The organism is Trinickia terrae (genome assembly GCF_005144415.1).
GTDB lineage: Bacteria > Pseudomonadota > Gammaproteobacteria > Burkholderiales > Burkholderiaceae > Trinickia_A > Trinickia_A terrae.
Map to the genome: position 1 here is coordinate 336,583 of NZ_SWJE01000002.1, position 57,671 is coordinate 394,253.

Sequence of the window (57,671 nt, forward strand, 5' to 3'; positions counted from 1 at the left end):
AGCAGATGGAACTCGCAGAACTCGCCGTCGACGTTCGCGATCGTGCCGCGCAGCCGGTTGCTGTCGCCGATGAAGTTCGCGACGAACTCGTTGCAGGGCGACTCGTACAGCCGGTCGACGGTATCGAGCTGCTGCACGATGCCCTTGTCGAACACGGCGACGCGATCGGACATCGTCAGCGCCTCGCCCTGGTCGTGCGTCACGTAGACGAACGTGACGCCGAGCTTCTCGTGCAGCGATTTCAACTCGTACTGCATGTGCTCGCGCAACTGCTTGTCGAGTGCGCCGAGCGGCTCGTCCATCAGCACGAGCTTCGGCTCGAACACGAGCGCGCGCGCCAATGCGATGCGCTGCTGCTGCCCCCCGGACAGTTGCGCGGGGTAGCGCTTCGCGAAACTTTCCATGCGGACCATCTTCAACGCGTGATTCACGCGATGGGCGCGCTCGTCGGCAGGACACTTCCTGACGGTCAGCGGATAGGCGACGTTCTGCTCGACGGTCAGGTGCGGAAACAGCGCATAGTTCTGGAACACCATGCCGATGTTGCGCTTGTGCGGCGGCACGGTATTGAGCAGCGTACCGTCGAGCCAGATCTCGCCGCCGGTCGGGAACTCGAAGCCGGCCAGCATCATGAGGCAAGTCGTCTTGCCGGAGCCCGACGGCCCGAGCAGCGTCAGGAATTCGCCCTGATAGATGTCGAGGTCGAGCTGCTTGACGACGAGCGTCTCGCCGTCATAGGTCTTGCGCACGCCCCGAAAGCTGACAATCACATCTTCCGTCTTCATCGTCCAAGTCTCCTTCCGCATTCCTTTCAGGGTATTCCCTAGCTTTCGACCGGCTCCATCGAAAACGAAGCCAGGCAGCAAACATGGGAGCCACTATAGACGGTCACGGTTCTACAATACGGAACCATTTCAATATTCTGGATAGAACCACTTGGATACGGTGATCTTGTCGGACTGGCTCGCCGCCCAGCTCGACCGGGGCGCAGCCGAGCCCGGCTACCGGCAGCTGCTGCGCCTCATGCAGCAGGCGATCCTGACGGGCCAGCTCGCGCCGGGCACCAAGCTGCCCAGCTCGCGAACGCTCGCGACCGATCTGCGGATCGCGCGCAATACGGTCGTGCACGTGTACGACCAGCTCACGGCCGAAGGCTACGTGCTCTCGTCGACCGGCAGCGGCACCTATGTCGCCGATACGCGGCCGGACACCGCTGCGGTCAACGCGCGCAAGCTCGCGCCCGATCCGGATCTGCCGGCCTCGACAGCCTCACTGGCCGCGCCGGCCCGCTGTGAAAGAGGCGACCTGTCGGCGCGCGGACAGCGCCTGATCCACAAGGCCGGCGTGGCGCCGAAGCAATGGGGCGCCTTCATGCCGGGCGTGCCCGACGTCGCCGAGTTCCCCGCGCGCACCTGGAGCCGCCTGCAGGCCAAGCTCTGGAAAGACGCGAATCCCGACCTGCTGACCTACGCGCCGGGCGGCGGCTACCGGCCGCTGCGGCGCGCGTTGTCAGACTATCTGCGCGTGGCCCGCTCGGTCAAATGCACGCCGGACCAGATCATCATCACGACGGGCATCCATCAATCCATCGATCTCGCCGTGCGCCTCCTGACCGACGTCGGCGACCGCGCGTGGGTCGAGGAACCGTGCTACTGGGGCGCGCGCAGCGTGCTCGAATCGCTGGGCGTGAGGCTCGTGCCGGTGCCGGTCGACGACGAAGGGCTCAACCCGCGCGAGCACGACCTGCAGGACCCGCCGCACCTCGCGCTCGTGACGCCGTCGCACCAGTATCCGCTCGGCATGGTGATGTCGCTCGCGCGCCGCCGCACCCTGCTCGAATACGCCCGCCAGCACAGCGTGTGGATCATCGAGGACGACTACGACAGCGAATTCCGCTATGGCAGCCGCCCGCTCGCGTCGCTTCAAGGCCTCGACGACGCGGGCCAGGTGATCTACGTCGGCAGCCTCGGCAAGATGCTGTTCCCGGGCTTGCGCATCGGCTACATGATCGCGCCCGAGCATCTGGTGGACCGGTTCCGCACCGGCGTCGCCGAGCTGTATCGCGAGGGTCAGCTGATGCATCAGGCGGTGCTGGCGGAATTCATCATGGACGGCCACCTGACCTCGCACGTGCGCCGCATGCGCGCGCTGTACGGCGAGCGCCGCCAGATCCTGATCGATGCGATCACCGCGCACTTCGGCGCCGAGCTGCCGGTGATGGGCGACGAGGCGGGCCTGCACCTCGTGCTCGGCCTGCCCGGGCACGCGAACGACCGCGAGGTGACGGCGGCCGCCTACGACGCGGGCGTAATCGTGCGTCCGCTCACGGCCTACTACCACAGCGAGGCGCACGTGAGGCAAGGCTTGCTGCTCGGCTATGCCTGCGTGCCGAACGAACGGATCGGCAAAGCGTTTTCGGCGCTTGCCCAGGTCATCGAAAAGACGATGGTGGCGTGCCCGTGAATATTGCCCGGCAGGGTGGGTGACGACGATTCGTTTGTATAATTCGGCGTCCGTTTTCAGGCCATTTCAATGCTTAGCTTCGCGCTTGGTTTTCTCGTTTCGCTGCTGATCACGCTCTTGATCGTGCGCTACGCGCATCTGCACGAAAAATTCTCGACCGATACCGATCTTGCCGGCGTCCAGAAATTCCACGCCCGGCCCGTGCCGCGCGTGGGCGGAGTCGGCATCCTGTGCGGGCTCGTCGTGGGCGCGGTGCAACTGCACCCTGCCTATCCCGCGGTCTCGGGCGGCATCCTCGGGCTCATCGCCTGCGGCATTCCGGCGTTCGCGTCGGGCTTGATCGAAGACTTGACCAAGCGCGTATCGCCTCTCGCGCGCCTCGTCTGCACGATGGGCGCCGCCGCCCTCGCCTATTTCGCACTCGATATCGCGGTCACGCGCATCAGCGTGCCGCCGCTCGATTTCCTGCTGTCGTATGCGGTCATCTCGTGCGTCGTGACGGTGCTCGCCGTCGCCGCGCTCGCCAACGCGATCAACATCATCGACGGCTTCAACGGCCTCGCCTCGATGGTCGCGTTCATGATGTTCGCGTCGCTCGCCTACGTGGCGTTCCAGGTGCACGACCCGATCGTGCTGTCCGCGTCGTTCATCATGATGGGCGCCGTGATGGGCTTCTTCATGTGGAACTTCCCGGCCGGCCTGATCTTCCTCGGCGACGGCGGTGCGTACTTCATCGGCTTCATGCTCGCCGAACTGTCGATCCTGCTGGTGATGCGGCATCGCGACGTGTCCGCGTGGTATCCGGTGCTCCTCTTCATGTACCCGATCTTCGAGACCTGCTTCTCGATCTACCGGAAGAAGTTCATTCGCGGGATGTCACCGGGGATTCCGGACGGCGTGCATCTGCACATGCTCGTCTACAAGCGGCTGATGCGCTGGGCGGTGGGCGTGCGCACGGCACGTGAGCTGACGCGGCGCAATTCGCTGACGTCGCCCTATCTGTGGCTGCTGTGCCTGGTCGCGGTGATTCCGGCGACGCTGTTCTGGCGCCACACCGTGCATCTGTTCTGCTTCGTGGTCTTGTTCGCGGTGACCTATGTCTGGCTCTACGTCAGCATCGTGCGGTTCAAGTCGCCAAGGTGGCTCGTGTTTCGCAGGGGGCATCACCGGACATGAAAAAAGGCGCTTCGAGCGCCTTTTTTTACGACCTTCACTCCCATTCTCGAGCCGTATCGTCATGCCGTGCCCGACATGGCGCGGCCAGCCGGCGTCGACACACTTTGCAGCACCGGCGCCGTCGTCGACTGATACTCGGGCACCCAGCGGCGCAGATCGCGGCGCACCTCGTCGTCGGACAGCACGCGATGCTGCATCAGCCACGGCAGCAACTCATCGAGCAGATGGTCGGGCACCTCACGCGCGCGCGCGATGCGCAGCTTCGGATGCGGCGTGCGCGTGGTGGTCTCGTCATCGGCGAGCAGTTCCTCGTAGAGCTTCTCGCCCGGACGCAGCCCCGTGAAGACGATCCGGATCTGCTCCTCGCTATAGCCGTAAAGGCGAATCAGGTCGCGCGCCAGATCGACGATCTTGACCGGCCGCCCCATGTCGAGAATGAAGATCTCGCCGCCCTGCCCCATGCTCGATGCTTGCAGCACCAGCTGCGACGCCTCGGGAATCGTCATGAAGAACCGCGTGATTTCCGGATGAGTGACCGTGACCGGACCGCCCTTGCCGATCTGCTGCTGGAACTTGGGGATCACGCTGCCCGCGCTGCCGAGCACATTGCCGAAGCGCACCGTTTCGAACTGGGTGTGCCCGCTCGTCTGCTGCATCGCCTGGCACGCCATCTCGGCCAGACGCTTGCTCGCGCCCATGACGTTGGTCGGGTTGACGGCCTTGTCGGTGGAAATCAGCACGAAGTGCTTGACGCTGTGCCGGATCGCCGCGCGCGCGACGCGATAGGTGCCGAGCACGTTGTTGCGCACCGCCTGCCAGGCGTTCAACTCCTCCATCAGCGGCACGTGCTTGTACGCGGCGGCGTGGAAGACGATGTGAGGCATGTAGCGCGACATCGTCGTGTCGAGCAGCAGCGAGTCTTTTGCGTCGCCGACGATCGGCACCACCGGGAGGTCGGGGAAGCGCTCCTGCAGCTCCTCGGCGAGCCGGTACATCGCGAATTCGGACAGATCGTAGGCGATCAGCTGGGCCGGCGCGAAGCGCAGGATCTGGCGGCACAGCTCCGAGCCGATCGAGCCGCCTGCGCCCGTCACCATGACGACGCGGCCGTGCAACAGCGCTTCGACGTGCGGCATGTCGATCTTGACGGGGTCGCGGCCGAGCAAGTCCTCGAGGTCGATCTGGCGCACCTGCGAGAGCACCCCCTGGCCCGGCGCGAGCGTGGTGAGCGCGGGCAGCACCATCGCGCGCACGCCGGCGCGCACGCACAGCGTGGCGACGCGGCGCTGGGCGTCGACCGAAGCCGACGGAATCGCGATGATCGCGTGCTCGGCGCGCAGCGTCGCGGCCCAGCGCGAGAGCTCGCGGATCGGGCCGAGAACCTTGTGGCCGTAGATTTCGCGGCCTTGCTTGGCGGGGTCGTCGTCGAGCAGGCCGACGAGACGCCATTCGCCGGAACGCGCGAGCTCGCGGGCCAGGCTCGCGCCGGCACCGCCGGCGCCGAGCACGATCACGGGCTTGCCCTGGCCGACGAGGCCGCCGTACAGGTAGAACTCCTTGGTGGCGCGGTAGATCGCGCGGGCCCCGCCCATGGTGAGGAACAGCAGGATCGGGGAGACGATCAGGACAGAGCGCGGAACGATCGGCTTCGGCTGCACCATCACGGCGGCGACCATGACGACGATGCCGCCCGTCACCACGGCCTTGGAGATGCGCATCAGGTCGGGCAGGCTCGCGAAGACCCACATGCCGCGGTAGAGGCCGAAGACGCGGAACATCAGGCCGTAGAGCGGCAGCACCCAGATAAGCGCGTGTAATGCGCCATACCAGAAATCGCCTGGAATCGCGCCATTGAAGCGAATCAGATAGGCGACGAGCCATGTGCCCAGGACAGCGCATAAATCGAACAGAAAGGCGCTGAACGACAGCCACGAGGCTTTGAGTCGAAACATCGGCTTCACACCTCAGGTTGTTCGGAAACTGTTGTTTGGAAACGACGCCAGCGAACATCGATTGCGGCGCCGATCAGCACGAGCAGAACAACCCATATAGCAACAAGCCCCCACTGAAAGGCCGCAGAACGGCCTAGCGCCCATAGAGCAAGCATTATGCCCACGAGCATCACGACATACCAGCACTGCGCGGTTCGCGCGTGCCCCATGCCGGAACGCACCATCCGTTGATAGTAGTGCTCGCGATGCGCTTGCCAAAATTTTTCTCCGCGGGCGAGACGCCGCACGAGCGTCACCGACGCGTCGCCGATGAAAGGGGCAAAGGCCATCGCGGGAAACCAGACGGGCCACGTACCTGCGCGCCAGCCCCAGTAGCCGAGCGCCCCGGCCAGAAACCCCAACGGAATCGATCCGGCATCGCCAAGAAAAATCCTGGCTGGGTGGTAATTGAAGAAAAGGAAACCCGCCGCCGCCCCGGCCACGGCCGCGCAGGCGAACGCCAGTTCCTGCGCCGGATGCGGGCCCACAAGCGCGGCGAGCGCATATCCCCCGAACCCGAACAGCGCCATGCCTCCCGCGAGCCCGTCGGCGCCGTCCATGAAGTTGTAAAGATTGACCAGCCAGAGCATCAGAAATGCAATGCCGGCAAGCATCCACCACGGCGTTGCCGCCGGGTACGCCAAGATCAGCGCCGCCACGGCCACGAAATGCGCCGCGAAGCGAACCCTCGCCGGCAAGCCCTGCCGGTCGTCGATCTGCGAAACGGCAGCGAGAAAGAGCGCGCAGACCGCCACGAGCCACAATCCGGGCGCCACCAACAGGATCGCCGCGACGCTCACCGGGGCGATGCCCCATCCACCCACGCGCGGGGTTGGACGCACGTGGAGCGAGCGATCGTTCGGGATGTCGGTGGCAAGGCGCCAAGCCAGGCCGGTTTTCAATAACGTCGAAAGCACCGCCCCGCACGCGAACGCCGCGCCTATCGCGAGGAACAAAACGCCGGGCCAGGAATGAAGCCAGTTTTGGTAGGTCGACATTGCCAAGTCGTCTCAATGCGTGGAGCGATACCAGCGCGCGGTGGCGGCCAGTCCCTCGTCGACGGAATACGGCGGCTGCCAGCCCAGCACAGCACGAATGCGCGAGATATCGACGCGCAGGTCGCCGACCAGCCGCTCGACTTGCGCCGACCGCCCGGTGAGCCGCCCCGCCATGCGCAGCAAGCCTGCCGACAGCGGAACGAGCCGCGCCGGCCTCTGCAAATGCTCGCCGAGTGCTCGCGCGAGTTCGGTCACCGTCGGATCGTCGCCGTCTGCGACATGGAAACGGCCGTGCGCCGCGCGGGGATCGATCGCGCAGCGCAGCAGCGCATCTGCGAGATTGTCGACATAGACAAGGCTGCGCCGTGCCGAAATCGACCCAAGCGGCAAGGGCCGGCCTTTCGCAATCGCTTCCATCAGGCGCAGAAAGTTGGCGCGCACGCCCGGACCGTAGACCAGCGGCGGACGGACGATCACGACGTCGAGTCCCGATGCCTCGCCGAAGCGAATGAGCGCCTGCTCGGCTTCGAGCTTCGAGTGGCCATACGGGTCCTGCGGCTGCGGCGGATCGTCCTCGCGCAACGCGCGGCCCGAATCGGCTTCCGCAACCGCCTTGATGCTGCTGACGAACACGAACCGCGCCGCCCCGTTGCGCTGCGCGGCTTGCGCTACGCGCAGCGCGCCGTCGACGTTAGTCGCACGAAAAGCGGCCAACGGATCGGCCGCGCGATCATCCATGACGTGCACTCGCGCCGCCAGGTGGACGACCGAGTCGACTGTCAAGCCGGAACGCCACGCCGCGTCCAGGCCAATGAAGTCCTGGCTTTGCTGCACCCACTCCGACACGCCCTCGATACACCCGCCGGCGTGCCTCGCGAGGCCGGTCACCGCGTGCCCCTGCCGGACGAGCGCACGGCACAGCGCCTGCCCGACGAAACCGTTGGCGCCCGTGATCAGGACGCGGCTCATACCCATTTCCAGCCAAACCGGTTGAAGAACTTGAACGCCGACGCGGAGAACATCCTGATGTGGGCGTGCCCCTTGCGCGCCGCGCCGCCGCCGTGATGCAGCACCCGCACCGACGGGGCATAGGCGATGCGCGCGGTGTCGTGCGTGCGCAGGCTCAAGTCGTAGTCCTCGAAGTACAGGAAGTAGCGGTCGTCGAAACCCGCGAGCCTTTTCAGCACGTCGGTGCGAAACAGCATGAAGCAGCCGCTGACGATCGGCGGGTCCCAGACGACGTCGCGCTCGTTGATGACGTCACGCATCTCGTAGCGCGCCAGCCGGCGCGCGAAAAACCGCCGCATCGTAGATGGCAGGAAGCCTCGCACGAATAGGTCGAGCACGGTGGGATAGCGGCGGCACAGGTACTGCAGCCGGCCTTCGTCGTCGCCGATGCGGGGGCTCAGGAGACCGACGTCCGGATGCTGCGCAAAGAAGTCGAGCGCCGCAACGAGGGCGTGCTCATCGAGGTCGATATCGGGATTCAGTACGAGGTGATAGCGGCTGGCGGCCTTCCCGATCGCCAGGTTGTGGCCGCAGCCATAGCCGACGTTGCCATGGCCCGAGATGACCGAGCTCGCGAGCCCATGCTCGCCGAGCGCCGCGAGTTCCGCGGAGAGGTCCGGCAGCCCGCCATTGTCGACGAGGCAGAGGCTAACGGCGAAATCGGGGTACGCGGCACGGACTGCCGCGGATGCGGCGGCCAGGCTTTCCAGCGTGCGCACGAGGAGTGCCGAATCCGGCTGGTACACCACGACGGAAACGGACAAGCCATGGGTTTCGCCAATCGGCGCGCGGGTAGCGTTCATAGGGAAACTTGCGATGCCGTCCGAAGCGGCACTCTTGTCAATGATGATCGCCCAATCAGGCGGTATTCTTGCGTGTTCGATGAACGGCAATTCTACCGAAATCGAACAGCGCATAGGCTCCGGCTCGCCAATCGCCGTCATGATGGCGGCATCACTTCCCAAATTTCCGCATCGAGGCCACGGCCATCTTTGCGGTGCGGGCCTCGAGGTCTTGGCCGCCAGTCGTCCGGTTCATGTAACATTGCCGGCACGACGGGCTTGCGGCCAAGAAGAGAAAGGCGCACTCCATATCATATGAAGAATGGCGACCGTCGGCATTCTCCTCCAGGCATTTGGATATGACACGTTTTTTTTCGATCGCACTTTTCCGGGAGATTATTACCTTCGGAATCGTCGGCGTAATCGGCTTTGTTGTCGACACCACCGTTCTATATCTGTTGAAAGCGCATTTTGGCCTGTTCTATGGGCGAGCCACATCGTTCGCCGCGGCGGCATTCACGACCTGGCTGATAAACCGGAAGTGGACTTTCAAGGACAAGCGCTCGTCGCTCGACGCCAAATATGAGTTTGCCGCCTATTTCGCGCTCATGATAATTGGCGGCGCAGTGAATTATACGGTGTACGCCCTTATGGTTTCGAAATATGCCGTCGCGGCGGAAGCCCCGATTATCGGTGTTGCGGCCGGCAGCATCGCCGGCATGTTTGTCAACCTCATGACATCGCGCACGCTTTTGTTCAAGAACTTGCGCCCATCGGTTTAGGCTGCCGCATAGCGCCGCTGCCACACGCCGATCACATCATCGCCGCTTGGATTCAGTGCCACATCGGTCGGCGGCCCCGCCAAGCCGCTTGCCTGGATAGAAACCGCAAGAAACGTCGGCTATATACAGGTTTGTACAAAGAACGAGGAAAATAGTAAACTACCTCCTCTCAAAATTGCCCGGCGACGGGCTCACCGGGACTCGCTCTTCTGCAAACACGTCCCGGGTACCGAAACTACTATTCGCCCTTCCGGGCTGGTTGAATGCTCAGCAGACCACTCGTTGTCGATCTCGATGGCACTTTGATCCGTTCGGACGTTTTGATCGAGTCGGGGTTTGCCTTTCTCAAGTCCAAGCCCCATCGGTTCTACAAGCCTCTGCTTTGGCTCTTGCGCGGTGGCAAACCGGCATTGAAAGCCGGCCTCGCCGACACGACGAACCTCGACGTCTCCGTTCTGCCTTACGACCCCGTGGTCCTCGAATGGCTGACGGCGGAGCGGAAAGCGGGACGCCACCTGGTGCTGGCCACTGCCAGCCACGAGCGTTATGCGCAGGCGATCGCCTCCCATCTGGATCTCTTCGACAGGACGTTCGCAACGGATGCAGGCACCAATCTGTCTTCCAGCAACAAGCGCGATCGGCTCGTTGCAGAATATGGAGAAAAGGGCTTCGATTACGCGGGCAATTCGCACGACGACATCGCCGTGTGGCGCTCCGCCAATCGCGCCTACGTCGTCAATCCGCATAACGGCGTCGAACGGGCCGCGCAGAAGATCGGCAATGTCGAGCGTGTGATCGAATCACGACCGGCGACGCTGAAAACCTGGAGCAAGTCGCTGCGACTGCACCAGTGGCTGAAGAACCTGCTGATCTTCTTGCCGCTGTTGGCGGGACACATGCTGAGCTCGCCCGAACATGTGCTCGCAGGGTTACTGGCGTTCCTGGCTTTCGGACTCTGTGCGTCGAGCGTGTATCTGCTCAATGATCTTCTCGATCTCGAGGACGATCGTCACCACCCGGTAAAACGCAAACGCCCGTTTGCGTCCGGTGCATTGCCGCTCAGTTTGGGGATCGCCCTATTTCCGATCCTGCTGACAGTCGCGTTTTCCATCGCATGGGTGCTCCTGCCGTGGCGGTTCGGTGCGGTACTCGCCGGCTACTATGTTCTGACGCTTGCGTATTCGATGCACCTCAAGCGCCGGGTCATGGTCGACGTCGTCGTTCTGGCGTCGCTCTATACGACACGCATCATCGCAGGCGCAGCTGCCGTTGGCGTGCAATTGACGTTCTGGCTGCTCGCATTCTCGATGTTCATCTTCCTGAGCCTCGCACTGGTCAAGCGCTATGCCGAATTGCACGCGATGAAGGAGCGGGGCCTCGTCAAGAGTCGCGGACGCGGCTACGTCGCCAGCGACCTGCCGCTGATCTCGTCACTCGGCACCGCTTCGGGTTATCTGGCCGTGCTGGTTCTCGCGCTATACATTCAGGACCCGAAGACAGCGATCTTGTATCGCCATCCGCGCTTCATCTGGCTTGCATGCCCGCTGCTGCTTTACTGGATCAGCCGCACCTGGATAATTGCGCATCGCGGCTTGATGCACGACGACCCTATTGTCTTTGCCGCACGCGACAAAATCAGTCTTGCAGTTGTGGCACTGTGTGCTCTTGTCTTTTGGGTAGCCATCTAGGCTATGAGTACCGTGCTGTCATGGGGACGCTATCCGTATGCCCCGCAGAAGACGCATGCCGTTGCCTGGCGTGACGCCACACATGCAACATGGCGCGAAGCAATGCGCGAAAAGGGCACCACGCTCGCGTTCGGCAACGGACGAAGCTATGGCGACAGTTGCCTTGCCGCATCCGGCCAGGTTATCCACATTCGACCGTTGGACCGCCTGATTGCGGCCAACTGGGAAAGTGGTGTACTTCGCGCCGAAGCCGGCGCGACACTCGAGCAAGTGCTTGAAGTCGCCATACCCCGCGGCTGGATGCTGCCCGTCACGCCCGGAACCAAATACGTCACGCTGGGCGGCGCAGTCGCGAACGATGTCCACGGAAAGAATCATCATGTACGGGGCACGTTCGGAAGACACGTGCGTCGCCTCGGCCTCGAACGTAGCGACGGCGCGTCTTTCGAGTGCGCGCCCGATTCCGAGCCCGAACTGTTTGCCGCAACGATTGGCGGCCTTGGACTCACGGGCCTCATCACCTGGGTTGAAATTCAGCTGATGCCGATCAGCTCCAGCCTGATCGACGTGACAAGCATCCGCTTTTCGAACCTCGACGAATTTTTTGCACTCTCCGAGCGACTTGACACGCTCCACGAATACAGCGTCGCATGGGTGGATTGTCAAAGCAGAGGTGCCGCGCTTGGACGCGGCATCTTCATGGTCGGCGACCATGCCGGCGATGGACCACTGGAAGTAGACCAGCGCAAGAAACGTACGGTCCCCTTCACGCCTCCCGTCCCGTTGTTCAATCGTGTCACGCTGCGCGCGTTCAATGAGCTGTATTACCAGCGTCATCGCCTCGCCGAAATGCGCTCGCGAGTCAGCTACGACGCCTATTTCTATCCGCTCGACAGCCTGCTCGAATGGAATCGCATCTATGGCCGCGCGGGCTTTCAGCAGTATCAGTGTGTCGTGCCAACCGGGACGGCGCGAGACGCGACACGTTCGATTCTCGATGCCATTGCAGCGAGCGGCACCGGCTCGTTTCTCGCAGTGCTCAAACGCTGCGGCGACATCTCGTCACCGGGCCTGCTGTCATTCCCAATCGAAGGCACCTCGCTCGCGCTCGACTTTCCGCAACGTGATGCGGTGAATGCCCGCCTTTTCGCAAAGATCGATTCGATCGTGCGCGAGGCGGATGGCCGCCTCTATCCGGCCAAGGACGCTCATATGTCGGGCGCGGATTTTCGCGCCGCTTATCCCAACTGGCAGCAACTCGAAGCGCTGCGCGATCCCGCCATGATGTCCCGCTTCTGGGAACGGACCACTCGAACATGAAAAACATTCTTATCGTCGGCGCCACGTCCGCCATTGCTATGGCCTGTGCGCGGCAATGGGCAAAGGAAGGCGCCCGGTTCTTTCTGGTTGCCCGCAATGGGGAACGATTGGAGCAAGTTGCGGCCGACTTGAAGGCTCGCGGCGCCGATCTCGCCACCTGCTGCCAGCTCGACGTCAATAGCCTTGATCGGCACTCGGCGATGCTCGAGCGATGCGCGTCCGAACTCGGCACCCTCGATGTCGTACTGGTCGCCCCGGGCACCTTGCCCGACCAAAGCGAATGCCAGTCAAATCCCGACGTCGCGATCCGAGAGTTCAATACGAATGTAACGTCCGTGATCGCCCTGCTCACGCCGATAGCCAACATGCTCGAGGCGCAGAAGCGCGGCACGCTCGCGGTCATCTCGTCCGTAGCGGCGGATCGCGGCCGGCCATCCAATTATCTTTACGGCAGTGCGAAAGCCGCGCTTTCAGCATTCTGCGAAGGGATGAACGCCCGCCTCTTCAAGGCAGGCGTTCACGTACTGACGATCAAGCCAGGTTTCGTGGCAACGCCGATGACTGCCGGCCTACCTTTGCCCGGACCGCTTGTCTCGACGCCGGAAAAAGTCGCAAGCGACATCTTGCGCGCCATCGAAAAGCGAAAGGACGTTATCTACACGCCCTGGTTCTGGTCACTGATCATGCTGATCATCCGGTCCGTGCCAAAGCCTGTGTTCAAACGAATGTCGCTCTAAGACACGTGCGGCGAGATCGGCGCCGCTCAGCGCGCTGATTCGCCCCCGTTCAATCCGTCCCCCTGTGCCCACCCACGAGATCTTCTCGCTATACGCACGGCACATCGCGCGGATCCAGCCGACCACATAGGCAGATCCCATGCAGACGGCTCTCAGTCTCACTCGTTGTTACATCTGACCCGCGTCCTCGAACGCGGGCTCATAGAGCGTGATAGGTTCCCCGCTTTCGTCGCGCACGATGAGATGCTGAACACCCGGCCCGTCGCCGAGTGCAATGTCACATGGCCGGACCCCGTCCGGAAAACGCGGATCCGCGATTTTTGCAACATGGCAGCGGCCAACAAGCGCCCCGCCATCGCTTTCGACGATGATGTCCTGATCTTGCGGCGTGATCTTGATCCCGAACAGGAAGCGACCAGCGCGAGGCGAAGCGGGAACGGAAACAGTCTTGGCAGCCACATAGAGATCGCCCGACTTCGAATCCCGTCCAATCCCCTGCACGTCCTTGATCGGCACGCTATGCACGACTCTTGCCTGCTCCGGGTCCTTGACGAACACCCGGAACGCCGGCGCGCCGACAAGGTCGATCGTGTAAAGCGATCCGGCGAGCCGCAGCTTCAGGGCTTTCTGGACGCTTGCCGGAAACAGACCATGCAGCATGAAGACATTCGCGTCATACATTTTGATCAGGTACATCTCCGCTTTGTATTGCGGAGGAGCGCCTGCGATCCCGAGTTGCTCGAAGAACTGGCGGGCCTCGGGCAAATCGGCCTTCACAGCACGACTGGCCACCCAGATCGACTTGGTGTTAAGTCCCGAATAGTCCGCGACATATCCGTTGAACATATACGCCGGATATCCATGCCCGGTCCAGAGCACTGGATGATCTTTCGGCGCAACGGCATTCGCCAGAACTCCAGACTCTCGACGCTCGGACTCGTACACGATCTGCCAATACCTTGAGTTGATCGGTGCATCGTGATTCATCGGCAGGCGATACATCAGGATGCCGGCTGCAAGGCAGATCGAAACCGCGGAAAAAGCGAACCGCAGCAGGTTTCGCGGAATACTGAAAGCATCGAAAATGCTAAGCCCCGCCGCCAGAAGCATCAGTAATTCCGGAAGGGGGTAATACCAGGGCATTTTTTCGCCCGGGTTGTACACAAAATAAAGAAAGAGCGTGCCAATCGCGGCAGCGGCCATCACAAGCGACGGCAAAAATAGCTTGCGCCGCAAGAACGCAATGACCGGCGTTGCCAGCATCGCGACTCCCATGAGCGCGACACTGATTCGCTGCTCGCGACTTGCAACCATCGGCTCGAAGAATGGAAACCACGACGTACGCGGTGCCTTCTGGCGGAAATAAAACTTCGACAGGAAGCTTTCGGGCAACGGGGATCCGAAAACCGCCGTACTAAATGCGATCCACGCAAGAAGCGGGACAATGAAAAAGAAAAACAGCAACCTTATCTGGCTTTTGACTTGGCCTTCGAGAAAGGCACGAAGCAGCTGCAAGAAAAGCAATCCAGCGACGAGCGACAAGGTGTCGAGCTTCGATACGATCGCCAAGACACCGCAAATGTAAAACGGCACCGACTTCTTTTCGAAGAAATACAGGAAGCAGGCGAAGACGAGCCACAAATTCACCGACACTTCAAGGCCGAGATACAGCGTCCCCGGCAAATATGACGAGCTAAAATAAACTACAAGAACGCCGATGATGGAAAGAACGACAGATTGCGACGCGTGGTAAGCGATGCGGAGCAAGCAGTAAAACATGCCGATCGCCCCGAAGAGCGATATGATCATGATCGAAGGTTGAGGGTCCAGCCCGATCCAACACAAGATTCCCGCAGCAAGCCCATAGATGAAGCCGCTCACGCCGTATACGGGACCGTCTCCGACATTATATGAAAAAAAATGCCCCGCCTGAAAATTTCTCAAATAGCGCATCACGATCGCGCTATCATCGATCGTCGGGATGGTAAATGGATTGACCAGAGAAAGCAGGTAAAGCGAAAGAAAGACGGAAACAACCAGAAAAACAACATTCCTATTATTTTTCAAGCACCCCGTATATCCCTCAACAGAATTACGGACACCAAGAAGTATGGCCATATAAAATCTAGCGAATGATGAATACGTTAGGTAATACAGAACTTGTCGAACCCGTAGGAAGCAGCGAGGCGGGCCACCCTCTTTCACCCCAGACGCCCTTGGGACGTCGGCACACTAGCCGCATCGATGCTGGTCTGCCGCCATTCTATCCGGCCAAGTCCCGCGACCCGCCGAGCATTCCTGACGTAATCTTTCCTTCACGTCTACCGCCTGCAGGTCACGTCGACGCATCGCGCACTTGCCAAAGCCCGGTTACTAGGCTGGGCCGCCCCACAGAATACCTGGGTGCAACCCGCTTATAGGGGCGGGCTAACGCTGCGCGGCCTGCCTTTCGCTCCAACCCCGAACCCGTAAGAGTCTCATTGCTCTGACTTGGCGCCCCCAAACACGAATTTACGGTCGAGCATATATTTCGAAACATACCCGATCGCCAAGCCAATAACAGCGCCCAAAAATCGCGCCTCTTTTGTGTGAAAAATCTGATCAAAGCCGAATTCAAAAGACCAGAAGATCGCAGTAGTAACAAGGCCCATTGCCGCATAGGCAATGAACGTTTGCACATCGTGAGCGGCACTTCTCGGCTTAAAGGAGAAAATATATTTTTTATCCAGCACATATTTTGCAGCCAGACCGGCAATAGTTCCTACCGCGACCGATGCAAAAATAGAAAAGGCGCCGGAATATAGGCGAAGCGATATGTCTTGCGCGGCAATATTGACCACCGTTGCTATCGCCGCGAGAGCCGCATAGGTGATCGCGAGCTTTGACACCCCGTTTAGCTGCGGATTCTTCCGTTGCGTGAGAATTGGCACTGCGCGAAATTTCCTTCTATGTTGACAAATATGGCCCCGATTTTCCGACTCATAAAATCAGGAGCCGACCGAGGTGTAGCCAGAAGCCCGCCGACGGACGCGACTCGAAGTTGACGCACCCGCCATACTAACCCATCTCTTCCGCCCGCTGGCTCTCAAAGACGGTGGATGCGTTGCATCCGACCTTCACCGCCCCCAGAACCCGCTCGATCGCAGCCGTTACCCCCGCACATCTGCGCAAGACCGGGGCCTACCTCCCACGTTTGCCGGATCGCCACGGCGAACAACGAAAGAAAGTGAAGGCAAGATCAGCGCCCGTGTCCGCCCCCCCCCCTCGTCTTCGACTGTCCGATTCATGTACCATACGCCACACGACAGACTTGCGAACATGGAAGAGGAAGGCGTTCTTCGCGCGAACGGAGGTGGCCGTCAACATCCCCACCAAGGCAATTGCATATGACTCTTTTTCTCGACGGCTTTTTTCTCGGAAATCATCGCACCCGGAGCAATCGGTACAATCAGCTTCGTCGTCAACAGAATCGTTCTTTATCTGCTGAATGCGCATTTCAACCGGTCCGGTGGACGAGCCGGTTCCTTCGGCGCCTCGAGATTCGCGATTCAGCTGATAAATTGCGCATAAATACTTGAAAATAAGCGCTCATCGCTCGATGTCGAATGCGAGACAGGCATATGAGCCAGCATCAGATTTCTCCGCGACAGCGGAGTGCATCGTATTGATTTAAATTCCGACCACCCAAGAAAATACCTCTGTTCAGTATGAAGAAATACACCGATATTGCCATCAGGCTTATTGGCCTCATCCGGCGCGATGGCGTATATCCACTGCTGAAGAAAAGCGCGGGCATCTTCAGACGGGAAGGGTTGGCCGGACTGAGATGGCGCGCTGGGAATCTCCTGCCCCCCAGCTACGGCTATTCCGAGTGGATAGAGCAATACGACCGCCTAGACGAGGAAACGATCAACCAGCTGAGGGCCGATATCGCGACCATGGCTGCGTTGCCGCGCATCGCCGTGGTCATGCCGACCTACAATGCCGATCCGATATGGCTGGCCGAAGCCATCGACTCCGTCCGGAATCAAATCTATCCGCACTGGGAGCTCTGCATTGCGGACGACGCCTCCACGAGCAAGGAGATTCGCCCGCTACTCGAGCGATACGCGCAAGAAGACGCGCGTATCCGCGTCGTTTTCCGTAACGAGAATGGCCATATCTCGGCGGCATCGAACAGCGCACTAGCGCTGGCGACGTCTGACTGGGTTGCGCTCCTCGATCACGACGACGTCCTTGCGCAGCATGCGCTCTATTTCGTGGCGAAAGAAATCATTCGCCGCCCCGATGCCCGCCTGTTCTATTCCGACGAAGACAAGATCGATTCGAAAGGAAAGCGCCAAGCACCCTATTTCAAATGCGAGATGAACATCGATTTGTTCTATTCGCAAAACATGATCTCCCATCTCGGCGTCTACCAGAAGCGCCTGCTCGATGAAATCGGCGGGTTCCGCGTCGGTTTCGAAGGGTCGCAGGATTATGACCTCGCCCTGCGCTGCCTGGAGCGTATCGGAACGGAAGCGATCGTCCACATCCCCCGTGTTCTCTATCACTGGCGGGTGCATGCAGCCAGCACCTCGGCGTCGGGGGAAGCCAAGCCCTATGCGTTGCTGGCCGGCGAACGGGCGCTGAACGAGCATTTTGCGCGGCAGGGAATCGACGGCAGCGCGGAAGCCGTGCCACGCGGATATCGCGCCCGCTACCGCCTTCCCGAACAGCGGCCGCTCGTCAGCCTGATCATCCCTACGCGCAATGGCGTCAAACTGCTAAGGCAGTGTATCGACAGCATTTTGAAAAAGACGGCTTATTCGCCGTATGAAATCATCGTCATCGATAATGGGTCTGACGAAAAGGCTACGCTCGATTATCTGCGCAGTCTAAGCAACACTGAAAACATCAGGGTGATACGTGACGACCGCCCGTTCAATTACTCGGCGCTCAACAATATGGCGATTTCGAGTGCGAACGGAGAAATCGTCGGCCTGATCAACAACGACATCGAGGTAATTACCGAAACGTGGCTCGACGAAATGGTGTCGTTGGCCATCCAGCCGGGCGTGGGCGCGGTCGGGGCGAAACTGCTATACCCGGATGAAAGAATCCAGCACGCCGGAGTCGTCACCGGCCTCGGCGGCGTGGCAAACCACGCACACAAGTTCCTCCCCCGGAACAGCTACGGCTATTTTTGCCGCAGCGCCATCATCAGCTCTTTCTCGGCCGTGACCGCCGCTTGCCTGATCGTGCGCAAGGCGATCTACCAGCAAGTGGGCGGATTGAACGAAATCGACTTGGCAGTCGCATTCAACGATGTCGACTTCTGCCTTCGCGTCAGAGATGCCGGTTATCGCAACGTATGGACGCCATACGCGGAACTGTTCCATCACGAGTCTGCAACACGCGGCAGCGAAGACAATCCGGAAAAAGTGGCGCGCTTCAATCGCGAGGTCTCCTACATGCAGTCGCACTGGGGAGACTCCCTGAACAATGATCCCGCCTACAGTCCGAATCTGACCCTGGACCATGAAGGCTTCAAATTGGCATGGCCCCCTCGGGTAGAGCCTCTATTGGGCCACGCCGCGCCACACGAGAATAAGGAAGCGGCATGAGAATCACTGTCTTCGGTGGTGGCGGTTTCATCGGATCGACGATCGTCGATCGCCTGCTGCGAGATGGCCACGAGATTTGCGTTTTCGAGCGCCCGCGCGTCGCGCCTTATCGTGAATTCGACAGCGGCGAAAGCGTGCGCTGGCTGACCGGCGATCTCACCAGCGTGCACGACGTCACGGACGCTATCGACGGCGCCGACATCGTCATCCATCTGGTCTCGACGACCCTGCCGAAGAGCTCGAATGACGACCCCATCTATGACGTGCAGAGCAACCTCGTCGCCACGCTGCAGTTGCTCAATGCCATGGTGGCCAAACGCGTCGGCAAGATCGTATTCATTTCGTCAGGGGGGACGGTGTATGGCGATCCTGTCTATCTGCCGATCGACGAGAAGCATCCGACGAACCCCAAGGTTTCGTACGGAATATCGAAACTGGCGATCGAAAAATATCTGCTGCTCTACCAGCATCAATACGGAATCAAGGCAAACATCCTGCGCGTAGCCAATCCTTATGGAGAACGGCAGCGCGTAGAGACCGCACAAGGTGCGATCACCGTTTTTCTCGACAAAGCGCTCAGAGGGCAAGCGATCGAGATCTGGGGAGACGGCACGGTCACTCGCGATTATCTCTATATCGCGGATGTGGCGGAGGCATTTGCCCGCGCCGTTCAATACGATGGCGGCGAGTCCGTCTTCAATATCAGCTCTGGGCATGGCACGAGCTTGAACGACATCATTGGCATGATGGAAGCCGTTCTCGGACGCGCAATTGAGCGGACATACCGCCCAGGCCGCCCTTTCGACGTCCCAGTCAGCGTGCTCGATAACGCGCTGGCTCAGAAGGAACTGGGTTGGAAACCCGAGATCGCACTGGACGCCGGAATGAGAAAAACGGCGTTGTGGCTACGCGATCAGATTCATGAAAAACGGTAAATGTCTGATCGGAACGGATGTAGCGCACCGGAAAATTCGATCTGCCTCACGCATATCCCTCACAGCCCGGAAGAGAACGCGCGCGACTGAGAACGGATAGAGACGTCTTGCCGCGCCTCGGTATCAATAAGATATTGAATGGCCCGATCCGAATTGTCGGGCAGTTTCTGGTTCATTCGGGGAAATCCTTTTGTCGACGAATATTTGGCGTATCCAGAGAACGGATGCTACACCGCTGCTGCTGATTTTCCTGTTGCCCGTCATCGCGGCGCTGCCCGCACTGATTGGACTCTACGATGCGAACCCCATGCTGTATGTCGGCGCGCTAGCGCAGCGTTTTACGCATGGCGCTACCGGCATCCCATACATCGACCCGAATAACGGCTTCACCACGCAGGCTCTCGGCTATCGCGCCGCGCTGAACTGGCTTAACGGAACCGTGCCCTGGTGGAACTATTTCTCGGGAGTCGGTTTGCCGCTCGCTGCTGAATATCAGCCGGCCGCATTCTTTCCTCCGACATTGATGTTGCTGTTGCCCAATGGCATGCTGCTGCAGCACATCCTGTTGCAAATCCTGGCGGGCTGGGGCACCTACGGCCTGTTGCGGCAATTGGGGCTGGGCCGACTGGCTGCTGTGACAGGCGGCATACTGTTCGCTTTCAATGGCGCTCTGGCTTGGTTCGATCATGCCTCGGCGCTGCCCGTCCCTTTCCTGCCGTGGATGCTGTGGGGTGTCGAGCGCGCGTTCGCCAAGGCTGTGCTAGGCGCGCGCGGCGGATGGCGATTGTTCGCCGTAGCGCTGTGGATGGGCCTCGTCGCAGGCTTTCCAGAAACCGCGTATCTCAACGGCCTGCTTGCCCTGGCTTGGTCCCTGCTGCGTTTGTGGCAGGCCGGCGGTCACAGGCTAGCGTTTCTCTCGCGTCTGACCCTCGGGGGCGTCGTCGGTCTCGCCTTGTCCGCGCCGCAAATCCTCGCCTTTTTCGAGTTCTTGCCTCACGCGTGGCTTGGCGCGCATGACGGCGCATTCGCCCATGCTGCGCTGAATCCGGCCGCCCTATTGCCCAGTCTGTTCTTTCCGTATTTTTATGGCCCGATTTTCGCCTATTCGAGAGAATGGGATCCGCTGGGGCCTATTTGGGGGTCGATAGGAGGCTATATCAGCCTGATCGTTGTCATCGCCGGGCTGTATGGCGCCATGTTGCGACGTACAGCACTCACCTGGCTGCTCCTGATCTGGCTGCTCACCGTGCTTGCCAAGTCGTTCGGCATACCGCAGGTAACCGCGTTGTGGAACCTGATTCCGGGCGTAGCGCAAGCCGCCTTCTTCCGGTATGCCGTGCCCACGTGGGAGCTCGCCTTCATCATTCTGGCGGCCCAGGCCATCGATAGCCTGCGCGGGCAGGATCACGAGCAACCGCCGTATCGACGTCACATCGCGGTCCTTTCCGGGCTGCTGGTGCTCGCCGGCGTGTTCTATGCGGTGTCGCTCCGGCACCACCTCTACCCCGTTGCCCCGCTGCGCCATTGGGCGCTGGCCGCCATCTTGTGGGTCACTCTCATGGTGAGCGCGTTCAACGTGGTTCTGTCGCGCTGCCGGCCGACCCGGGCGGCCACGGCGATCGCGGCGATCCTGGTTTTCGACAGCGCACTCATGTTCTTCATTCCTACATTGAGCAACCCCCGCTCAGGTGATGTGGACATGAAGGCGATAAGTTTCCTGCAGGAAAACCTCGGACTGCAGCGCTTCTATTCGCTGGGCCCGGTGCAACCGAACTACGGGGCCTACTTCGGCATCGCGGCGATCAACCATAACTACCTGCCTGTCAACAAGCGATGGGTCGATTGGGTCCCTGCGCATCTCGACGCCTATGCCGATCCGATCTCATTCACCGGCAACTATCGAGCAGCCGGATCGACCGTACCGACGCCGAGTCAGGAGCTGATCCGGAATCTCTCTAACTACGAATGGATCGGCGTGAAATATGTCGTCGCACCGACCGGTGTCAATCCGTTCCTCTCGGCCCTCACGAGCAAGACGGACGCGACATCGGTTTCCCCGCTGCAGATGTCGCCGGGCAACAGCGCGGCCGGGACGTTGCCCGCAGGCCTGACCGACAAGGCCGTCGTGATCGATCGGGTCGGAGTTTCCATCGGCAATTACAACAACACGTCAGACGGCATCCTGACAGCGGAAGTCTGCGTCGACTCTGCGTGCGCGAGCGGACAGCGCGATTTGAAGGAGTCCATCGACAATGCAACGTTCGTGATCCCTCTGAACCGCGATCTGCGGATAGACCCCGTCTCGATCGTCAGCTATCGTTTTACGCGTAACGGCGGCAGCAAGCCGCTCGCACTGTGGAAGGCCGCCACGCGCGAGCCAGCCCAGGAGCAGCGACTCGAGGGGCCGACGGGCCCACAGAACGGCTACGGATTACAGATTCGCCTGCAAATACGGGACGACAAAGCGCCGGCGGCGAAACAAGTGTACGCGGACCGGATCATGACCGTGTACGAACTCAACCAGCCGAGTCCGTATTTCGAGGATCTCCAGCGATCGTGCCGCGTGACAGCACACGATCGGGAGCACGTGACGACAGAGTGCTCCGCCCCATCCACGTTGTTGCGGCGAGAGTTGTTCTTCCCCGGATGGGCGGCAAAGGTCAATGGTTCGCTCACTCCGATTACGGAACATAAAGACCTTTTCCAGGCCATCGCGCTGCCTGAAGGCAAAAGCACCATCGTCTTCCGCTACGAGCCGCCACATATGATTTGGGCGTGGATTGCCATGTTCGTCGCTTTTGGCGTGTTGATACTATCCACTATGAAAAAGATTCCGCATGAAAGGAAACGTCAATGAAGCCGTCTAAGGTCGCAGTGCTTATCCCTTGCTACAACGAGGAAGTCGCCATCGGCAAGGTGGTCCGTGACTTCCGGCAAGCGCTCCCCGATGCGACGATCTATGTCTACGACAACAACTCGCGCGATCGGACCGCGAGCGTTGCCGCACAGGCCGGCGCCGTGGTACGGCACGAGTCCCAACAGGGCAAGGGCCATGTGGTGCGCAGAATGTTCCGGGACATCGACGCCGACTATTACATCATGGTCGACGGCGACGATACCTACGAGGCCGGACACGCGCCCGACATGCTGCGCACCGCCATGTCCGGTCCTTTCGATCTGGTCAATTACATACGGAAAGAAACCGAGGACGCAGCCTACCGAGGCGGCCACCGTTTCGGCAACCTCATGCTGACCGGGGTCGTACGCAAGATCTTCGGCAACCGGGTCAAGGACATGCTCTCGGGCTACAAGGTCTTTTCGCGCCGCTTCGTCAAGTCGTTTCCCGCATTGTCGTCCGGCTTCGACATCGAGACCGAGCTGACCGTCCACGCGCTCGAATTGTCAATGCCGATTTCGCATGTCGAAGGCCCGTATCGCGGCCGCCCCGAGGGATCGGAAAGCAAGCTGCACACGTACCGCGACGGCTACCGGATCCTGAAGCTGATCATGAAGCTGATCCGGCATGAACGGCCGATGTTCTTCTTCGGCTGCCTGAGCATCCTGCTGACACTGATCGCGCTGGTGCTGGTGGCCCCAGTCGTGTTGCACTACCTGGAAACGGGATTCGTGCCTCGCTTGCCGACAGCGATCCTGTCCATGGGGCTGATCTTGCTGGCGTCGCTAAGCCTGACGACCGGGACGATCCTGGACACCGTCAGCCGCGGGCGGAGAGAGGTGCGGATGTTAGCTTATCTGCAGTATCAGCCGCATGAGGTGTCGGAGATGGCTGAGAAGGCAGAGCATTGAAAAGACCGGATCACTGCTCTGCGCCAAGGGACTATTGGCGTGGAGCAGAGCGTTGAACGAAGTTCATGCTTCTCGACGCCGCAGTCGTGTCATGGACTTCGCGAATGTATCGGCGGTGTCGGCCAATTGACGCGATCTACAGAGTCCATCGATAGAAGTCGTGCACGACGGTACGCGCGCCGAACGCCTCTTTCTGCCCGATCAGTCCCGAGTTAAGGCGAAGCCCTTGCTCTTCCGTCGAAATGCCGAAGCTGAAGAACTTTCGGTCCCGATACGTCGCGATTACCTCGGCCAGCAAGAAATCAAGTGCGCCGAGGTCGCGACCGACGTCGGAGTTCGCCATGTATTGCGTGTGGACGATATGTCCGAAGTCGTACACGAGGGTTCCGGCGAGCAATGTATCGCCGTGCTCAGCGATATACAGCGCAATCTCGGTAGGAAAGCGTCCAGACAACAAGCGCAGTTCTCCGCACGAATGAACGGGACTGGTACCGAATTTCTCGAGTACATGCGAGAGCAACACATGGAATCCCTCGAAATCATCTGATTGCCTGACCGTGATGCCGGATTTTTTTGCCTTGTTGATGGCCCACTTCCTGCCTTTCGAATAGCGCGGCGGCTCATCGAGACCGATCACAGACGATGCGTCCCTGCGCATCAGCGTTGCACCGGCACATGTGAGCGCGTAGAGATCATTCTGGCACGGCAGTCGATGAAACACCTGCGGAATCGCCTTGTAGATGATCGACTGTACGCCCTGCTTCAGATAGTGCTCGCGGATGGCAGCGAACGCGAGCAAGGTGTCGTGCGCGCCGAGTTCGGCGGTATGGATAAGGCCAGCGTAGGTCAGGCCGCCATGCGAGTTGACCGTGGTGCCAGTCCGGCTCGCGGGAAACACGGCAACGGGCTTTCCATTGCGGAACAGGACCACCGAACAGTCCATGAACCTGTCCTTGTGGTAGTCCATATAGTTGCGCACATGGAGAAAATTGCCATTGCATGACTGCCTGACGATTTGGTCCCAGACGGGAGCATCGTCTGCGTCGTAAGCCTTGAGCGAGATCGTCGTGTCCAATGCGAATTCAACTTAGTGCGTATTGTCGCCTATGCATTACGCCAGAGTGCTCTCGTCGAGCGTAATCCCATTCGCCTGTGCGCAACCGAAGCCCTCATATCCCATGTTATTGCCGTTATAGAACATGTAGGTTTTGTCTTGAACGGAAATCAGTGCGGGATAGCACAGGGTCTGAGAATCCCAACCCTCGTCCGAGAGAGAGATGCCTAATTCGTTATCGTGACGTGCCCACTGCACTCCGTCGACCGATCGCGCAAGTCCCGGAAAATAGGAACCTGAGATCGTGCCCTTCGTGTAGTACATGTAGTACTCACCGTCGATACGGTAAACACGCGGACGGCCGATCCGATATTCGTCGCCTCGCACATCCACGCAAAGTTGCCCGCGCCGCGGGATGTCGAGAAGATCGTCGGCCTCGACGTAGTGGACGTTGTACCGTGGAAACGGACGGCCATTGATGATCTCCCAACCGTCCCCGCACGCGTACCAGAGTCTCCAGCGATTGTTCTCGAATCGCGCGGAGTGAATGGCTCCGATTGTTGATTGTCCCTTGGCTCGATCGAGGACAGGCGATTCCGAGATGCGCGTGAACGAATGCCCACCGTCGATAGAGAGCGCCACACCGCTGAATGCGAGGAACTTGGCCTTGGCGACGAGTTGAAATCCGACATAAAACATATGGATGCCGCCAGGCCCCTCGACGACATCGCCGAGAATCACGCCGTTGTCGTCGAAACATCCATCGCGTCCGATATCGAGCACCGGAGCGTCCGAGACCCTCAGGATTTTCGTAGGATCTTGGGCCGCCACGTCGACATAGCCGATGCGGCTCACACCCGCTTCGTCGCGAAACCCCGCGTACACGCGGATCGTATTTTCATCGAGACGGAACGGTGTCGGCGTCAAAGCCGTATTTTTCATCCACGGCTTTCCCTGCTTTGCCGTGTGAAACACGGCACCCAATTTTTCCCATTGAATTGTCATGTGCTTGGCAATGGTTGTCGATAGATCACGAGGGTGGTTCATCAGTGCCGCCGCACGGGTCGGCCACGCTGAAACAGCGCCTCACTTAAATATCGGTCTCGGTGGCCAGCTTGCCCGGAACGGGCTTGGCCCCTGAACTCACGTAAATGCGGTTGGCTTCCGTATCCTTTGTGATCAGCGAGCCGGAGCCGATCACGCAGTGATCGGCCACTTTGACGTGGTCATTGAACGTGCTGTTCACGCCGAGAAAACAGGATTCACCGATCTCGCAGTAACCCGAAATCACGACATGCGACGAGACGAAGTTGTGATCCTTGATGACCGTTCTGTGTCCGACGTGGTTGCCGCTCCAGAGGATGCAGTTGTTGCCGATGGTCACGAACGGTTGAATGACGTTGTTTTCGAAAATGAAGGTGTTCTCGCCAATCACTGCGTTGCGCCATACGAATGCTCGCGAACTGATATAGGTTGCGAACCTGTATCCCTTTTGCTTTGTCTCCAGATAGAAGCGCGTACGCAATGCATTGAGCTGGGACGACGGGATAGCGACGAATAGCGTGTACTCCGACGGCGGGTACAGCGTTTCAAGCTCTTCGTACGCGATGACCGGCTTGCGGTTAAGTTCCGGTTGGCGGATGTAGTTGCGCTCAACGCAAAACGCGACGACTTCGTAGTCTGAGTCATGCGTGAAATATTCGTCGGCGATTTCGGCCATTTCGCCGGCACCAATCAGTACAAGCTTCGTTGCCATGCCTGTCTCTCCTTTTCGAGAATCTAAAAAGCGCGATCCCGGTTGTCATCAGAGATGATGATCCACTCCGGCCGCACGGTTTGCCGTCCGAGTGCCATCGGTACGCCGGAAGTACTCGAGCACGGCCGCGGCGACAGTTTGCACGTCGTGCGCACTCAGATAGGTGGCGAACGGAAGGCTGAGTACCTGCGATTGCAATCGCGAAGCGATCGGCAGGTCGGGCCATGTCTGGTCCGCATAGGCACGCTGCCGGTGGTTTGCGATTGGATAGTGGACAAGCGTACCAATGCCCTGTTCGCTCAGAAAGATCTGCAAGCCATCACGACACGGCGTCTGCACTACGAACAGGTGCCAAACGGGCTCTGTGCCCTTCAGCACGGTAGGCAGATGCAGCGGCGCCGGCGCGAGTGCTTCGGTGTACGCCTGAGCGAGTGCCGCACGCTGCCGGTTTTCTTCGTCGAGGTGACGCAGTTTGACGCGCAGCACAGCCGATTGCATATCGTCGAGCCGCGAATTCACACCGCGGAGATCGTGATGATATTTGACTTCGGATCCATAGTTGCGCAATTTCCGCAGCGTCGCAGCCAGTGCAGCGTCATTCGTCGTAATGGCGCCGCCATCCCCCAGCGCGCCGAGATTCTTGCCCGGATAGAAGCTAAACCCCGCAGCATCGCCGAGGCCTCCGGTACGCCGACCGTGATAACGCGCGCCGTGCGCCTGTGCAGCGTCTTCGATCACCCGCAGACCATGCCGTCGAGCAATCGCGTTGATCGGATCCATGTCGGCAGGCTGGCCGTACAGGTGCACGGGCATGATCGCGCGTGTGCGTGGCGTGATGGCGGCCTCGATCTTTTGCGGATCGATGTTGCAGGTCAGACCGTCGGGCTCTACAGGCACCACGCATGCGCCCGCCTGGCTCACGGCAAGCCACGTCGCGATAAACGTGTTGGATGGAACGATGACCTCGTCCCCCTCGCCTATTCCATATGCGCGCAAGATCATATGCAGCGCATCCAGCCCGTTCGCCACGCCGATGCAGTGTTCGACGCCGCAGTATTCAGCGAATTCCCGCTCGAACGAGAGCGTCTCCTCACCTAACACATACCTGCCAGAGTCAATCACGCGGCCGATGGCATCGCGGATGTCGTTCTCGAATCGCGTATTAGCCTGCTTGAGATTCAGAAAGTCGATTTTCATTCGTCGTCAGCGATGTGGCGTCTCTAAGGGATGATTCAGGTCTCCGCCTTTTTTTGCGTGTACCAAGTGCATGAACTCATCGTGATCGCGGATGTAGTCGGCTGGATCGTAGACCGCCGAGGCAAGCACCATGCAAACGCCTCCCGACGAAAAGTTGTCGAGCGTCCGCCACATCATGGGGCAAATATAGAGCCCGTAGTACGAACGGTTCAGATGGAAGCGGCGCTGCCGCTCGCCGTCATCGAGCACGATGTCGAAGCTGCCGGACATCGCAATGATAAATTGATGCAGGTTGCGGTGCGCGTGGGAGCCACGGTCTGAGCCACCTGGCACATCGTACAAGTAGTAAACGCGCTTGATATCGAACGGAATGTGATTGCCGCCTTCAACGAAGGTCAGGTTGCCTCGTGGATCGGTGATCTTTGGCAGCTCGATAATCCGACAATCATTCAGTGGCATGCTCGCTTTCCTCCAGGCTCAATTCGTCGATTCGTGGTCCACATCGCTGGCGGACCGCACTTCACACACAGGCCTCGTGCCTTGGATTGGACTTGCTGATACACCGCAGGGAACTTTATGGTTGAACAAACTTGGTGCTTTCCGCGGGGGGAGATCGAACAGACAAGGTGACGTAAAAGTAGCACAAATCCGCTTGACCGGGCCAAGCTGGCCCGGACTTTGCTACTCCCTTAGCACGGAGTCATGCTCGATAAGCTCCAAACTGTCGCTTGAGGGATCGCAAACGAGCGGTGATCTTCCAACTCGCCGATAACTCGTCATGTATGCGCTGTCGCGCCCGAGTTGCGTCCCCTGCCGATGTGTCGGCGCAAACGATCACGCCTCCAGGTTCTTGAGTTCCGCCTTCATGCGAGCGGAAAGATCGGCAACGATCCGTTATGAGACCGTCTCCGGCAATCGGAGCAACTCCACGCGCGGATAGTATCAATCCGATTCCAGCCACTGTGCAGCAGCCGAATCCGACGAGACGACGTCAAGCGGTCCCGCTCTGCCGTCATTGATCACCACATTCTTGATTCGGAATATGCGTTGCACGGCGGGCGACATCTTACGGGCAACACGAGGTCCGACGATTTGGTATCGCCCAAAGCGAGCAAGAAGGTATTACCAAATCTGTCCTACCCCCCTAATTTTCCGGTTAGGGCGAGAGAATTCGAACTTCCGGCAACCTGCACCCCATGCAGGTCCGCCAGGAGACGGGCACTACGCCCCGAAAGACGAAACTATAACAGAGAGATTGCTAGGCTCCCGCATCTAGCAGGCAGCGCGATGACGTGCCTCCGGCTTAGAACTGGGCGGGATACTGAATCTTTTGAAAAAAATCATCAACGACTTTACGAAGATGACAAGCATTGTTCGCTCGGCGACCGTAAACGACCTCGTTGCACTGGCCCCATCAGTTAGGGACAAGGTCGCCTCCGAAGGTTTCGTCCTTATTAGAGGTATGTTTGATCGTTTGGAAATACAACAAAAACTTACCTCTCTTTATACTTATGCCAACACTGCCTCGCATAAGCCATCTGCTGGCGTTTCTCCTGCCGAAATCCGTTGCAATATGACGAAATGGTCGATTGGAGGCCATAGCCAATCTCAAGCCGGTCTGCCGCGATTCATGTTGACGGTCTACAACCCTCTTTGGGATGAAGATACGTTTAAACTCCACAGTGATTTCAGCAGACTTATCGAGATTCGCGACACCCTTGCCGGCCGTGAAACGCTTATCGATGATCGGTTAGCACCAGCAAGATACAACGGATGCCGCGTGCAGATCTACCCTTCCGGGGGCGGTTTTATGGGTGCTCACGTCGACTCACGCGCGGCGTCGAATCTTGAAGGAACCGCGCACTGCGCGTATATCCAGATGGTATTGCTGCTAACAGAGCGTGGAAAAGATTATCAATCCGGGGGGGCTTTTGTAATCAGCGATGATAAGACAATTGACTCTGAGGCTGAAAGCCTCGCAGGTGATCTTCTGGTTTATGACGGCAGCACCCATCATGGTGTAGCCGACATAGATTCGAATATCGCGTTCGACATCTCCAATTTAAGGGGCCGAGCTGTCGCATTGGTTACCGTTCTTACAAAGGACGACATTCTTCATAAGGTGAAGCCAGGGAAAACTACCGGGACTACTGCTTAACCTTCACGACCAGTAAATGTATGGTCACGGATTAGCATGACAACTCCATCGGTATGGAAGCCGCGCCCATGTCATACTCGGTGGAATGGGCTCCATATCCAAACGAAAAGAGGTAGCCGAATATTTCTTTGAAATTGGATGCATACCAAGGAACGGAGATTAGCAAAAACACAGCGACACTCATGGCCAGTTGCGCTATGTTCCGCATCAAAGTCTTCCAGCTATCCAGCAGCCACACCAAGCCAAAATCCGGTAGAAAAGCGACACTCATTGTCCGGGAAAGGAGCATCAGACCGAGAGCCGCCCCGATCCAAAATGACCAAAACCACGATGAAAATCGATCAGCTTTATAGTAGGCAAAATTTGCCAGCAAGAAAAATGTGGCAGGCAGCCCGCATTGATATTTCCTAGTATAAAGAACAATATCAGGCAGGGTTGCAACCAGCAGAGATACGCATATAGCAGCCAGCCTGGAGGATTGCTCGCGCACCCACCAAAATGTCACGAGTACGGTGGCCGCATAGAATAATATATGAGCGTAAAAGGCGATATTTTCATCCACCCCCAATCGAGCCATCAAAATGGACGAAACAATTGGGCTTAGCGGTGCAAATTTCGTTGGGTATGACAATGCAGCCAACCATGCCGGAATTCCGCCATATTTAAGTGCATTTGCATACGCTATGGCCTGGGACATGCAACCGGCTTCGTCAATCGTCAAAGCCAGACCAAACCGGTTATGTTCGACCCACAGGAGGTTGCTCCAGGACACAAGCGCAGCCAGAATCAGCGCCGCGCCAACAACTATCGCACGAGACCTTGTTGAATCGAAGGTATTCGAATTCTTATCTTCGCCCCTCGCCTCATGCGGATTTGACCAACGCAACAACCTCCTCCACATATCGAGCCATGTCGAAGCTGCCGGCGACATGAGCAGCGAGCTTAGCGACCACCTGTGATCTAAGTTCCGAGGAGAGCAGCAAACGGCTGGCCTTGTCAGCCAGATCCTCCACATCCAAATAGCCCGCAACACATGTGTCTTTCAATCCAGCGCCTTCCAGAAAGGGCACAATCCCCGTTGTCTTGTCGAAACAAATTAACGGCTTGTTGAAGAACATGGCATCGATTGCCACATTTGGCAAAGGGTCAAGCCTCGAGCTCAGCAAGAAAAGATCGGACAACTCATATGCAGTTTCGATTTCCGTCGTCTCATCGATGATTTCGACGGCCTCCGTCAAACCGGCGCGCATGATCTGGTCTTCCAGATAGACCGAATATGCGCCATCCTTTCTCGGCTCGTATCCCTGGCCGATCCACACGAACCGGCACTGCCCCTCACCGACCTTGGACGATATCCGACGCGCACACTGCAGGAACAGGTCGATACCCTTGCGATAACTGACCACACCCGCGCCGAGCACCACGTATTTCCTCGAATCCTCGCCGCCGGGCCGCAGAATGGATCGCAACCTTTGCTGCTCCCTCTGCGCCGCCTCGTCCTTGACGCGTTTGCCCGGTATGCGGGAGCGCCCCTGAGGCAAGATATGTATCTTCTCCGGCTTGTAGTCGTCGACGTATCTGGCCGCATCTTTGAATGTGATTTCTGAGGAAAACACGACCTGTTGCGGCACCGTCGTCATTGCTTTAAAAACCGTCGGCGGATCCGGATAGCAGGAAGCAAATTCGTGGATCAGGCTCACAGAGGGAGTCCCAATTTGCCGCAATGGCTTGACGACCAACCGCGACTCGACGCTATTCACGATGGCAAAGGCGGGGTTGAACTCCCGAACGAGGCACTCGACAACGTGCTCGGCGTGCACTTCGCTGAACCGCGCGTAGTGTGCCGGCACATAGGAAATGTCGAGTTCCTTGAACGAGGCCTCGAGAATGCCGCCGCCAAGTGAGAGCACGACCACATTCATAGAGCGGGACAACAGTTCCGCCATGTTGTAGACGAGGACGGGGGCGCCAGTCAACGAACATTCGTGCGTTACCAGCAAAACGGTTTGGCGCGCAGGATCAAATACCTTGTTCTCGGTATATTCGAATGCCGGGAATCGATAGGCTCTCTCCTCGGCTCGGCCATATTCGATATAGTGCTGGACCGGATCGACACCCGCCTCACGAACATCGGCATTCAGTTTCAGGTAAGCATCCGGATCGAAATCCTTGAGCTCCTCTATCCGCTCTCGCTTGATCTTGAGACCGGCTTTCTCGATTAGATTCTTAACAATTCTCACCAGGTTCACACCGAAATAATTTGCACCGTCTTTGTCAAAGCAACGCAGCCCAGCTCTACTTATCAAGCATCACACCAATCAGCCTCCTGACCTTTCCTTTCCAAGATCGTGAAAGTCTTTCAGACATGATTTTCTGCTCCATGACTGACGTCTCCAATGCCGCCTTTTCCCGGACCAACTGCGCAATTTGGGCTTGCTGCATCAAAATCGTCTTTCTGTGCTCTTCATACGCGGAACTGACTTTCATCCATTCGTGGAATATTCTATTTTTCTCAGACTCCAGATGTTCCGCTTCCTGAGCCCTGCGATGCTTTATATCGAGGTAATTCCGTAGCGGGTTCCCGTGATAGACATGCCACGGCGGCACATGAGCAGCGCAGTCCAGCCCACTGTCAAAGGCTCTCATAAAAGCACCCTTCGAGTAGTAACGCTCGAAATACCGCAATGCGGATTCGGCGTGCTGCCTCAAGGACTGCTCGTCCCACTGCGCGAAAATCCGACAAAGCTCCTCATATCGGCTCCAGGTATAACAATCTGGATAAGCGAGATCGCAGCCGCCATGGTTACGAGAGCGGTATGACTCGTGCAGGACAACGGGCACCCCGACCGACATCGCCTCGATCAACGCTTTACCACCGCCAATCGGGAAGGAGGAGACATACACGTCCACTGCATTTTCGATCAGCGCCCGAGACAGCGAAGGGACCCACTCGATGTGAATGAATCGATCTCGGCTCACGTTCTCGGCATCGAGTTCTTGATGAATTTTCTCGAGAAACGCATCGGACAATTCCCCGATGTGCACATGGTACCCGTGCGAAATCTTCAGAATGCAGGCCACCGCGCGTTCATAACGAAGCACATACGATCCCGATTCGAACTTGGACATCCGCCCGCACGAGCAAGTCGTCAACACTCCTCGATCGAGAAAACTGGTCTTGATTTTGGATGGGTGCACAACACTGATCGGCCAATAAAGCTGTTGCGTGACTCCAATCGCCTTTTTACATAATTCAAATGAATTGTTGTGCAAATCGACGTGCTGAAACGCCTCGCACGTCACGCCGAGGGACAGATGGTGATCGCCATGGTGGATGTAGTAGCGGTTCCTTGCGCCGGGAGCGTGGGCCGCCACAACACACACGACGTCCTGGTTGTGACCCAGGGTCAAAATGGTGGAAGGATTCCATTCGCTGAGCCGAACGGCCAGAGCATCGAGTTTGCCGTCAAGCTCGGTTTCCGTCGCGATGAACACTTCACAGCCCAGCAGAGACTCCCACTCATTGATCGCCGCGTGATCTACTCGATTGAACAAATCAGTCAAGGCGATGCGAACCGGACTCTCGAACAATCCGAGAGCCAAATAGTCCTTGATCAGTTCGACATGCCCTCCGGCCCTAACGAGTTCGGAGGCCAGAATGACCGTGCCGCGCCCCTCCCTTTCGGGGGCATGGCGGCGATCAGCATAATAGGCATCAGCGAGCGTCCGGCACAGCGTATCGAGTTCCCGGCTTGCGAAAACAATGCCAACCGACTCCGGGTCGTTGATAACTTGCTCGGTAAACGACTTGATGCAGACCATCGCATCCCCGTAAAGCGACTGGGAAAGTCGTTTCATGACCGTTTCTTGCAAACGGTCCAGATCGAAATCATGCATCACTGGAAATCCGCGATCGTTTCACAAACGTAGGCTGCTTGCTCGAGGGTCATGTGCGGTCCTATCGGCAGACTGAGCTCCGTCTCGGCCAATGCCTCGGCAATAGGGAAAGCCCCCTTTTTGAAGCCGAGGAACTGGTATGCCTGCTGCAAATGAGGAGGAATCGGGTAGTGAATCAGCGCCTCGATACCCGCCTCCTTGAGGCTCGCTTGCAAAGCATCGCGTCGCTGCAAAAAAACGGGAAACAGATGCCATGACGAGGCGCAATCCGGATGCTGAGCCGGCACCCGCACATTGGTATCTTGCAAGTGCTGACGGTAGTAGTCAGCAATCTCCACACGACGTGCGTTCCAGTCGTCGAGGAACTGCAGCTTGACTGCCAGTGCCGCAGCGTGGATCGGATCAAGCCGGCTATTTACGCCACAAACCTCATTGACGTATTTGACCTTGGAGCCATAGTTTGCAATCGTCCGGATCCGCTCCGCGAGTTCAGCGTCGTTGGTCGTGACACCGCCCGCGTCACCGAACGCGCCGAGATTCTTGCCGGGATAAAAGCTCCATGTCACAGCGTCGCCGTGCCCGCCGATTGACATGCCACGGTAGCGGGCTCCGTGCGCCTGCGCACCATCCTCGAGGACCCGGACGCCTTTGCGACGGGCCAAGTCGAGGATCGGCCCCATTTGCGCAGGTTGCCCGTACAGATGAACGGGCAGAATGACCTTGGTCTTGCTGGTCATGGCCTGCTCGATGCGCTGCGGATCGATATTGAGGGTGTCGGCATCGGGTTCGACCGGCACGGGACGCGCACCGCACTGCGTAACCGCAAGCCAGGTAGCAATGTAAGTATTGGACGGAACAATGACTTCGTCCCCTTCGGACACCCCCATCGCCATCAAAGCGATCCGCAATGCATCGAGCCCGTTGCCGACCCCGATCGCAAAACGGGCGCCCGTGTAATCGGCAAACGATTTCTCGAATCGGGCCACCTCTTCCCCAAAGATATACCACCCAGAATCGAGCGCACGCGCGACCGCCCGATCAAGCTCGGACTTGAGCTCAAGATAGGCACTTCGGACATCAAGAAATGGCACCTTCACAATCGTGTTCCTTGCTCTCTAAAAGAATCGCTTTGGCCGCACATTCCCTTCACACCGCAACGCTCGCGCCTATCTCCCTAATGTCGAAAGCGACATCCTGCCAAACCATGGCGGGAAAGATATTCTCGGCGCGCGATCCGAATGTACTTTGGAACACTCTCGCATTTTCCAGCACATCGATAAATTGATGGACTTTGTTCTGCTGAACGATGCTCTCGACCCCGACGCTGACGGTATATCCACCTTGAGTCAGCGTGTTGACCCCGGAAATATCGATGCAATAGGTCTTGCCCGCCTCGAACGACGGCATATCGACATGAGGGAAGTTGGAGTTGATGGCCCCCACAACCTGATTGCCCTTGAAATCGCGCAGTGAATACCCGACCGCCGGCCGCTCGATATCCGCGTTCGCCCTGACGATGACTCTTACCGTATACGGGTCATGTAATTCCAGCAGTTCGGTCGCCTCTCCATGCGCGTTCATGACAATGACGTCCACAATGGTAGCCCGCCCGTCGCCGTAGCGAGTATGGCCGTCGAGAAAGGAGACCGCTTCGTGCGGGACGGCTTCCGGAACCTCGGGCGTCGCATGATTGGACGCATCCTCTGCCGAATGCCCCGCGGTGATCCGATTGATATCGAGGTTCATCTCGCTGACATAGGCCCCGACTACCTCCCTGGGATCGCCGCAGGCCACAGCGCGACCCTGCTTGAGCCAGAGCACCTTGCTGCAAATATTGCGAACGCTGCTCATATCGTGGCTGACGAAAAGCACCGTCGTGCCGCCGTCCATGAGCTCGCGCAAACGGACCATGCACTTGGCCTGGAACGCAAGGTCGCCGACAGCCAGCGCCTCGTCGACAATCAGAATGCTCGGATCCATGCTCGCGGCGATCGCAAAAGCGACACGCACGAACATCCCCGACGAATACATCTTGACCGGCTGATCGATGAACATGCCTACGTCGGCAAACGCGACGATATCGTCGTAACGCGCTTCGATTTCCTGCTTGCTGAGCCCAAGCAGGGTTCCGTTCATGAAGATATTCTCGCGCCCGGTGAATTCCGGGTTGAAACCGGCGCCCAATTCCAGCAGTGCCGCCACGCGGCCGTTTACTTCGACATGCCCATGCGTCGGACTCAGCGTGCCGCAGATCATCTGCAGCAAGGTGGACTTACCGCTGCCGTTTCGGCCGATGATGCCGACCGTCTCGCCCTTCTTCACTTCGAAGGACACGTCGTCGAGCGCCCAGAAATCGCTGCAATAGTGTTTCGGCTTGGCGCCGGCCAGCTTGTAAAGCCGCGGTAGCACGAACTGCTTCAGCCGATCGCGAGGCGTTTCGTAGATCTGGTAGCGCTTGCCGAGCTGGTGAACCCGGATGGCGATATCGTCACAGGACATCGGCAAACCCCTTTCTAGTCTTCTGGAACCACGCGTAACCCGCCCATGCCACGCTGCAGGCAGCGAGCATATAAACGGAGAGTCCCAGCCAGTCGGGCGTGCGCCCCCAAATCAGGACGTCGCGAGTCTGCTCGATAATGAACGTCAAAGGGTTGGCCATGATAAACGGCCGGAACCGCGGCGGGACCGCGGTCACGGGATAGAACACGGGCGAAAGAAACATCAGTACGGTCGTCAGCAGCCCAATGGTCTGCCCCACGTCGCGAAGGAAAACGCCAAGCGAAGCGAGAATCCACGCCAGCCCCAGCGTAACGATGACGAGCGGCAGCAGCACCAGCGGAAAGAACACCACCGTCCATGCGAGGCTGCCATTGAAGACGAAAACCGCGCACAACAGAACCGCCACGCTGACGCAACTGTGGAACAGCGCTGCACCCATTGCGGAAACCGGGAGCACTTCGATCGGAAAGACGACCTTCTTGACGAAATTGACGTTCGCGATCACTAGAGTAGGCGCTCGGTTGATCACTTCAGAAAACAAATTCAGCACGATCAAGCCGGCGAACAACAGCATGGCGAACCCGGTCTTGCTTTGTATCGCGCCGCCAGCGCCACCCCAGCGGGCCTTGAACACCTCGGAAAACACAAAGGTATAGACGGTCAGCATGAACAGCGGCTGAAAGAAGGACCATGCCAGTCCCATGGCGGAACCTTTATAGCGGCCGAGGACCTCGCGCCGCGTCATCTGCGCGATGATCTGGCGGTGGCGCCAAAGTCCGCAAAGCAAGGAAACCGGGCCGCAACGCGGTACGGCGTGAGGGTCGGACGCCCGTGTCATCGGCCCACTCATGCATAACACTCCAATGTTAGTTCCTTAATCCGTGATCGCGGCCAATGTGACTACGCAGCCTGCTCCGTCGACCAACACCGCGCGATTATCCAATTCAGGCAGGTGCCGCTCGCCAGCGCATGGCTCGATCGAACGGACAAGGCCCACTATTTCAGCGGCGCCCCAGCCGACCAACCCGCCCGTCTCGCAAGCAACTCCGGAATTGCCTTTTTGGACGGCCCCGCCCAAAATACTTGATTATTTCATAGCAGGAAGTCGGTGCCCACGTCCTGGCACCGCCCCATGCATCTTGGCTTCTCGCCACCCACAATCTCTTTCGTTGCCAGGCAGGTTGAATTTGTCATACCGCTCCGACGCCGTAGTCGTCACCTATCAACCCGATATCGCCTCACTCCATCGCCTCATCGTTGCGCTCGCGCCGCAAGTCGGCACGATTACGATTGTCGACAACGGATCGACAAATCTGGGCGAATGGCAGTACCAACTGCCCGGGGACAACGTTCAGGTCCTCGCGCAGCACGCCAACCTAGGCATCGCCAGCGCCATCAATGCAGGCTTCGAAGCCGTACGCCGTCGCGGCACGGCTCAATTCGTCGCCCTCTTCGATCAAGACTCGACGCCGTCGGACAGCATGATCAACCGACTCGAACGCTATTGCGACGAACTCGCGAGCCGGGGACCGGTTGCTCAGGTCGGCCCTTATTTCTTCGAGCACAATCGCGGGCATCACCTCCCCTTCATCGAGTTCAAACGCGGCTTTCCCCGCCGAAAGCATCTACGCGGCGAGGAACGCTGGACGACGGCCGATTACCTCATCAGCTCGGGGGCGCTAATCCCGCTTCACGCCATCGACAAGGTCGGTCCGCTCGATGACACGCTCTTCATCGATTACGTCGACATCGAATGGGGCCTCCGCGCCAAGGCGGCCGGCTTCCAAAGCTACGGCGCGTTCGATGTCCGGATGGAGCATGCGATTGGCGAAAAAGCCCTGGACCTCGCCGTAGTTCGCTTGGCGATGCACAAACCCATCCGCCGTTACTACTACTATCGCAACGCGCTACTGCTGTGTCGGCGCAGCTACGTGCCTGTCAGTTGGAAACTCCACGAAGTCGCGCGTCTTGCGCTGAAGTTCTGGATCTTTGCCCTGTTCTCACGAAATCGCGCGCCCGATGTCAGGATGATGCTGAAAGGCATCACCGACGGTGTGCTCGGGCGCACGGGCAAACTGCAAGACAAACTCAATCCTCGCTGAATCGCGCTCAGCGACTTGCGAGGCACAAGGCAAGCGCCTCCTTCCAACCAGGTGCGCGCAATCCAAACACCCGCTCCAGCTTGTCGCCCGCCAACCGCGAGTTCGTCGGCCGCTTAGCCGGAGAGGGATACTCGCTCGCCGAAATCGGCAGGACATCAGGCCGATTTTCGAGCTTCGCGAACTCGAAAATCGCGGAGGCAAAGCCATGCCATGAAGTCGAGCCGCTCGCCGTCAGGTGATACGTCCCGGAATGCGTCTCCCACCATTGCGCACTGTCCTCTGCCGAACAGGCTTGCGATACCGCATGCGCTGTCAATGTCGCAATGGTATTGCTCCACGTCGGCGCGCCGAATTGATCGGCCACGACCTTCAGTTCCGGCCGTTCGGCGCCGAGACGCAGCATGGTCAAGAGAAAATTCTTTCCGCGAGTGCCGTACACCCAGCTAGTACGAAATATCAAATGGGGAACGCCAACCGCGGTGATCGCTTGTTCGCCGGCGAGCTTGCTGCGGCCGTACATATTTTGAGGTTCAGTAGCGTCCTCTTCGACGTATGCCCCGTCCTTTTCGCCGTTGAACACGTAGTCCGTCGAATAATGAACCAACGCTGCCCCAAGCCTTTTCGCCTCTTCGGCAAGCACGCCGGGAGCCTCGCCATTGATCCGCATCGCAAGATCCGGCTCACTCTCGGCTTTATCCACCGCCGTATAGGCGGCGGGGTTGACGATCAATGCGGGCCTTACCTCGCGGATCAACACGCGCAGCTGGTCGAGGTCCGAAAGATCAAGCCGCGTACGATCCGCCGCCACGACCGCCCCCAGCCCCTGCAGCGCACGGACCAACTCGAAGCCGACCTGCCCATTCGTGCCTGTCACCAGAATCGTGCGCTTCGCATCATGTACGTTCACTGGGCCGCCTTTCACACGCAGACTTCAGCATCGGCGAGACGCTTGCCCGCCACATCTTTCGCCGCCAGCAGCGGCTCGAAATCGATCGGCCATTCGATGCCGATCTCCGGATCGTTCCAGACGATGCTGCGCTCGTGCTCCGGGTACCAATAATCAGTCGTCTTGTAGAGAAACTGAGCCGTCTCGGACAACACTACGAAACCGTGCGCGAAGCCTGGCGGAATCCAGAGTTGTCGATGATTGTCGCCCGACAACATCACGCCTTCCCACTTGCCGAAATTCGGCGAGCTCCTGCGGATGTCCACTGCAACGTCGAACACCTCCCCCTCGACCACGCGCACGAGTTTCCCCTGCGCATGTTCGATCTGATAGTGCAATCCGCGCAGCACGCCCTTGGCAGAGCGTGAATGATTGTCCTGCACGAACTCGACGCCGGCAGCGACCTTTTCGGCGAACTCTCGCGCATTGAAGCTTTCGAGGAAAAACCCGCGCGCATCGCCGAACACTTTCGGCTCGATGATCTTGACTTCAGGAAGCGCCGTGGCGGTTACTTGGATGGCCATGCAACTTGATCCGTAAGAAGGTTCTTCAGGTACCGCCCGTAGCCGTTCTTCGCCAGAGGCACAGCGAGCTTCTCCAGCTGCTCCGCGTTGATCCATTGCCGGCGATACGCAATCTCTTCCGGACACGCCACCACCAGCCCTTGCCGCTTCTGCAGCGTGGCAATGAACGTCGCGGCCTCAATCAGCGAATCGTGCGTGCCGGTGTCGAGCCACGCGTAGCCGCGGCCCATGATCTCGACATTGAGCGCGCCGTTAGACAGATACCGCGAATTCACGTCGGTGATCTCGAGCTCGCCGCGCGCCGAAGGCTTGATATCGGCAGCGATATCGCAAACTTGATTGTCGTAGAAATAAAGGCCCGTCACGGCATAGTGCGAACGCGGCTTGGCCGGCTTCTCCTCGATCGACAGCGCGCGGAAATCCTTGTCGAACTCCACCACACCGTAACGCTCAGGATCGTGCACGTGATAGGCGAACACGGTTGCGCCAGTTTCCTGCGCATCCGCCCGCTCGAGCTGCTTCGCGAGATCGTGCCCATAGAAAATGTTGTCGCCGAGAATCAGCGCCGACGGGTCGTTGCCCACAAAATCCTTCCCGATGAGGAACGCCTGGGCGAGACCGTCCGGCGACGGCTGTACCGCGTACTGGATGTTCATGCCCCACTGGGCGCCGTCGCCGAGCATCGCTTCGAAGCGCGGCGTATCCTGCGGCGTCGAGATGATCAGCACGTCGCGGATACCGGCCACCATCAGCGTCGACAGCGGGTAGTAGATCATCGGCTTGTCGTACACGGGCAGCAACTGCTTCGATACGACGTGGGTGATCGGATACAGCCGCGTCCCCGAACCGCCCGCCAGGATAATGCCTTTACGCGCCATGGCTACTCCTCACGCGCGCTGCGCATAGTTGGTCTCGACCCACTTCCGGTACTCGCCGGAAGCCACTTCGTCCACCCACTCCTGGCTCTCGAGATACCAGCGCACGGTCTTCGCGAGACCCGTCTCGAACGTTTCCGCCGGCTTCCAGCCAAGCTCGCGCTCGAGCTTGCGCGCATCGATCGCGTAGCGGCGATCGTGCCCAGGGCGGTCCGTCACGAAGTGGATCTGGTCGCGATACGAGCCTTGCGCCTTCGGACGCGCTTCGTCCAGCAGATCGCACAGCGTATGGACGACATCGAGATTCTTCTTCTCGTTCCAGCCGCCGATGTTGTACGTCTCACCCGGCTTGCCGTGCGCCAGCACTTCGCGGATCGCGCTGCAGTGGTCGCCGACGTACAGCCAGTCGCGCACGTTCTGACCGTCGCCATAGACCGGCAGCGCCTTGCCGGCCAACGCATTGGCGATCATCAGCGGAATCAGCTTCTCGGGGAATTGATACGGGCCGTAGTTGTTCGAGCAGTTCGTCGTCAGCGTCGGCAGGCCGTACGTGTGGTGGTAGGCGCGCACGAGGTGGTCCGAACCAGCCTTGGTCGCCGAATACGGGCTGTTGGGCGCGTACGGCGTCGTTTCGGAGAATTGCGGATCGGTCGCCGACAGAGAGCCGAACACTTCGTCGGTGGAAACGTGCAGGAAACGGAACGCAGCCTTCTCTTCAGCCGCGAGGCCATTCCAGTAGCTGCGCGCGGCTTCGAGCAGCGTGAACGTGCCGACCACATTGGTCTGAACAAAATCTGCCGGCCCATGAATCGAGCGGTCGACGTGGCTTTCGGCAGCGAAATGCAGCACCGCACGCGGCTTGTGCTCGGCGAAGAGCGCGTCGAGCGCGGCCCGGTCGCAGATATCGGCACGGGCAAAGACGTGCTTCGCGTTACCTTGCAGCGACTTGAGCGTACGCAGGTTGCCCGCGTAGGTCAGCTTGTCGACGTTCAGGACCGCCTCATCGGAATCGCGTAGCCAGTCAAGCACAAAGTTGGCGCCGATAAAACCGGCGCCGCCCGTTACCAGAATCATGGGGTTCCCTCTTGAAGTTCGCGATCGGCAGCCTTGCCCCCGCGCCCGATCGCAGAAGCGGCAGGTATGTTCGAATTTTCGCGTGACCGGCAATTTTAGCCGGTTGGTCATCGCTGGGCGCGCGGATTATAAGAGACTGCAATTATAAAGCGCGGCGGGGCAAAAACTAGGCCGCTAACAACTCGAAACAGCTTGACAAAGCCAACCAGGTGACTTAGCCGGATAAGCAAATCTTTTCTTCTTTTCGCATAGATCAGGCAAAATCCCTCCCTTCGATTCGATTCGCGCACCGGTTGCAGCCGCACAACGCCTCTGTTGCACGCCTCACCCCAATCCACCATGTCAAACCCGCCCTCGCCACCGCCTTACGCCTTCGGCGACCTCCAAGGCTGCCGCACCCCGTTTCAGCGTCTGCTCCAGCAGTTGTCTCCTTCTAGCGACACTCCCCTCTGGTTTGCCGGCGATCTGATCAACCGCGGCCCGGAATCTCTCGCCACCTTGCGGGATGTCGTCGGATTCGGCGGGCGTGCGATCGCCGTGCTCGGCAACCATGACCTGCATTTGCTCGCCGTCTCCGCAGGCATTCGACGCAGCAAAAACAGCGACACGCTCAGCGACATCCTCGCCGCCCCCGACGCCGCGGAACTGCTCGAGTGGGTCCGCCACCGCCCGATCGCCCATTTCGAAGACGGCATGCTGATGGTGCACGCAGGAGTCTTGCCGCAATGGGACGTGACGCTCGCGCTCGAATTGGCCGATGAACTGCAAAGCGCATTGCGCGCGCCGACCTGGAAGGAAACGCTGAAGGACCTCTACGGCAACGAGCCGCGCCGCTGGAGCCCCGATCTGAAGCGCACCGAGCGCTTGCGCGTCGCGTTCAACGCGTTCACGCGCATCCGCTTCTGCACGGCCGACGGTGCAATGGAGTTCGCCGCGAACGGCGGCCCGGGCTCGGCGCCCGAGGGCTATTTGCCGTGGTTCGACGCGCCCGGGCGGAAAACCGAAGACGTGACGGTGGTATTCGGTCACTGGGCCGCCCTCGGCTTGATGCTGCGCGACAACGTGATCGGCCTCGATTCGGGATGCGTGTGGGGCAATCGCTTGTCGGCGGTTCGTCTGGCAGCCAGTCCCGCCGAGAGGACCATCGCTCAAGTCGACTGCTCCGAGTGCAAGGCATCCGGTAATTGATGCCCGCTCATTTGAACGTCGGCACGGCGAATTTATCGCTTCGTGCGGCGCGCTGTCGCGGCGCCATTTAACGATGTCCCGAAGCGAGGCGAATCCTTAAAGCAGAATCGGCTTTCCCCTACATTCGCCGAGCAAATTCAACTCGTCACGATAATCCGCAATAGAGTTCGTTACGAGTTTCGCTGCATCACTCAAGGGTAAGGGTCCCAATACAATTAGCCCTCGTGCATCACGGCCCCGATGTTTATTTTTTGAGAGGGCCACAAGCAGGAGGACAGTCTTGGGCAATACCGCGCCAACGCCATCCGAGTCGCGGGCCGACCTCGCCTCGTCCCGATGGAATACCCCCGAGCCCCGCTTTCCACGCGACTACAGTGGCGTCCTTTGGCTCACCGGCATGTCCGGCGCCGGCAAATCGACCCTTGCGCACGGGTTGAAAGAGCGCCTCCAGGCGGAGCGCTGCACGGCGGTCGTTCTCGACGGCGACGCGCTCCGCACCGGCCTGAATGCGGGCTTGGGATTCAGCTGCGAAGACCGCCTCGAAAATGTCCGCCGCATCGCCGAAGTCGCCGCGCTGTTCAAGGCGCAGGGCTTTCTCGTCATCTGCTCGCTGATCTCCCCTCTGAACGTTCACCGCAAGCTGGCGCGGGAAATCGTCGGCGAGCGTTTTTTCGAGATCCACATCAGCAGCAGTCTCGCGTGCTGCGAGGCGCGCGATCCGAAGGGGCTTTATGCGCGTGCGCGCCGCAGGGAGATTCCCGAGTTCACCGGGGTTTCGTCGCCGTACGAAGTGCCGGCTTCGCCGAACCTGTCGATCGATACGGCTGGTGAAGCGATCGACACTTCCGTCAGCAGGCTCGAAGCGTTCGCGCGCGGCAATATCTGTTTTGCACGCGCGCCGCACTGACGCCGCGCGCCGAGCTCTTGGCTCAGTGACGCGAGGTGATCGCCTCGTCGGCTCCGCCGACGTCGATTGACCGTTCCGGCGCCACATCGCTTCCCGCTCGCTCGGCTTCGGCAACGGGCCGCCCGACGGCCGATTGCATTTCGCGCAGCGCGTTGCTGACCGACTCTTGCGCCTGCGCAGCGAGCGCGCGCCTGTCCATCCCCGGCATGATCGGCGCGCCGACATAGAGATGCGCCGTCAGCGGCCCGTCATTGAGCAGCGCGTTCAGGGAATCGGCCAGCGACATGTCGCCGATATACGCAGGCGCCGTCGACTGCCGCCCTCTCGCGTCCTCGTACATCAGGCAGATCGGCTGTACCGGACATCCCGCCGACACCGCCGCCTGAAACATGTTCGCGTGAAACGGCAACAGCGCGAGCCCGTCGGAGGTCGTGCCTTCCGGGAACACGCACATCAGCTCGCCCGCGCTCAACCGGCTTGCAAGCTCATGCATGATGCGCTTCGCCTCGCTGCGCTTCTCGCGCTGGATGAACACGGTCCCGAGCTGGTGCGCTAGCCATCCCACCACGGGCCAGTTGCGGACCTCGGCCTTCGAGACGAACGGCGTCGGCCGCCAGGCGTTGATCACGTAGATGTCGATCCACGATACATGGTTGCCGACCACCAGCGCGCCATGGTCGAGCCGCGCGTCGTCGTTGTGCACGACGAGGCGCATGCCGGCCAGGCGCAGCATCTTCAGCGACCAGGTACGGTTCATCTCGAGCTTCTGTTCGGCCGTCGCACGCGGGAAACGCGTCGCGACAATCCACATGCCATGCAGCAGATGCAGAACGAGCCGCAGCTTGCTAAGCGCAATTTTCATCGTGACATCCCGTGTGCGCCGCTCAGCGCGCTTCGAACGCAACGCGCCCGGCGACGAGTGTCGCACGCACCCGCGCGGGCAGCTCGTAGCCGAGGAACGGCGTATTGTGGCCCTGGCTCTTCAGCGCGCGCGGCTCGACGCGCCAGTGCGCGCTCAGGTCGAACACGCACAGGTCCGCCGGCGCGCCAGCCTCGATGCGCCCGGCCGGCAGCTTCAGCACGCCGGCCGGCGCATGGGTGATGCGGTTCAGCGCCTTTGCGAGCGGCACGCCCGCTTCGCTCGCCCATTTCACGGTCAGCGACAGCAGCAGCTCCAGGCCCGTCGAGCCCGGCGTCGCCTCGGCGAACGGCAGCAGCTTCTCGTCGTCATCGACCGGGGTGTGGTCGGAGCAGATCGCATCGATGGTGCCGTCGACGAGGCCCGCGCGAATCGCTTCGCGGTCGCGCTGCCCGCGCAGCGGCGGGTCGAGCCGGAACTGTGCGTCGAAGTAGCCGATGTCGACGTCGATCAAGTGGACATGATTCACGGCAACATCGCACGTCACCGGCAGGCCTTCGGCCTTGGCATCGCGCACGAGCGCGATGCCCGCCGCCGACGAGAGATGCAAGAGGTGCACGCGCGCATTGGTCACGCGCACCAGCTCGAAAATCGTGTGGAGTGCGATCGTTTCCGCGGACACCGGCACGCCCGACAACCCGAGCCGCGACGCCACCGCGCCGCTCGCCGCCACGCCGCCTTTCGCGAGATATGCGTCCTGCGGGCGCAGCCACACGGTGTAGCCGTAGGTGCTCGCGTACTGCAGCGCGCGCAGCAGCACCTGCGTATCGAAGATCGGCGAATCCGCCTGCGTGAAGCCGACGCAGCCCGACTCCGTCAGCCCGACCATCTCCGTGATGACCTGTCCCTTGAGCCCGACCGTCAGCGCGCCGAGCGGATAGACGTGCGCCTGGTTCAGGTTGCTCGCGCGGAACTTGAGCATTTCGACGAGGCCCGGCTCGTCGAGCACCGGGTCGGTGTCCGGCAGGCAGACCAGGCTCGTCACGCCGCCCGCGACCGCCGCGGCCATCTCGGAGACGAGCGTCGCCCTGTGCTCGTAGCCGGGCTCGCGCAGCCGCGCCGACAAGTCGACGAAACCGGGCGCCACGTAAAGGCCCTTCGCGTCGATCGTCTTCTCTGCGTTGAAACCGGCCGGCGCCGCGCCGATCGCGGCGATCTTGCCGTCGGCGACGAAAACGTCGGCCAGTTGTTCGGTGCCGGCCGCCGGGTCGACCAGCGTGCCGCCTTGGATATGGATCTTCATGCGCTGCCTTTTTCTGCGTTGCTGTCGCTGAATGCTGCTTGACGTGGTCCGTTCAATCGTTGTTGCCCGCGACGATGCCCATCACCGCCATGCGCACGGCGATACCGAACGTCACCTGGTTCAGGATCACCGATTGCGGGCCGTCAGCGACTTGCGAATCGATCTCGACGCCCCGGTTCATCGGTCCCGGGTGCATGACGATCGCATCGGGCTTCGCCAAGGCGAGACGCTCGGGCGTCAAGCCCCAGCTCTTGAAGTACTCCTGCGCCGAAGGCAGCAGCGCTCCGCTCATCCGTTCGTTCTGCAAGCGCAGCATGATGATGACGTCAACGTCCTTGAGCCCCTCGTCGAGGTTGTGGAAGACACGCACGCCCATCTGCTCTAGCCCGCCCGGCAGCAGCGTGCGCGGGCCGATGGCGCGCACTTCCGGCACGCCGAGCGTGGTCAGCGCGTGGATGTCGGAGCGCGCGACGCGCGAGTGCAGAATGTCGCCGACGATCGCCACGCGCAGGTTCGTGAAGTCGCGCTTGTAGTGGCGGATCGTGTACATGTCGAGCAGGCCCTGCGTCGGATGCGCGTGGCGCCCGTCGCCGGCGTTGATCACGTGCACGTGCGGCGCGCAGTGCTCGGCGATCAGGTACGGCGCGCCGCTCGACGCATGGCGCACGACGAACATGTCGGCGTGCATTGCCGAGAGGTTGTTGATCGTGTCGAGCAGCGACTCGCCCTTGCTCGTCGACGAGGCGTTGATGTTCAGGTTGAGCACATCCGCCGACAGGCGCGTTGCGGCGATCTCGAAGGTCGTGCGCGTGCGCGTCGAGTTCTCGAAGAAGAGGTTGAACACCGACTTGCCGCGCAACAGCGGCACCTTCTTCACTTCGCGGTCGGTCACGCTGACGAACTGCTCGGCGGTATCGAGGATGTGCGTGAGGATCGAGCGCGACAGGCCTTCGATCGACAGCAAGTGCTTGAGCTCGCCGTTCTTCGTGAGCTGCGGGTTGCCCTTCAGGAAGCCGTAGCGAAAACGCTCGCCTTGGGCGGCCTCGCCGGCGTTATCGGCGCGGCCCGGGGTGTCGGTGTTCATGGTGTGCCTGATTCAAACGTGTGCTTGACGTGATTCGCAAGCCGACGCGGGCGGGGATCCAGCGCTGCACAGCGGCGCGTCGTCACGGCTTGCGGGTTGGTGCCTGGCTTCGCGCTCAGTGAACGCGCGCTTCGGTGTGAAACGTAAAGCGGCCGTCGTCGCCGCGCGCGAGCACAAGCGTCGCGTCGGCGCCCACGTCGACCACACCGCCGGTAAAGCGCGCCGCGACGGGCATCTCGCGCCCGCCGCGGTCGGCGAGCACCGCGAGCTCGACGGCGGCGGGCCGGCCGTAGTCGTACAGCTCGTTCAATGCCGCGCGCACAGTGCGGCCGGTGTACAGCACGTCGTCGACGAGCACGATGCGGCGATTGTTCACGTCGAACGGCAGCGACGTCGGGCTCGCCTGGATATGCAGCCCCTTCTTCGCGTAGTCGTCGCGATGCAGCGCAATGTTGACGACGCCGAATTCGGCCGCGCCGAGGTCACGGGCGAGCCGCTCGACGAGCCACGCGCCGCCGCTGTAGATGCCGGCGAGCACTGGGCCGTCCGGTACGCCGAACGACGCGCCGCAAGCCGCGCGAATCTGCTCGAGCAACGCGCGATAAAGCGCCTCCGCATCAATGAAGCTCATGATCGTCGGAAAGTCCGTCCAGGTATTGTTGAAGGATGATGCGCGCCGCTTCGGCGTCGAGCATGTCGGCGCGTGCGCCGCCTTGGCGAATGTCCGCCTCCGCCTCGACCGACGAGTAGCGCTCGTCGACCCAGGTCACGGGCAGATTGAAACGGCCGTTCAACTGGTTGCCGAAGCGTTTCGCGAGCTGCGTCATTTCGTGCGGGGTGCCGTCCGGATGGCACGGCAGGCCGACCACGAGCGCATCGGGCTTCCATTCGCCGATCAGCTTGCCGACCGCTTCGAAGCGGTATTCGCGGTTGCGGTTCTGCAGGACGACGAGTGCGCGCGCATTGCGCGTAAGAGAATTGCCGATGGCGACGCCGATGCGTTTTTCGCCGTAGTCGAACGCAAGCAGCGTCGCCTCACGCCCGACCGGCTGCTTCATGCGTGACCCGCTTCGCCCGAGAGCATCGACAGCGACACGCCGAGCAGAGCCAGCGCCGCTTCGAGGCGGTCTTCGGCAGGCACGTCGAAAACGATCTTCGGATCCGCCTCGACGGTGAGCCAGCCGTTCTTCGAGATTTCCTCTTCGAGCTGCCCCGCGCCCCAGCCGGCATGGCCGAGCGTCAGCAGGAAGCGCTCGGGGCCTTTGCCACTCGCGACCGCCTCGAGCACGTCCTTCGAGGTGGTCATCTCGAGCCCGCCGGTCACCAGCATCGACGAAGTGTACGAGCTGCCCTCGACGGGCTCGTGCAGCACGAAGCCGCGCTCGGTTTGCACCGGGCCGCCGAAGTAGACGGGGACATGCAAGAGGGGCTCGATCTCGAGCTTGAGATCGATGCGGTTGAAAAGCGATTCCAGGTCGATGTCGGTCGGCCGGTTGATGACGAGGCCGAGCGCGCCACGCTCGCTGTGATCGCAAAGGTAGACCACAGTCCCTGAAAACGTGGGATCCACCATGTTCGGCATGGCGATCAGGAACTGGTTGGTCAAATTGATGCGATCGGTACTCTTGGGCATGGTTCGAATTTTATAGCAAAGACGAGGCGGGATGGCCGGCGGGATCGCCTACCGGGCACATTTGCCCGGATTCTGGAGCGGCGGACCATGCTGCACTCTAACACGGGCTTACGCTTGGCCCACGGCCGCATGGAGCGGTGGAAAGGCATAGGGCAAAAGGCGTCGGGAGCGCAGCGGAAAGGACAGGATAGGCGGAAGCGGCGTGTCACCGCGCGCCGCGGGTAGCGGGCACGGGCACCCCTTCCCTGCCGCGCTCGATTGCCTGTGTCAGCGCGGCGAGGACCTGCTGCGAATCGGGCGGCGCGACGCCGGCGGCCACCCGCAGCAGCATCGCCCGCAGCGCCTCGGCGGCGCGTCCGACCGACGCACCGTCGGGCGCATCGATCAGCGTACGCGAGTGCGCTTCGGGCGCCACGGCGTCGGCATGCGCGCGGCGCCGCCAGGCGAGGCCCAGCGCGTCGGAAAGCAGCGCCACGTGGCCAAGCCCCAGCGCGCACGCAGCCGCGCCGAGCCGGTAAGCAGCGTCGCTCGCCAGCAGCGCGGCCGCCGTATCGTGCTGCGCCGCGCCGCTGACCAGGCCGGCATGCTGCGAGAGCGCGTCGATCGACGCGTCGGCAGTCTGCAGGAAATCCTCATACGCATGCGCGTTGACGCTCAGCACGCCCAGTTCGCGCGTGGGCGCGGCGCCCCCGGTGGCCTGCCGCTCGGCCTCGGCCGCGCCCGCCTCCCACAGCGCCTCGGACGCCTGCGTGCCCGCGACATGCCAATCGACCGTCAACCCGTAGTCGTTGAGGAGCGCGACCTGGTCGGCATCCTCGGCGGCGGCGCCGTAAAGCGCGTAATCGCGCCACAGCATCGCAAGGGTCGCCCGCACGAACGAGCGCGGCGCCATCACGACGCCGCGCGCCTGGTCGGCGAGCAGCAGATTGCAGCGCGCGTAGAAGCGCTTGGCGTCGGCCGCGCCCGAGCTCGCGCGGCTCGCCGCACGCAACGCTCGCGAGCAACCCGCAGCAAGACGCCAGACGTCGTAAGGATCGGGACCGGCGAGCTCCACCATGCATGCTTCGATTTCGTCGAGCGCGCTTTCTGCAGCCGGATGGCCGCGCAGCACGTACAGCAGCGCCGCTTCGTAGCTCGCCCGCAGCAACGCGAGCCGCTGCGCAGGAACCGTGCGCAGCGTTGCTGGCGGAATCGGCCGGTGCGCGAGCGCGAGGTCCTCGTAGGCAACTTCGAACGCGTGAGTATGCTGCGCGAACTGCGCGCTGAGGGTTCGATAGTGATCGAAAAGGGTGGTCGAACAGGAGAGTTCACGCAAATTGCGCCGCTCGACGGCCACGCTGAAATCGTACAGCGCCACGCCGAAGCGCCGCGCGAAATCGCCGCCGGCAAACGGCGACGCGAGCAGCAGCGCATCGGCAAAACGCTGCGCGGCATGCCAGCCCGCCTGGCGCAGCGCCGCAGCGGCATGCATCAGCGGCGCGGCGATGTCGGCGTGCGCGCCGAAGCCGCGCTGCGCGTCGTCAAGCGCCGTTTCGGCCGCACGCACCGCCGCGCCGCGCGGATTCGGCAGCGCTTCGAAACTCGCGGGAACGGCTGAACCCGGTGTCATAGGCATGCGATACGACTGCTCTCGATGTGTGCTTGCGCCACGCGGATGAATCAGATCTGGACCATCTCGAAGTCTTCCTTGCGCGCGCCGCACTCGGGACACGTCCAGTTGATCGGAACGTCTTCCCAGCGCGTGCCCGGGGCAATGCCTTCTTCGGGCAAGCCGGCTTCTTCGTCGTAAATCCAGCCGCAAATCAGGCACATCCAGCTTCTATATTCCATTCTTATGCCGCGTCGAAAAATCCGTTGATCAAAGAACCACGATGGTACCGTTTTGCCGCCCGCCCCGCCAGCAATCCGCCCTCCACGCACGCTGGACGCACCCCGAACCGCGCCTCCAAAGACCAAGCGCAAATATGGAAAAAACGGCGCAGCGCGCCAATATAGCCGCATAATTGAGCCACCCGCACGCTATGTGCCCGCTTAACACCGCAGGCGCGCGGCGCGCTCTACCCATCTCCCACACCGTTCATGTCCAGCAACACCCTTCCGATCGTCCTCACCTTCGGCCTGTCCGATCCGACCGGCGGCTCCGGCCTGCAAGCCGACTTGCTGACGCTTGCCAGCATGGGCTGCCACGGCGTCTCCGTGCTCACCGGCTACACGGTGCGCGACTCGGCGAGCTGCGACGAAGTCACGGGCCTCGATCCCGATACGGTCGCGACGCAAGCGCGGATGCTGCTGGAAGACATGCCGATCGCGGCGTTCAAGATCGGCGCGGCGACGCGCGCCGAAGTGGTGAGCGCGATCGCCGAGGTCGTCGCCGATTACGACGACATCCCGCTCATCCTCGCCCCCGATTTCACGCTCGACGACGAGCACGTGCTCGCCGCCGACGAGCTGCGCGAGTCGATCGCCGACCTGCTCGCACCGCAAACGACGCTGCTCGTCGCCGATACCGCGACGCTGCTTGCGCTCGCGCAGCCGGACGGCGACGCCGAAGTGCCGACGCTCGACGCCGCGATCTCGCATCTGCTGTCGCAAGGCGCGGAGTACATCCTGTCGACGGAGACGGGCACGCACCGGCTCGTCAATACGCTCTTCTCGGAAGAGGGCCAGTTGCGGCAGGACATGTGGGACCGCCCCGCGCAGCGCATCATGGGCATCACCGACACGCTCGGCTCGGCCATCGCGGCGCTGCTCGCCAACGGCCAGGAGCCGGCGGAAGCGGCTCGGGAAGCGCAGGAGTATCTGTACCAGGCGGCGCGCAACGCGTTTCGCCCTGGCATGGGCGCGTATCTGCCGGACCGGTTCTTCTGGGCCCGCAACGACGAGGACGACGATACGCCGCCGGATGACGCGGCCGACACGCCGCCGGGGGAAGCGCGGCACTAAGGCGCAGCGCCGCAAATCTCGCCGGCACAAAAAAACCCGCATCGCTGCGGGTTTTTTCTTTGAGGGAGCGCGCCTCGCGGCGCGCCCCTCCATGCTTTTCAACTCGGCGCCCGAAGGGCGCCCCGCCGATCGCGGCCCGGCCGATCGCGGCCCGGCCGATCGCGGCCCGGCCGAATTACATGTCCATGCCCATGCCGCCCATGCCGCCGGGCATGCCGCCAGGCATCGGAGCATCTTCCTTCGGCAGTTCGGCAACGGCTGCGTCCGTCGTCAGCAGCAGGCCAGCAACCGAAGCTGCGTTTTGCAGCGCGGTGCGCGTGACCTTCGTCGGGTCGACCACGCCGGCTTCCACCAGGTCGCCGTACTCGCTCGTCGCCGCGTTGTAGCCGTAGTTGCCCTTGCCTGCAGCAACTGCCGCCACCACGACGCTCGCTTCTTCGCCGCCGTTGGTCACGATCTGACGCAGCGGCTCTTCCATCGCGCGCAGCACGATCTTGATGCCAGCGTCTTGGTCGGCGTTAGCGCCCTTCAGGCCCGCGATTGCCGAGCGAGCGCGGATCAGCGCGACGCCGCCGCCAGCCACGATGCCTTCTTCAACAGCTGCGCGCGTTGCGTGCAGTGCATCTTCGACACGTGCCTTCTTTTCCTTCATTTCGACTTCGGTCGCAGCGCCGACCTTGATCACCGCCACGCCGCCGGCCAGCTTCGCCACGCGCTCTTGCAGCTTTTCACGGTCGTAGTCCGACGTCGCTTCTTCGATTTGCGTGCGGACTTGCTTCACACGCGCTTCGATGTTCTTCGCTTCGCCAGCGCCGTCGATGATCGTCGTGTTTTCCTTGCCCACTTCGATGCGCTTCGCTTGGCCCAGCTCAGCCAGCGTTGCCTTCTCGAGCGTCAGGCCGGTTTCTTCGGCGACCACTTGGCCACCCGTCAGGATCGCGATGTCTTCGAGCATCGCCTTGCGACGATCGCCGAAGCCAGGTGCCTTGACCGCAACGGTCTTCAGGATGCCGCGGATGTTGTTGACCACGAGCGTAGCCAGCGCTTCGCCTTCGACGTCTTCTGCGATGATCAGCAGCGGACGGCCGGCCTTGGCGACTTGCTCGAGCACCGGCAGCAGATCACGGATGTTCGAAACCTTCTTGTCGTGCAGCAGCACGAACGGGTTTTCGAGCACGGCGACTTGCTTCTCCGGGTTGTTGATGAAGTACGGCGACAGGTAGCCGCGGTCGAATTGCATGCCCTCGACGACGTCCAGCTCGTCCGACAGCGACTTGCCGTCTTCGACCGTGATCACGCCTTCCTTGCCGACCTTGTCCATCGCTTCAGCGATGCGATCGCCGATCGACGTGTCGCTGTTCGCCGAGATCGCGCCGACTTGTGCGATTTCCTTGTTCGTCGTGCAGGGCTTGCTGATCTTGCGCAGCTCTTCGATCGCTGCGGCGACGGCCTTGTCGATGCCGCGCTTCAGGTCCATCGGGTTCATGCCCGATGCGACGTACTTCATGCCTTCGCGGACGATCGATTGCGCGAGCACCGTCGCGGTCGTCGTGCCGTCGCCGGCGTTGTCGCTGGTCTTGGAAGCGACTTCCTTGACCATTTGCGCGCCCATGTTCTGGAGCTTGTCCTTCAGCTCGATTTCCTTCGCGACCGACACACCGTCCTTGGTGACCGTCGGGCCGCCGAAGCTGCGCTCGAGCACCACGTTGCGGCCCTTCGGACCCAGCGTGACCTTCACTGCGTTGGCGAGAATGTTCACACCCTCGACCATCTTGGCACGAGCGGAATCGCCGAATACGACGTCTTTAGCTGCCATCTTCTAACTCCTTGAAATCTTTAGAGAATACGAACCGGGGCAAGTTACTTCTGAACGATTGCCATGATGTCTTCTTCGCGCATCACGAGCAGCTCGTTGCCGTCGACCTTGACGGTCTGGCCGGCGTACTTGCCGAACAGGACGCGATCGCCAACCTTCACGTCGAGGGCGATTTGCGCACCCTTGTCATCGCGCTTGCCCGGGCCGACGGCGAGCACTTCGCCTTGATCCGGCTTTTCGGCGGCTGCGTCAGGGATCACGATGCCCGATGCGGTCTTGGTTTCCTGATCCAAACGCTTGACGATGACGCGATCGTGCAAAGGACGAAGGTTCATACACACTCCTCTCTTGATTGAGACTGAAGAACACTGAGTAAAACCGCCCGGCAAGCGGGCCGGGAGGAAATCTTGTTAGCACTCACGTGCAGCGAGTGCTAATTATATGGACCGGTTTTGACAAATTCAAGGCGCGAGGAGGGATCACTGTCGATGTCGAGATTCACTTAGCTTTGAACTTTGTTTACTTGAGGCTTGAGCTCGCCTTGCTGTCAAAAGCCTGGAGCCACTGCCATTTCTCCCATACAAACAATGGGTTACAGCTGGATTTCCCAGATCGGTGGATTCTTCAGTGATGGTGATGGCACGACTAGCTGTCGCGACTTCGTCCCTGCGTGCGAGCCCAAACAGGCGCTAGGGAAATCCCGTAGCTCGCTGACAATTTTTAGGGGGCGGATCGATGGCAGGACGGCCGTCTGCGCCGAAGGAACAAGCCACCCGCCCTTTCAGTGGCCCACGCAACTGCCGGAGGAACATTGTTTGCGTCCTGCGTGGTCGGTGCGCGGCGGGGGCGGCTACACCAACAGGTTCTCGTAGAACGCCCCGAAAGGGCGCGTTGGATGAGCGGTCTGGATCTCGATGATCCACAGCCCGGCGCGAGGCACTGCGTCGAAGTCCCCCAGGTCACGCCGAGATCGACGAAGAAAATGTCGTTCGCTCCGAGCACGGGTCGCCTACCGAATACTCCTTGTAGATCCTCAGCGTGTTTTCGCCGAAACGGATCAGCATGCGGTTCACCTCACGTAGCTCCGGTTGTATTGGTAACGAGGCGCACTGCCGAGCGCCCCGTTGACGCGCGACCCTGCGCACTAGCTGTCGCGCGTGGATGCCGCGAAATCTGTTCCGTGCGAAATGCGCCTAGACGCCCGGATATACCCATGCGTCGACGCCCGACTTGGGTCTCACTCGGACGCGCTGATAGTCAGCCACCTCATATCGGTCCGCCGCTTCGAGTTCCTCAGGCGTGATCTCGAACACCATGCCGGGAATTTCGCTCGACACGTCGGCGCATGGGCGAGCTTTCGGAAAAAAGGATGATCAGCCTATCAATCGAAAAATTGAAGCCGAGGCCATCACAACGCCACCGGTCGCGATGACGAAAAGAAGTACTCCGGAAAAGCGCAGCATTCTTTGGTGAATCGCAGGCTTCAGAAGTTTGCTCACCAGCAGGTAGACCAGCATCAAGGTGGAAAAATCCAGAATGATCCACAGGGCGGTGAGCAAAGCCAAGCTTGCGTTGGTGTCTTTGGTGATGCCGATGAACTGCGGGAAGAAGGAGGCAAAAAAGATGATGTCCTTCGGGTTCGATATCGCCATGACGAAGCCCTTGGAGAACCCGCCGACGCGCGGTTGTACCGCGGCGGGCCCGTCGTCCGGCGAACTCGACGCACGAAACATATCCCACCCGATGTAGGCGATGTAGCAGGCGCCGGCAAGCTTCACTATGTCGAAAGCCAGCTCGTTGATGGCGAAGAGTCCCTTCACGACAAGGGCCGAGAGAAGGATCAACACCAGCGACGCGCTGTTGGTTCCGAAAATGGTCTTGAGCGCCTTCAACGGGCCACCAGCCAATCCCGCGCCGGCCACCAGAACGGCTACGGGCCCTGGAACAGCGATGGCGGTGATGACGGTAACGACGTAGAGCGCGAGAATATTAAAATTAATAGCCATATGTTTTTTTATTCAAAACGGATTTCTTGTCTGAATGGACACCGTGCGGGTTTCTCAACGCCATCCTCGCGTAGTTGATACTGTTTCCATTCACGGTTGTCCGCATCACCATAAAAGCCGAGCTCAGCCGGCACTACACCGTCGTTGAATTCCGCGATACGCGATCTGATGCGCTCACGAATCAGACGGCCGCTTCTCGTATGCACGCTCGCGACTTCGTCGAAATTCTCGCGGGGATTAATTACGAGGGTGAGGAAGCGACCCAGATTCCGGCTGCGCAAGAGCTTATGGTCGGCGGAGCTGATGTTGATGAAAAGCTGGACCCCGTTGAAGCAGAAACACCAGTCCGGATGTTCCGGATCCAATGGCACGCTATCTGGCCAAGCGCCGGGATCGCGGTCGTGAACCCAGTTCAGCGCCTTCCATGCAACCTGGTGCTGCTGCGATAGCCCGCCTGTGAACTGCTCCTCGAAGAAAACGACCAGCGGTGCGAACAGCCTGTCGGCGAGCGGGGTTTCCCGAACGAATGTCGTGTATTGCGTCAATCCGGAAAGGAAATTCGTGTAGCTATCTGCCTGAAGCTGTTGGCAGAAGAGAAGCCTGATGGACGCCTCTTTCTGTGCCTTTCTGCCGAAAAGGCACGGGAATCCGTCATTGCGCAATATCGTCAAGAAATCGTCCAAAGCCTGACGCCGCCAATCCGGCTCATTAAATGCTTGGCCTTCGATTTCCCGTTGCAGGCAAATTCGCCCAAAAAACGGACCTTGCTGCTCTCCCAGGTTTTGCATAACGGCGTGATGCTGCATCCAATGCCCTCCTTTCGATGTGTGCAGCACTATACATCGGAATTCATGACATTTCATCGATATGCGAATACTCAATTCGCATATTTTTCTCTTGCCTTACTTCACGTAGAAACTGTATTGCGGTTTGCCTCAGTCTGATTTCAGTCGGAAGAGGCTTGGCTAATAAAAGAAGACAGCAGATCGGACAGGGCGCTTTCTGCTGCCCTGTTTGACGCGGCCTCGATATCCCGATAGCGCTCGACAAGCATTTCTCCGAGGGGAGTCAGCGTCGTGCCGCCATACTTGCTCCCACCCTTCGTTGCCATCACGACGGGAGCATTAAACGTCGCGTTGAGCGCTTCGAGGAGATCTCTGGTCTTGCGGTAGCTCATGGTGGTTGCACGACTGGCCGCACTAATTGAGCCAGTCGCCTGAATCGCCTCGAGCAGCGCGATCTTGCCTGGTCCGATCAGCGCATGAGGGCCGAGCTTGATTTTCAGTTGCACCGTAGGTGTACAGCCAGTAGAGGTCACACTGATTCCTTGATCTGACGGATCTCGAGCATTTTACCGTCGCCATTCCGGCGGCCGGCCGTATGAGGCGCGACACATTGTGAGGATGCCTATTCCGACGCCGCATTCGACCATCCTGCATAGCGCGTCATACGATGCGGCCTCGACTCGCGAGCGGAGCGACTTTCTCAACCGTCCTGCCACCACGTGTCCCGCGCGATGGCCGGTCGCCGAAGCCCTCGCCGCCGCGATGCCCCCCGGCATCGCATTGTCACTTGATGCTCGAAACGAAGCGGATGATCCTTAACCAATCAAATTGATTGGATACGTGACGCGTTTGATCTTATTTGCGATCATTGACCGAATCGGAATCCCTACAATGGCTGTGTCGTACTCGAGTACCCACTCGTATCCTCGATCACCCATTCACTGGACGCACCTTAAATGCAACTCACCAGCCAAAGCTTCCAGGACGGCAAGCAGATTCCAGGCGAATTTGCGTTCGCCGTACCCGATGCAGCAAGCCACATCGCTCTTTCCGCGAACCGCAATCCGCACCTCGCATGGAGCGGCGTACCCGAAGGCACGCAGTCTTTCGTCGTGGTCTGCCATGATCCGGACGTCCCGAGCCGCGGCGACGACGTCAATCAGGAAGGGCGCGTCGTACCGGCGTCGCTGCCGCGCGTCGACTTCTTCCATTGGCTGCTGCTCGACATTCCGGCCGAGAACACCGAAATCGCGGCCGGCTCTCATTCCGACGGGGTCACGCCGCGCGGCAAGCCGGGGCCGAACACCCCCGCGGGCCACCGTCACGGCGTCAACGATTACACCGGCTGGTTCGCCGGCGACGAGCAGATGAAGGGGGACTACCATGGCTACGACGGCCCGTGCCCGCCCTGGAACGATACGCTTGTCCACCACTACATCTTCACGGTCTACGCGCTCGCCACGCCGACCCTGGAAGTTGATGGCCCGCTGACCGGCGCGAACGTTCGGGCGGCCCTCGCCAAGGCGCAGGTGCTCGGTCAGGCCAGCCTGACCGGCCTCTACAGCCTGAACCCCGATGTCGTGATCGGCTGAGTTGTTGACGCACGAGATTCGAGCATGGCTTGGATACCGTCTACCGCCGCCCCGAGGAAGCCCGCAATCGGACGCCCGAGTGTGGATCCCTCATCCTGGCGATCCCCCTCCGGTGCGCCGCTGCAAAGACGCGCCTTGTGCGGGCTCGCGCGGCCGTGCCTGAAACAACCGCAACGCACC

General features: G+C 60.3%; 53 protein-coding genes (1 of these 53 running past the window's edge). 17 read left to right on the top strand and 36 right to left on the bottom strand.

Going from position 1 to position 57,671, the window contains the following annotated elements; genetic code table 11:
• Nucleotides 1–785, bottom strand: partial view of an ABC transporter ATP-binding protein gene (locus tag FAZ69_RS04820; protein WP_136892797.1) — the 5' portion only. The gene continues 331 nt to the left of window position 1, outside the view; the window shows 785 of its 1,116 coding nt (coding positions 1–785); the start codon lies at nt 783–785; its stop codon lies beyond the left edge, outside the window.
• A 151-nt stretch (nt 786–936) separates the two neighbouring features.
• Between FAZ69_RS04820 and pdxR the strand changes: the two genes are divergently transcribed.
• Complete coding sequence (pdxR, locus tag FAZ69_RS04825) at nt 937–2,463, top strand: MocR-like pyridoxine biosynthesis transcription factor PdxR (RefSeq protein ID WP_136892798.1); 1,527 nt, start codon at nt 937–939, stop codon at nt 2,461–2,463.
• A 69-nt stretch (nt 2,464–2,532) separates the two neighbouring features.
• Nucleotides 2,533–3,639, top strand: a complete 1,107-nt coding sequence (locus tag FAZ69_RS04830) for an MraY family glycosyltransferase (RefSeq protein WP_136892799.1) — start codon at nt 2,533–2,535, stop codon at nt 3,637–3,639.
• A gap of 59 nt (nt 3,640–3,698) precedes the next feature.
• Here FAZ69_RS04830 and FAZ69_RS04835 read toward each other — a convergent pair whose 3' ends face one another.
• From FAZ69_RS04835 to FAZ69_RS04850, 4 genes are read right to left on the bottom strand one after another with little or no spacing between them, the layout of a single operon-like run.
• A complete protein-coding gene (locus tag FAZ69_RS04835) occupies nt 3,699–5,591 on the bottom strand; it encodes a polysaccharide biosynthesis protein (RefSeq protein WP_136892800.1) in 1,893 nt (630 codons plus the stop codon).
• A gap of 5 nt (nt 5,592–5,596) precedes the next feature.
• Nucleotides 5,597–6,628: an MraY family glycosyltransferase gene (locus FAZ69_RS04840; RefSeq protein WP_136892801.1), complete on the bottom strand. Its 1,032-nt coding sequence runs from the start codon at nt 6,626–6,628 to the stop codon at nt 5,597–5,599.
• Nucleotides 6,629–6,640: 12 nt separating this feature from the next.
• Entirely contained in the window at nt 6,641–7,597 is a 957-nt protein-coding gene (locus tag FAZ69_RS04845; protein WP_136892802.1) for a UDP-glucose 4-epimerase family protein, read from the bottom strand.
• On the bottom strand, nt 7,594–8,439 hold the full coding sequence (locus FAZ69_RS04850; protein WP_136892803.1) for a glycosyltransferase family 2 protein: 846 nt from the start codon (nt 8,437–8,439) through the stop codon (nt 7,594–7,596). The genes FAZ69_RS04845 and FAZ69_RS04850 overlap by 4 nt, the downstream gene beginning before the upstream one ends.
• 13 nt (nt 8,440–8,452) lie before the next feature.
• On the opposite strand from FAZ69_RS04850, the gene FAZ69_RS04855 reads away from it, so the two are divergent.
• The 5 genes from FAZ69_RS04855 (at nt 8,453) to FAZ69_RS04875 (ending at nt 12,945) form a co-directional block, all read left to right on the top strand.
• Complete coding sequence (locus FAZ69_RS04855) at nt 8,453–8,737, top strand: hypothetical protein (RefSeq protein ID WP_136892804.1); 285 nt, start codon at nt 8,453–8,455, stop codon at nt 8,735–8,737.
• 40 nt (nt 8,738–8,777) lie between these two features.
• On the top strand, nt 8,778–9,200 hold the full coding sequence (locus FAZ69_RS04860; RefSeq protein ID WP_136892805.1) for a GtrA family protein: 423 nt from the start codon (nt 8,778–8,780) through the stop codon (nt 9,198–9,200).
• A 263-nt stretch (nt 9,201–9,463) separates the two neighbouring features.
• Nucleotides 9,464–10,888 carry a UbiA family prenyltransferase gene (locus FAZ69_RS04865; protein ID WP_136892806.1) on the top strand — a complete coding sequence of 475 codons (1,425 nt, stop codon included), beginning with the start codon at nt 9,464–9,466 and terminating at the stop codon, nt 10,886–10,888.
• Between the two features lie 3 nt (nt 10,889–10,891).
• Complete coding sequence (locus tag FAZ69_RS04870) at nt 10,892–12,208, top strand: FAD-binding oxidoreductase (RefSeq protein WP_136892807.1); 1,317 nt, start codon at nt 10,892–10,894, stop codon at nt 12,206–12,208.
• Nucleotides 12,205–12,945, top strand: a complete 741-nt coding sequence (locus FAZ69_RS04875) for an SDR family oxidoreductase (protein WP_136892808.1) — start codon at nt 12,205–12,207, stop codon at nt 12,943–12,945. The genes FAZ69_RS04870 and FAZ69_RS04875 overlap by 4 nt, the downstream gene beginning before the upstream one ends.
• Nucleotides 12,946–13,113: 168 nt before the next feature.
• On the opposite strand, the gene FAZ69_RS04880 is transcribed toward FAZ69_RS04875, so the two are convergent.
• Both FAZ69_RS04880 and FAZ69_RS04885 read right to left on the bottom strand, forming a co-directional pair.
• Nucleotides 13,114–15,063 carry a hypothetical protein gene (locus tag FAZ69_RS04880; protein ID WP_136892809.1) on the bottom strand — a complete coding sequence of 650 codons (1,950 nt, stop codon included), beginning with the start codon at nt 15,061–15,063 and terminating at the stop codon, nt 13,114–13,116.
• 359 nt (nt 15,064–15,422) lie between these two features.
• Complete coding sequence (locus tag FAZ69_RS04885; protein ID WP_240702110.1) at nt 15,423–15,875, bottom strand: GtrA family protein; 453 nt, start codon at nt 15,873–15,875, stop codon at nt 15,423–15,425.
• 777 nt (nt 15,876–16,652) lie between these two features.
• Between FAZ69_RS04885 and FAZ69_RS04890 the strand changes: the two genes are divergently transcribed.
• The 4 genes from FAZ69_RS04890 (at nt 16,653) to FAZ69_RS04905 (ending at nt 23,293) form a co-directional block, all read left to right on the top strand.
• Nucleotides 16,653–18,551 (top strand): glycosyltransferase family 2 protein, encoded by a 1,899-nt coding sequence (locus FAZ69_RS04890; RefSeq protein WP_136892810.1) that lies wholly within the window; start codon nt 16,653–16,655, stop codon nt 18,549–18,551.
• The gene (locus tag FAZ69_RS04895) at nt 18,548–19,486 is read left to right on the top strand and encodes an NAD-dependent epimerase/dehydratase family protein (RefSeq protein ID WP_136892811.1); all 939 of its coding nucleotides are present in this window, start codon (nt 18,548–18,550) and stop codon (nt 19,484–19,486) included. The genes FAZ69_RS04890 and FAZ69_RS04895 overlap by 4 nt, the downstream gene beginning before the upstream one ends.
• A gap of 190 nt (nt 19,487–19,676) precedes the next feature.
• Nucleotides 19,677–22,343, top strand: a complete 2,667-nt coding sequence (locus tag FAZ69_RS04900; RefSeq protein ID WP_240702111.1) for a YfhO family protein — start codon at nt 19,677–19,679, stop codon at nt 22,341–22,343.
• Nucleotides 22,340–23,293 carry a glycosyltransferase family 2 protein gene (locus FAZ69_RS04905; protein WP_136892812.1) on the top strand — a complete coding sequence of 318 codons (954 nt, stop codon included), beginning with the start codon at nt 22,340–22,342 and terminating at the stop codon, nt 23,291–23,293. Before FAZ69_RS04900 ends, FAZ69_RS04905 begins: the two co-directional genes overlap by 4 nt.
• Before the next feature lie 136 nt (nt 23,294–23,429).
• Here the strand turns inward: FAZ69_RS04905 and FAZ69_RS04910 are convergent, their stop codons facing one another.
• From FAZ69_RS04910 to FAZ69_RS04930, 5 genes are read right to left on the bottom strand one after another with little or no spacing between them, the layout of a single operon-like run.
• Complete coding sequence (locus tag FAZ69_RS04910; RefSeq protein ID WP_136892813.1) at nt 23,430–24,368, bottom strand: GNAT family N-acetyltransferase; 939 nt, start codon at nt 24,366–24,368, stop codon at nt 23,430–23,432.
• 36 nt (nt 24,369–24,404) lie between these two features.
• Nucleotides 24,405–25,394 (bottom strand): glycoside hydrolase family protein, encoded by a 990-nt coding sequence (locus FAZ69_RS04915; RefSeq protein WP_240702112.1) that lies wholly within the window; start codon nt 25,392–25,394, stop codon nt 24,405–24,407.
• Between the two features lie 43 nt (nt 25,395–25,437).
• Nucleotides 25,438–26,103, bottom strand: a complete 666-nt coding sequence (locus FAZ69_RS04920) for an acetyltransferase (RefSeq protein ID WP_136892814.1) — start codon at nt 26,101–26,103, stop codon at nt 25,438–25,440.
• 48 nt (nt 26,104–26,151) lie between these two features.
• Nucleotides 26,152–27,300: a DegT/DnrJ/EryC1/StrS family aminotransferase gene (locus FAZ69_RS04925; protein WP_136892815.1), complete on the bottom strand. Its 1,149-nt coding sequence runs from the start codon at nt 27,298–27,300 to the stop codon at nt 26,152–26,154.
• A 6-nt stretch (nt 27,301–27,306) separates the two neighbouring features.
• Nucleotides 27,307–27,759, bottom strand: coding sequence for a sugar 3,4-ketoisomerase (locus FAZ69_RS04930; RefSeq protein ID WP_136892816.1), 453 nt, complete (start codon nt 27,757–27,759; stop codon nt 27,307–27,309).
• A gap of 871 nt (nt 27,760–28,630) precedes the next feature.
• On the opposite strand from FAZ69_RS04930, the gene FAZ69_RS04935 reads away from it, so the two are divergent.
• Nucleotides 28,631–29,458, top strand: coding sequence for a 2OG-Fe(II) oxygenase (locus FAZ69_RS04935; RefSeq protein ID WP_136892817.1), 828 nt, complete (start codon nt 28,631–28,633; stop codon nt 29,456–29,458).
• A gap of 31 nt (nt 29,459–29,489) precedes the next feature.
• On the opposite strand, the gene FAZ69_RS04940 is transcribed toward FAZ69_RS04935, so the two are convergent.
• Genes FAZ69_RS04940 through FAZ69_RS04965 form a run of 6 tightly spaced genes read right to left on the bottom strand, consistent with a single transcriptional unit; the run spans nt 29,490 to nt 36,704 of the window.
• Entirely contained in the window at nt 29,490–30,344 is an 855-nt protein-coding gene (locus tag FAZ69_RS04940) for an ArnT family glycosyltransferase (protein WP_169708559.1), read from the bottom strand.
• Nucleotides 30,322–31,707, bottom strand: a complete 1,386-nt coding sequence (locus FAZ69_RS04945; protein ID WP_240702113.1) for a glycosyltransferase family 4 protein — start codon at nt 31,705–31,707, stop codon at nt 30,322–30,324. Before FAZ69_RS04945 ends, FAZ69_RS04940 begins: the two co-directional genes overlap by 23 nt.
• A gap of 46 nt (nt 31,708–31,753) precedes the next feature.
• Nucleotides 31,754–33,355, bottom strand: a complete 1,602-nt coding sequence (locus tag FAZ69_RS04950) for a glycosyltransferase family 4 protein (protein WP_136892819.1) — start codon at nt 33,353–33,355, stop codon at nt 31,754–31,756.
• Nucleotides 33,355–34,452 (bottom strand): DegT/DnrJ/EryC1/StrS family aminotransferase, encoded by a 1,098-nt coding sequence (locus FAZ69_RS04955; protein ID WP_136892820.1) that lies wholly within the window; start codon nt 34,450–34,452, stop codon nt 33,355–33,357. The genes FAZ69_RS04950 and FAZ69_RS04955 overlap by 1 nt, the downstream gene beginning before the upstream one ends.
• 49 nt (nt 34,453–34,501) lie before the next feature.
• A complete protein-coding gene (locus FAZ69_RS04960) occupies nt 34,502–35,854 on the bottom strand; it encodes an ABC transporter ATP-binding protein (RefSeq protein ID WP_136892821.1) in 1,353 nt (450 codons plus the stop codon).
• A complete protein-coding gene (locus tag FAZ69_RS04965; protein WP_136892822.1) occupies nt 35,844–36,704 on the bottom strand; it encodes an ABC transporter permease in 861 nt (286 codons plus the stop codon). The genes FAZ69_RS04960 and FAZ69_RS04965 overlap by 11 nt, the downstream gene beginning before the upstream one ends.
• Nucleotides 36,705–37,041: 337 nt before the next feature.
• On the opposite strand from FAZ69_RS04965, the gene FAZ69_RS04970 reads away from it, so the two are divergent.
• Entirely contained in the window at nt 37,042–37,956 is a 915-nt protein-coding gene (locus tag FAZ69_RS04970; protein ID WP_136892823.1) for a glycosyltransferase family 2 protein, read from the top strand.
• A gap of 7 nt (nt 37,957–37,963) precedes the next feature.
• Here the strand turns inward: FAZ69_RS04970 and rfbD are convergent, their stop codons facing one another.
• From rfbD to rfbB, 4 genes are read right to left on the bottom strand one after another with little or no spacing between them, the layout of a single operon-like run.
• The gene (gene rfbD, locus FAZ69_RS04975) at nt 37,964–38,863 is read right to left on the bottom strand and encodes a dTDP-4-dehydrorhamnose reductase (RefSeq protein WP_136892824.1); all 900 of its coding nucleotides are present in this window, start codon (nt 38,861–38,863) and stop codon (nt 37,964–37,966) included.
• An 11-nt stretch (nt 38,864–38,874) separates the two neighbouring features.
• Nucleotides 38,875–39,426, bottom strand: coding sequence for a dTDP-4-dehydrorhamnose 3,5-epimerase (rfbC, locus tag FAZ69_RS04980; RefSeq protein ID WP_136892825.1), 552 nt, complete (start codon nt 39,424–39,426; stop codon nt 38,875–38,877).
• A complete protein-coding gene (gene rfbA / locus FAZ69_RS04985; protein ID WP_136892826.1) occupies nt 39,411–40,304 on the bottom strand; it encodes a glucose-1-phosphate thymidylyltransferase RfbA in 894 nt (297 codons plus the stop codon). The genes rfbC and rfbA overlap by 16 nt, the downstream gene beginning before the upstream one ends.
• A 9-nt stretch (nt 40,305–40,313) precedes the next feature.
• On the bottom strand, nt 40,314–41,375 hold the full coding sequence (rfbB, locus tag FAZ69_RS04990) for a dTDP-glucose 4,6-dehydratase (RefSeq protein ID WP_136892827.1): 1,062 nt from the start codon (nt 41,373–41,375) through the stop codon (nt 40,314–40,316).
• Nucleotides 41,376–41,714: 339 nt separating this feature from the next.
• Here rfbB and FAZ69_RS04995 point away from each other — a divergent pair, with 339 nt between their 5' ends.
• Nucleotides 41,715–42,563: a symmetrical bis(5'-nucleosyl)-tetraphosphatase gene (locus tag FAZ69_RS04995; protein ID WP_136892828.1), complete on the top strand. Its 849-nt coding sequence runs from the start codon at nt 41,715–41,717 to the stop codon at nt 42,561–42,563.
• A 280-nt stretch (nt 42,564–42,843) separates the two neighbouring features.
• The gene (cysC, locus tag FAZ69_RS05000) at nt 42,844–43,470 is read left to right on the top strand and encodes an adenylyl-sulfate kinase (protein ID WP_240702114.1); all 627 of its coding nucleotides are present in this window, start codon (nt 42,844–42,846) and stop codon (nt 43,468–43,470) included.
• A 22-nt stretch (nt 43,471–43,492) separates the two neighbouring features.
• Here the strand turns inward: cysC and FAZ69_RS05005 are convergent, their stop codons facing one another.
• The 8 genes from FAZ69_RS05005 to FAZ69_RS05040 form a co-directional block, all read right to left on the bottom strand.
• A complete protein-coding gene (locus FAZ69_RS05005; protein WP_136892829.1) occupies nt 43,493–44,332 on the bottom strand; it encodes a lysophospholipid acyltransferase family protein in 840 nt (279 codons plus the stop codon).
• Nucleotides 44,333–44,354: 22 nt separating this feature from the next.
• Nucleotides 44,355–45,632, bottom strand: a complete 1,278-nt coding sequence (locus tag FAZ69_RS05010; RefSeq protein WP_136892830.1) for a dihydroorotase — start codon at nt 45,630–45,632, stop codon at nt 44,355–44,357.
• Between the two features lie 52 nt (nt 45,633–45,684).
• Complete coding sequence (locus FAZ69_RS05015; RefSeq protein ID WP_136892831.1) at nt 45,685–46,716, bottom strand: aspartate carbamoyltransferase catalytic subunit; 1,032 nt, start codon at nt 46,714–46,716, stop codon at nt 45,685–45,687.
• Nucleotides 46,717–46,831: 115 nt separating this feature from the next.
• Nucleotides 46,832–47,347, bottom strand: a complete 516-nt coding sequence (gene pyrR, locus FAZ69_RS05020; RefSeq protein WP_136892832.1) for a bifunctional pyr operon transcriptional regulator/uracil phosphoribosyltransferase PyrR — start codon at nt 47,345–47,347, stop codon at nt 46,832–46,834.
• A complete protein-coding gene (ruvX, locus tag FAZ69_RS05025) occupies nt 47,334–47,774 on the bottom strand; it encodes a Holliday junction resolvase RuvX (protein ID WP_136892833.1) in 441 nt (146 codons plus the stop codon). The genes pyrR and ruvX overlap by 14 nt, the downstream gene beginning before the upstream one ends.
• Nucleotides 47,771–48,349: a YqgE/AlgH family protein gene (locus FAZ69_RS05030; protein ID WP_136892834.1), complete on the bottom strand. Its 579-nt coding sequence runs from the start codon at nt 48,347–48,349 to the stop codon at nt 47,771–47,773. Before FAZ69_RS05030 ends, ruvX begins: the two co-directional genes overlap by 4 nt.
• A gap of 205 nt (nt 48,350–48,554) precedes the next feature.
• Entirely contained in the window at nt 48,555–49,958 is a 1,404-nt protein-coding gene (locus FAZ69_RS05035; RefSeq protein ID WP_136892891.1) for a hypothetical protein, read from the bottom strand.
• A gap of 50 nt (nt 49,959–50,008) precedes the next feature.
• Nucleotides 50,009–50,179 (bottom strand): rubredoxin, encoded by a 171-nt coding sequence (locus FAZ69_RS05040; protein WP_025527884.1) that lies wholly within the window; start codon nt 50,177–50,179, stop codon nt 50,009–50,011.
• A gap of 249 nt (nt 50,180–50,428) precedes the next feature.
• Here FAZ69_RS05040 and FAZ69_RS05045 point away from each other — a divergent pair, with 249 nt between their 5' ends.
• A complete protein-coding gene (locus tag FAZ69_RS05045; protein ID WP_136892835.1) occupies nt 50,429–51,292 on the top strand; it encodes a hydroxymethylpyrimidine/phosphomethylpyrimidine kinase in 864 nt (287 codons plus the stop codon).
• Between the two features lie 175 nt (nt 51,293–51,467).
• Here FAZ69_RS05045 and groL read toward each other — a convergent pair whose 3' ends face one another.
• The 6 genes from groL to FAZ69_RS05080 form a co-directional block, all read right to left on the bottom strand.
• The gene (gene groL, locus FAZ69_RS05050; protein ID WP_136892836.1) at nt 51,468–53,108 is read right to left on the bottom strand and encodes a chaperonin GroEL; all 1,641 of its coding nucleotides are present in this window, start codon (nt 53,106–53,108) and stop codon (nt 51,468–51,470) included.
• A gap of 44 nt (nt 53,109–53,152) precedes the next feature.
• Nucleotides 53,153–53,443, bottom strand: coding sequence for a co-chaperone GroES (groES, locus tag FAZ69_RS05055; protein WP_136892837.1), 291 nt, complete (start codon nt 53,441–53,443; stop codon nt 53,153–53,155).
• A gap of 858 nt (nt 53,444–54,301) precedes the next feature.
• Nucleotides 54,302–54,445, bottom strand: a complete 144-nt coding sequence (locus tag FAZ69_RS05065) for a gamma-glutamylcyclotransferase family protein (protein WP_439654745.1) — start codon at nt 54,443–54,445, stop codon at nt 54,302–54,304.
• A 36-nt stretch (nt 54,446–54,481) separates the two neighbouring features.
• Nucleotides 54,482–55,114: a LysE family translocator gene (locus FAZ69_RS05070; RefSeq protein WP_136892838.1), complete on the bottom strand. Its 633-nt coding sequence runs from the start codon at nt 55,112–55,114 to the stop codon at nt 54,482–54,484.
• Nucleotides 55,115–55,122: 8 nt separating this feature from the next.
• Nucleotides 55,123–55,920: a YqcI/YcgG family protein gene (locus FAZ69_RS05075; protein ID WP_206171173.1), complete on the bottom strand. Its 798-nt coding sequence runs from the start codon at nt 55,918–55,920 to the stop codon at nt 55,123–55,125.
• Between the two features lie 140 nt (nt 55,921–56,060).
• Nucleotides 56,061–56,405 (bottom strand): winged helix-turn-helix domain-containing protein, encoded by a 345-nt coding sequence (locus FAZ69_RS05080; RefSeq protein WP_206171174.1) that lies wholly within the window; start codon nt 56,403–56,405, stop codon nt 56,061–56,063.
• A gap of 450 nt (nt 56,406–56,855) precedes the next feature.
• On the opposite strand from FAZ69_RS05080, the gene FAZ69_RS05090 reads away from it, so the two are divergent.
• Nucleotides 56,856–57,491 carry a YbhB/YbcL family Raf kinase inhibitor-like protein gene (locus tag FAZ69_RS05090; RefSeq protein ID WP_136892841.1) on the top strand — a complete coding sequence of 212 codons (636 nt, stop codon included), beginning with the start codon at nt 56,856–56,858 and terminating at the stop codon, nt 57,489–57,491.
• Nucleotides 57,492–57,671 lie beyond the last annotated feature (180 nt).

Excerpts from the sequence above, each read along its gene's own strand:
- FAZ69_RS04830 (WP_136892799.1), top strand. The coding sequence starts at position 2,533 with ATGCTTAGCTTCGCGCTTGGTTTTCTCGTTTCGCTGCTGATCACGCTC.
- FAZ69_RS04850 (WP_136892803.1), bottom strand. The coding sequence starts at position 8,439 with ATGAACGCTACCCGCGCGCCGATTGGCGAAACCCATGGCTTGTCCGTT.
- FAZ69_RS04870 (WP_136892807.1), top strand. The coding sequence starts at position 10,892 with ATGAGTACCGTGCTGTCATGGGGACGCTATCCGTATGCCCCGCAGAAG.
- FAZ69_RS04915 (WP_240702112.1), bottom strand. The coding sequence starts at position 25,394 with ATGAACCACCCTCGTGATCTATCGACAACCATTGCCAAGCACATGACA.
- FAZ69_RS04965 (WP_136892822.1), bottom strand. The coding sequence starts at position 36,704 with ATGAGTGGGCCGATGACACGGGCGTCCGACCCTCACGCCGTACCGCGT.
- FAZ69_RS04950 (WP_136892819.1), bottom strand. The coding sequence starts at position 33,355 with ATGCATGATTTCGATCTGGACCGTTTGCAAGAAACGGTCATGAAACGA.
- FAZ69_RS05070 (WP_136892838.1), bottom strand. The coding sequence starts at position 55,114 with ATGGCTATTAATTTTAATATTCTCGCGCTCTACGTCGTTACCGTCATC.
- FAZ69_RS05030 (WP_136892834.1), bottom strand. The coding sequence starts at position 48,349 with ATGCCCAAGAGTACCGATCGCATCAATTTGACCAACCAGTTCCTGATC.
- FAZ69_RS04860 (WP_136892805.1), top strand. The coding sequence starts at position 8,778 with ATGACACGTTTTTTTTCGATCGCACTTTTCCGGGAGATTATTACCTTC.
- rfbC (WP_136892825.1), bottom strand. The coding sequence starts at position 39,426 with ATGGCCATCCAAGTAACCGCCACGGCGCTTCCTGAAGTCAAGATCATC.
- FAZ69_RS05045 (WP_136892835.1), top strand. The coding sequence starts at position 50,429 with ATGTCCAGCAACACCCTTCCGATCGTCCTCACCTTCGGCCTGTCCGAT.
- FAZ69_RS04995 (WP_136892828.1), top strand. The coding sequence starts at position 41,715 with ATGTCAAACCCGCCCTCGCCACCGCCTTACGCCTTCGGCGACCTCCAA.
- FAZ69_RS05090 (WP_136892841.1), top strand. The coding sequence starts at position 56,856 with ATGCAACTCACCAGCCAAAGCTTCCAGGACGGCAAGCAGATTCCAGGC.
- FAZ69_RS04925 (WP_136892815.1), bottom strand. The coding sequence starts at position 27,300 with ATGAAAATCGACTTTCTGAATCTCAAGCAGGCTAATACGCGATTCGAG.
- FAZ69_RS04895 (WP_136892811.1), top strand. The coding sequence starts at position 18,548 with ATGAGAATCACTGTCTTCGGTGGTGGCGGTTTCATCGGATCGACGATC.
- FAZ69_RS05075 (WP_206171173.1), bottom strand. The coding sequence starts at position 55,920 with ATGCAGCATCACGCCGTTATGCAAAACCTGGGAGAGCAGCAAGGTCCG.
- FAZ69_RS04960 (WP_136892821.1), bottom strand. The coding sequence starts at position 35,854 with ATGTCCTGTGACGATATCGCCATCCGGGTTCACCAGCTCGGCAAGCGC.
- FAZ69_RS04880 (WP_136892809.1), bottom strand. The coding sequence starts at position 15,063 with ATGGCCATACTTCTTGGTGTCCGTAATTCTGTTGAGGGATATACGGGG.
- FAZ69_RS05010 (WP_136892830.1), bottom strand. The coding sequence starts at position 45,632 with ATGAAGATCCATATCCAAGGCGGCACGCTGGTCGACCCGGCGGCCGGC.
- FAZ69_RS04890 (WP_136892810.1), top strand. The coding sequence starts at position 16,653 with ATGAAGAAATACACCGATATTGCCATCAGGCTTATTGGCCTCATCCGG.
- FAZ69_RS04840 (WP_136892801.1), bottom strand. The coding sequence starts at position 6,628 with ATGTCGACCTACCAAAACTGGCTTCATTCCTGGCCCGGCGTTTTGTTC.
- FAZ69_RS04905 (WP_136892812.1), top strand. The coding sequence starts at position 22,340 with ATGAAGCCGTCTAAGGTCGCAGTGCTTATCCCTTGCTACAACGAGGAA.
- FAZ69_RS04865 (WP_136892806.1), top strand. The coding sequence starts at position 9,464 with ATGCTCAGCAGACCACTCGTTGTCGATCTCGATGGCACTTTGATCCGT.
- FAZ69_RS05015 (WP_136892831.1), bottom strand. The coding sequence starts at position 46,716 with ATGAACACCGACACCCCGGGCCGCGCCGATAACGCCGGCGAGGCCGCC.
- rfbA (WP_136892826.1), bottom strand. The coding sequence starts at position 40,304 with ATGGCGCGTAAAGGCATTATCCTGGCGGGCGGTTCGGGGACGCGGCTG.
- FAZ69_RS04920 (WP_136892814.1), bottom strand. The coding sequence starts at position 26,103 with ATGGCAACGAAGCTTGTACTGATTGGTGCCGGCGAAATGGCCGAAATC.
- FAZ69_RS05035 (WP_136892891.1), bottom strand. The coding sequence starts at position 49,958 with ATGACACCGGGTTCAGCCGTTCCCGCGAGTTTCGAAGCGCTGCCGAAT.
- groL (WP_136892836.1), bottom strand. The coding sequence starts at position 53,108 with ATGGCAGCTAAAGACGTCGTATTCGGCGATTCCGCTCGTGCCAAGATG.
- groES (WP_136892837.1), bottom strand. The coding sequence starts at position 53,443 with ATGAACCTTCGTCCTTTGCACGATCGCGTCATCGTCAAGCGTTTGGAT.
- FAZ69_RS04845 (WP_136892802.1), bottom strand. The coding sequence starts at position 7,597 with ATGAGCCGCGTCCTGATCACGGGCGCCAACGGTTTCGTCGGGCAGGCG.
- FAZ69_RS04835 (WP_136892800.1), bottom strand. The coding sequence starts at position 5,591 with ATGTTTCGACTCAAAGCCTCGTGGCTGTCGTTCAGCGCCTTTCTGTTC.
- rfbB (WP_136892827.1), bottom strand. The coding sequence starts at position 41,375 with ATGATTCTGGTAACGGGCGGCGCCGGTTTTATCGGCGCCAACTTTGTG.
- pyrR (WP_136892832.1), bottom strand. The coding sequence starts at position 47,347 with ATGAGCTTCATTGATGCGGAGGCGCTTTATCGCGCGTTGCTCGAGCAG.
- FAZ69_RS05005 (WP_136892829.1), bottom strand. The coding sequence starts at position 44,332 with ATGAAAATTGCGCTTAGCAAGCTGCGGCTCGTTCTGCATCTGCTGCAT.
- FAZ69_RS04875 (WP_136892808.1), top strand. The coding sequence starts at position 12,205 with ATGAAAAACATTCTTATCGTCGGCGCCACGTCCGCCATTGCTATGGCC.
- FAZ69_RS04855 (WP_136892804.1), top strand. The coding sequence starts at position 8,453 with ATGCCGTCCGAAGCGGCACTCTTGTCAATGATGATCGCCCAATCAGGC.
- ruvX (WP_136892833.1), bottom strand. The coding sequence starts at position 47,774 with ATGAAGCAGCCGGTCGGGCGTGAGGCGACGCTGCTTGCGTTCGACTAC.
- FAZ69_RS04930 (WP_136892816.1), bottom strand. The coding sequence starts at position 27,759 with ATGCCACTGAATGATTGTCGGATTATCGAGCTGCCAAAGATCACCGAT.
- FAZ69_RS05040 (WP_025527884.1), bottom strand. The coding sequence starts at position 50,179 with ATGGAATATAGAAGCTGGATGTGCCTGATTTGCGGCTGGATTTACGAC.